Annotated in this window: 47 protein-coding genes, 1 tRNA gene and 1 riboswitch; of the genes, 31 read left to right on the forward strand and 17 right to left on the reverse strand. The window is 60.7% G+C overall.

The window, feature by feature from the left end; all coding sequences use genetic code 11:
• The 3 genes from HMPREF2845_RS01190 to HMPREF2845_RS01200 form a co-directional block, all read right to left on the reverse strand.
• The coding region (locus tag HMPREF2845_RS01190) for an HAD family hydrolase (RefSeq protein ID WP_141752944.1) at positions 1-479 on the reverse strand (479 nt) is incomplete at its 3' end.
• Positions 480-655: 176 nt separating this feature from the next.
• Positions 656-2,074, reverse strand: coding sequence for an FtsX-like permease family protein (locus HMPREF2845_RS01195; protein ID WP_070633679.1), 1,419 nt, complete (start codon positions 2,072-2,074; stop codon positions 656-658).
• Entirely contained in the window at positions 2,074-3,069 is a 996-nt protein-coding gene (locus HMPREF2845_RS01200) for an ABC transporter ATP-binding protein (RefSeq protein ID WP_083308718.1), read from the reverse strand. The genes HMPREF2845_RS01195 and HMPREF2845_RS01200 overlap by 1 nt, the downstream gene beginning before the upstream one ends.
• A gap of 228 nt (positions 3,070-3,297) precedes the next feature.
• Here HMPREF2845_RS01200 and HMPREF2845_RS01205 point away from each other — a divergent pair, with 228 nt between their 5' ends.
• The 8 genes from HMPREF2845_RS01205 (at position 3,298) to HMPREF2845_RS01240 (ending at position 14,246) form a co-directional block, all read left to right on the forward strand.
• Positions 3,298-4,587 carry a histidine phosphatase family protein gene (locus tag HMPREF2845_RS01205; RefSeq protein ID WP_070633680.1) on the forward strand — a complete coding sequence of 430 codons (1,290 nt, stop codon included), beginning with the start codon at positions 3,298-3,300 and terminating at the stop codon, positions 4,585-4,587.
• The gene (locus HMPREF2845_RS01210) at positions 4,577-5,041 is read left to right on the forward strand and encodes a VanZ family protein (RefSeq protein WP_070604178.1); all 465 of its coding nucleotides are present in this window, start codon (positions 4,577-4,579) and stop codon (positions 5,039-5,041) included. The genes HMPREF2845_RS01205 and HMPREF2845_RS01210 overlap by 11 nt, the downstream gene beginning before the upstream one ends.
• A gap of 399 nt (positions 5,042-5,440) precedes the next feature.
• Positions 5,441-6,232: a DeoR/GlpR family DNA-binding transcription regulator gene (locus HMPREF2845_RS01215; RefSeq protein WP_049353963.1), complete on the forward strand. Its 792-nt coding sequence runs from the start codon at positions 5,441-5,443 to the stop codon at positions 6,230-6,232.
• Positions 6,232-7,182, forward strand: a complete 951-nt coding sequence (locus HMPREF2845_RS01220) for a 1-phosphofructokinase family hexose kinase (protein ID WP_005508167.1) — start codon at positions 6,232-6,234, stop codon at positions 7,180-7,182. Before HMPREF2845_RS01215 ends, HMPREF2845_RS01220 begins: the two co-directional genes overlap by 1 nt.
• A 191-nt stretch (positions 7,183-7,373) precedes the next feature.
• Positions 7,374-9,380 carry a PTS fructose transporter subunit IIABC gene (locus HMPREF2845_RS01225; protein WP_070633681.1) on the forward strand — a complete coding sequence of 669 codons (2,007 nt, stop codon included), beginning with the start codon at positions 7,374-7,376 and terminating at the stop codon, positions 9,378-9,380.
• Positions 9,381-9,479: 99 nt separating this feature from the next.
• The gene (gene ptsP, locus HMPREF2845_RS01230) at positions 9,480-11,174 is read left to right on the forward strand and encodes a phosphoenolpyruvate--protein phosphotransferase (protein ID WP_070633682.1); all 1,695 of its coding nucleotides are present in this window, start codon (positions 9,480-9,482) and stop codon (positions 11,172-11,174) included.
• Between the two features lie 233 nt (positions 11,175-11,407).
• Positions 11,408-11,686: an HPr family phosphocarrier protein gene (locus HMPREF2845_RS01235; RefSeq protein ID WP_005504506.1), complete on the forward strand. Its 279-nt coding sequence runs from the start codon at positions 11,408-11,410 to the stop codon at positions 11,684-11,686.
• Between the two features lie 415 nt (positions 11,687-12,101).
• The gene (locus tag HMPREF2845_RS01240) at positions 12,102-14,246 is read left to right on the forward strand and encodes a threonine/serine exporter family protein (RefSeq protein ID WP_070633683.1); all 2,145 of its coding nucleotides are present in this window, start codon (positions 12,102-12,104) and stop codon (positions 14,244-14,246) included.
• A gap of 86 nt (positions 14,247-14,332) precedes the next feature.
• On the opposite strand, the gene HMPREF2845_RS01245 is transcribed toward HMPREF2845_RS01240, so the two are convergent.
• Positions 14,333-15,004 carry a uracil-DNA glycosylase gene (locus tag HMPREF2845_RS01245; RefSeq protein ID WP_070633684.1) on the reverse strand — a complete coding sequence of 224 codons (672 nt, stop codon included), beginning with the start codon at positions 15,002-15,004 and terminating at the stop codon, positions 14,333-14,335.
• Positions 15,005-15,174: 170 nt separating this feature from the next.
• Here HMPREF2845_RS01245 and HMPREF2845_RS01250 point away from each other — a divergent pair, with 170 nt between their 5' ends.
• The 4 genes from HMPREF2845_RS01250 to rlmC all read left to right on the forward strand — a co-directional run bounded on the left by HMPREF2845_RS01250 (position 15,175) and on the right by rlmC (position 19,704).
• Positions 15,175-15,498 (forward strand): DUF3263 domain-containing protein, encoded by a 324-nt coding sequence (locus HMPREF2845_RS01250; protein WP_070633685.1) that lies wholly within the window; start codon positions 15,175-15,177, stop codon positions 15,496-15,498.
• Between the two features lie 261 nt (positions 15,499-15,759).
• Complete coding sequence (locus HMPREF2845_RS01255; protein WP_049353953.1) at positions 15,760-16,332, forward strand: LytR C-terminal domain-containing protein; 573 nt, start codon at positions 15,760-15,762, stop codon at positions 16,330-16,332.
• Between the two features lie 370 nt (positions 16,333-16,702).
• Entirely contained in the window at positions 16,703-18,325 is a 1,623-nt protein-coding gene (groL, locus tag HMPREF2845_RS01260; RefSeq protein ID WP_070633686.1) for a chaperonin GroEL, read from the forward strand.
• A 245-nt stretch (positions 18,326-18,570) separates the two neighbouring features.
• Entirely contained in the window at positions 18,571-19,704 is a 1,134-nt protein-coding gene (rlmC, locus tag HMPREF2845_RS01265) for a 23S rRNA (uracil(747)-C(5))-methyltransferase RlmC (RefSeq protein WP_070633687.1), read from the forward strand.
• A 204-nt stretch (positions 19,705-19,908) separates the two neighbouring features.
• Here the strand turns inward: rlmC and HMPREF2845_RS01270 are convergent, their stop codons facing one another.
• On the reverse strand, positions 19,909-21,270 hold the full coding sequence (locus tag HMPREF2845_RS01270) for an MFS transporter (protein ID WP_246824527.1): 1,362 nt from the start codon (positions 21,268-21,270) through the stop codon (positions 19,909-19,911).
• Between the two features lie 211 nt (positions 21,271-21,481).
• Positions 21,482-22,009, reverse strand: coding sequence for a mycothiol transferase (locus tag HMPREF2845_RS01275; RefSeq protein WP_070633688.1), 528 nt, complete (start codon positions 22,007-22,009; stop codon positions 21,482-21,484).
• 228 nt (positions 22,010-22,237) lie between these two features.
• On the opposite strand from HMPREF2845_RS01275, the gene HMPREF2845_RS01280 reads away from it, so the two are divergent.
• The 7 genes from HMPREF2845_RS01280 (at position 22,238) to HMPREF2845_RS01310 (ending at position 29,181) form a co-directional block, all read left to right on the forward strand.
• On the forward strand, positions 22,238-22,672 hold the full coding sequence (locus HMPREF2845_RS01280) for an Rrf2 family transcriptional regulator (RefSeq protein ID WP_049338383.1): 435 nt from the start codon (positions 22,238-22,240) through the stop codon (positions 22,670-22,672).
• A gap of 69 nt (positions 22,673-22,741) precedes the next feature.
• A complete protein-coding gene (locus HMPREF2845_RS01285) occupies positions 22,742-23,746 on the forward strand; it encodes an NADP-dependent oxidoreductase (RefSeq protein WP_070633689.1) in 1,005 nt (334 codons plus the stop codon).
• 27 nt (positions 23,747-23,773) lie between these two features.
• Positions 23,774-24,610 carry an alpha/beta fold hydrolase gene (locus tag HMPREF2845_RS01290; protein WP_070633690.1) on the forward strand — a complete coding sequence of 279 codons (837 nt, stop codon included), beginning with the start codon at positions 23,774-23,776 and terminating at the stop codon, positions 24,608-24,610.
• A gap of 222 nt (positions 24,611-24,832) precedes the next feature.
• Positions 24,833-26,242 carry an FAD-dependent oxidoreductase gene (locus tag HMPREF2845_RS01295; RefSeq protein WP_070633691.1) on the forward strand — a complete coding sequence of 470 codons (1,410 nt, stop codon included), beginning with the start codon at positions 24,833-24,835 and terminating at the stop codon, positions 26,240-26,242.
• Positions 26,243-26,548: 306 nt separating this feature from the next.
• Positions 26,549-27,250 (forward strand): isochorismatase family protein, encoded by a 702-nt coding sequence (locus HMPREF2845_RS01300; protein WP_005504521.1) that lies wholly within the window; start codon positions 26,549-26,551, stop codon positions 27,248-27,250.
• Positions 27,247-28,014, forward strand: coding sequence for an SDR family oxidoreductase (locus HMPREF2845_RS01305; protein ID WP_049343152.1), 768 nt, complete (start codon positions 27,247-27,249; stop codon positions 28,012-28,014). Before HMPREF2845_RS01300 ends, HMPREF2845_RS01305 begins: the two co-directional genes overlap by 4 nt.
• A 63-nt stretch (positions 28,015-28,077) precedes the next feature.
• Positions 28,078-29,181: an isochorismate synthase gene (locus HMPREF2845_RS01310; RefSeq protein ID WP_070630023.1), complete on the forward strand. Its 1,104-nt coding sequence runs from the start codon at positions 28,078-28,080 to the stop codon at positions 29,179-29,181.
• Between the two features lie 120 nt (positions 29,182-29,301).
• Here HMPREF2845_RS01310 and HMPREF2845_RS01315 read toward each other — a convergent pair whose 3' ends face one another.
• Positions 29,302-30,291, reverse strand: coding sequence for a 4'-phosphopantetheinyl transferase family protein (locus HMPREF2845_RS01315; protein ID WP_070633692.1), 990 nt, complete (start codon positions 30,289-30,291; stop codon positions 29,302-29,304).
• A 159-nt stretch (positions 30,292-30,450) separates the two neighbouring features.
• On the opposite strand from HMPREF2845_RS01315, the gene HMPREF2845_RS01320 reads away from it, so the two are divergent.
• Complete coding sequence (locus HMPREF2845_RS01320) at positions 30,451-31,875, forward strand: RNase H family protein (RefSeq protein WP_070633693.1); 1,425 nt, start codon at positions 30,451-30,453, stop codon at positions 31,873-31,875.
• 231 nt (positions 31,876-32,106) lie between these two features.
• Here the strand turns inward: HMPREF2845_RS01320 and HMPREF2845_RS01325 are convergent, their stop codons facing one another.
• The 4 genes from HMPREF2845_RS01325 to HMPREF2845_RS01340 all read right to left on the reverse strand — a co-directional run bounded on the left by HMPREF2845_RS01325 (position 32,107) and on the right by HMPREF2845_RS01340 (position 35,352).
• Positions 32,107-32,397, reverse strand: a complete 291-nt coding sequence (locus HMPREF2845_RS01325; protein WP_005504526.1) for a WXG100 family type VII secretion target — start codon at positions 32,395-32,397, stop codon at positions 32,107-32,109.
• 400 nt (positions 32,398-32,797) lie between these two features.
• The gene (locus HMPREF2845_RS01330; protein WP_070633694.1) at positions 32,798-34,297 is read right to left on the reverse strand and encodes a sensor histidine kinase; all 1,500 of its coding nucleotides are present in this window, start codon (positions 34,295-34,297) and stop codon (positions 32,798-32,800) included.
• A gap of 1 nt (position 34,298) precedes the next feature.
• A complete protein-coding gene (locus tag HMPREF2845_RS01335; protein ID WP_049326988.1) occupies positions 34,299-35,003 on the reverse strand; it encodes a response regulator transcription factor in 705 nt (234 codons plus the stop codon).
• A 76-nt stretch (positions 35,004-35,079) separates the two neighbouring features.
• Positions 35,080-35,352, reverse strand: a complete 273-nt coding sequence (locus tag HMPREF2845_RS01340) for a hypothetical protein (protein ID WP_070542974.1) — start codon at positions 35,350-35,352, stop codon at positions 35,080-35,082.
• 141 nt (positions 35,353-35,493) lie between these two features.
• Here HMPREF2845_RS01340 and HMPREF2845_RS01345 point away from each other — a divergent pair, with 141 nt between their 5' ends.
• The 3 genes from HMPREF2845_RS01345 (at position 35,494) to HMPREF2845_RS01355 (ending at position 38,743) form a co-directional block, all read left to right on the forward strand.
• The gene (locus HMPREF2845_RS01345; protein WP_070542971.1) at positions 35,494-36,255 is read left to right on the forward strand and encodes a DUF3027 domain-containing protein; all 762 of its coding nucleotides are present in this window, start codon (positions 35,494-35,496) and stop codon (positions 36,253-36,255) included.
• 210 nt (positions 36,256-36,465) lie between these two features.
• The gene (locus HMPREF2845_RS01350) at positions 36,466-37,170 is read left to right on the forward strand and encodes an iron-dependent transcriptional repressor DtxR (protein WP_070542967.1); all 705 of its coding nucleotides are present in this window, start codon (positions 36,466-36,468) and stop codon (positions 37,168-37,170) included.
• Between the two features lie 699 nt (positions 37,171-37,869).
• Positions 37,870-38,029: riboswitch (cyclic di-AMP (ydaO/yuaA leader) on the forward strand.
• A complete protein-coding gene (locus HMPREF2845_RS01355) occupies positions 38,030-38,743 on the forward strand; it encodes a C40 family peptidase (RefSeq protein ID WP_070633695.1) in 714 nt (237 codons plus the stop codon).
• A 182-nt stretch (positions 38,744-38,925) separates the two neighbouring features.
• Here HMPREF2845_RS01355 and HMPREF2845_RS01360 read toward each other — a convergent pair whose 3' ends face one another.
• Positions 38,926-39,921 carry a DUF4031 domain-containing protein gene (locus HMPREF2845_RS01360; protein WP_070633696.1) on the reverse strand — a complete coding sequence of 332 codons (996 nt, stop codon included), beginning with the start codon at positions 39,919-39,921 and terminating at the stop codon, positions 38,926-38,928.
• 119 nt (positions 39,922-40,040) lie between these two features.
• Here HMPREF2845_RS01360 and HMPREF2845_RS01365 point away from each other — a divergent pair.
• Positions 40,041-40,113, forward strand: a tRNA-Arg gene (locus HMPREF2845_RS01365).
• Positions 40,114-40,223: 110 nt separating this feature from the next.
• Here the strand turns inward: HMPREF2845_RS01365 and HMPREF2845_RS01370 are convergent.
• Positions 40,224-41,084, reverse strand: a complete 861-nt coding sequence (locus tag HMPREF2845_RS01370) for a VOC family protein (RefSeq protein WP_070633697.1) — start codon at positions 41,082-41,084, stop codon at positions 40,224-40,226.
• Between the two features lie 144 nt (positions 41,085-41,228).
• Here HMPREF2845_RS01370 and HMPREF2845_RS01375 point away from each other — a divergent pair, with 144 nt between their 5' ends.
• The 4 genes from HMPREF2845_RS01375 (at position 41,229) to HMPREF2845_RS01390 (ending at position 48,053) form a co-directional block, all read left to right on the forward strand.
• A complete protein-coding gene (locus tag HMPREF2845_RS01375; RefSeq protein ID WP_070633698.1) occupies positions 41,229-44,195 on the forward strand; it encodes a UvrD-helicase domain-containing protein in 2,967 nt (988 codons plus the stop codon).
• 457 nt (positions 44,196-44,652) lie between these two features.
• Positions 44,653-45,819, forward strand: coding sequence for an ADP-forming succinate--CoA ligase subunit beta (gene sucC / locus HMPREF2845_RS01380; RefSeq protein ID WP_005504561.1), 1,167 nt, complete (start codon positions 44,653-44,655; stop codon positions 45,817-45,819).
• A 29-nt stretch (positions 45,820-45,848) separates the two neighbouring features.
• Positions 45,849-46,766 (forward strand): succinate--CoA ligase subunit alpha, encoded by a 918-nt coding sequence (gene sucD / locus HMPREF2845_RS01385; protein WP_049340934.1) that lies wholly within the window; start codon positions 45,849-45,851, stop codon positions 46,764-46,766.
• A gap of 360 nt (positions 46,767-47,126) precedes the next feature.
• Entirely contained in the window at positions 47,127-48,053 is a 927-nt protein-coding gene (locus tag HMPREF2845_RS01390; RefSeq protein WP_049340935.1) for a hypothetical protein, read from the forward strand.
• 164 nt (positions 48,054-48,217) lie between these two features.
• Here HMPREF2845_RS01390 and HMPREF2845_RS01395 read toward each other — a convergent pair whose 3' ends face one another.
• From HMPREF2845_RS01395 to HMPREF2845_RS01410, 4 genes are all read right to left on the reverse strand, one after another.
• Positions 48,218-49,432 carry a VIT1/CCC1 transporter family protein gene (locus tag HMPREF2845_RS01395; protein WP_049346090.1) on the reverse strand — a complete coding sequence of 405 codons (1,215 nt, stop codon included), beginning with the start codon at positions 49,430-49,432 and terminating at the stop codon, positions 48,218-48,220.
• 350 nt (positions 49,433-49,782) lie between these two features.
• Positions 49,783-50,280, reverse strand: coding sequence for a Dps family protein (locus HMPREF2845_RS01400; protein WP_049346089.1), 498 nt, complete (start codon positions 50,278-50,280; stop codon positions 49,783-49,785).
• A gap of 335 nt (positions 50,281-50,615) precedes the next feature.
• The gene (locus HMPREF2845_RS01405; protein WP_070633699.1) at positions 50,616-51,272 is read right to left on the reverse strand and encodes an HAD family hydrolase; all 657 of its coding nucleotides are present in this window, start codon (positions 51,270-51,272) and stop codon (positions 50,616-50,618) included.
• 18 nt (positions 51,273-51,290) lie between these two features.
• A complete protein-coding gene (locus tag HMPREF2845_RS01410; protein ID WP_070633700.1) occupies positions 51,291-51,974 on the reverse strand; it encodes an NAD(P)-dependent oxidoreductase in 684 nt (227 codons plus the stop codon).
• Between the two features lie 275 nt (positions 51,975-52,249).
• Between HMPREF2845_RS01410 and clpB the strand changes: the two genes are divergently transcribed.
• The 3 genes from clpB to HMPREF2845_RS01425 all read left to right on the forward strand — a co-directional run bounded on the left by clpB (position 52,250) and on the right by HMPREF2845_RS01425 (position 57,424).
• Positions 52,250-54,859 (forward strand): ATP-dependent chaperone ClpB, encoded by a 2,610-nt coding sequence (gene clpB / locus HMPREF2845_RS01415; protein WP_070633701.1) that lies wholly within the window; start codon positions 52,250-52,252, stop codon positions 54,857-54,859.
• A 177-nt stretch (positions 54,860-55,036) separates the two neighbouring features.
• On the forward strand, positions 55,037-56,005 hold the full coding sequence (locus tag HMPREF2845_RS01420) for a Sir2 family NAD-dependent protein deacetylase (RefSeq protein ID WP_049348925.1): 969 nt from the start codon (positions 55,037-55,039) through the stop codon (positions 56,003-56,005).
• A gap of 201 nt (positions 56,006-56,206) precedes the next feature.
• Positions 56,207-57,424: an excalibur calcium-binding domain-containing protein gene (locus HMPREF2845_RS01425; protein WP_070633702.1), complete on the forward strand. Its 1,218-nt coding sequence runs from the start codon at positions 56,207-56,209 to the stop codon at positions 57,422-57,424.
• Positions 57,425-57,671: the final 247 nt, after the last annotated feature.

The raw sequence follows: 57,671 nt of genomic DNA on the forward strand, positions 1-57,671 counted from the left end.
ACGTCGTTGCTGCTGACCCAGGTGCGCACCAGCGGGGCGTAACCGTAGCTTTCCATTTTCAGGGTCAGAATGTTCGCGGTGGAGTTCGACGCCACCGCAACCGGCATGTGCTCGCTCAGGAAGCCCAGGAACTTCTGCGCACCCTCAATCAGGTCCACGCCGGAGCTGATGACCTCGTGCTCGGTGGTGAGCAGGTCCTTCATCACGCGTTCATGGTGTTCGGCGTACTCTGCGGAGGCGGTGTCCGGCTTCTGGCCGTTCTGCGCCTCGTAGGAGAGCAGTGCAAGCTCCTGCGCGACGTCGGCTGCCGCCAGGCCGGTGAGGCGGTGCTCGACCTCCTCAGTGAAGGGAACAGACCAGCGGGCGAAAAGCTCACGCTGCACATCGTTCCAGACGGTCTCGGAGTCGAGGAGGATGCCGTCGCAGTCGAAGATTGCGCAGCGGGGGAACCAATCGGAGGGTACTGTGTGTTCAAACATAATGTCAGTCTCTCACAGGGCTTTAGGCTATGGAAGCGGTGGCCCGGTGCGTGAGAAAACATGCAGGGTGCAAACCGGGTGAGGGCACAAAAGCACGCAACACAAACGTTGGACATGAAGAAACCCTCCCGCCGCATCCAGAACGGATGCAACGGGAGGGCAGAAGCTAAAACAGCTTAGAGAGCGGACACCGGCTTATGAGTCACCTGACGCATAAACGGAATGGTCGCCAACAGGCCCACATAGACCAGCGCCAAACCCAGCGCAATAGCGCCGAAGGTCATACCGAACATCTTCGTCAGAATCTCACCGGAAAGCCCCTGCGCCGCAATCAACGCCGTCAGCGGCAGACCCAGTAGCGCAGAAACCACGCTAATGAGCACCAGCGGACCGAAAACCACGGTAAGGCGCGAAGCCTGCAACATCCTCGTGGGGGTACCCATCATATTCAGCGAAGAATACAGCGAACCACGCTCGTAAATGGCGGCGCTCTGGTTCAACACTGCGGAGAGGGTGACCAGCAGGTACGAGAAGAACAGCATGAGCAGCATGCCCTGGAACATGTCCGACATGATGGTCATGAAGGGGCCGGCGGCGGGGCCTACCTCCTTCGCCGTTTTGTTCATCTCACCCGCCAGAATCAGGATGGGGCCGAAGAAGGTCACCAAGAAGGTCGACAGTGCCACACCCGAAACCTGACGCCACGCCCCGCGCGGGGACTCTAGCACCGCACGATAACCCAGCAGAACCGACGCCTTCTGGGTCATGCGCACACGAATCTTTGCGTATGCCCACACGAGGAAGGTGCCAAGCAGGTCGATAGCAAACATCATGCCCAGACCCGGCAGAGAAATGTAGACGGCGAGGTTCTTGATCGCGCTATCAGCACCGCCGTCCTGGAAGGGCGAGAACATGCTAAAACCCTTCGAGGTCGATGCCAGAATCATCACGGCAATGACCAGAACAACACCGATACCCAGGGAAATGTAACCGGCGGAACCAGCCTTCGCGCGGGTACGCACACCCAGCGGGCTGATGCTAACCTTCGCCAAACCGAACAGGGAGCTAAGAGCCGCCAGAACCATACAGCCCAGGAAGCAGTAGAAAATCACGCTCACCGGCAGGAGCATATTCTCAGCACCCAGCGGAACGTTCATGAAGTGCAGGGCGCCAAAGGGGAAAATCATCACCAGGTAAAGCAACAGACCAATGATGAAACCCACAAGAGAGTACACCAGCGCGTCCGCAACAGACAGACCCACAATCAGGGTCGTGGAGGCACCAATCAGGCGCAGGGACGCCAGACGCTCATCACGGCGGCGGGCACTCAAACGAGCAGCCGAAGCGCCCAAGGTAAAGAGCGGAACAATCAGCACCAGAGCGGCAACCCACGCCAAACCCATGTAGAGCTTCTGAATGCCCATCAGGTTGATCATTTCGTGGTCAACGTTGGCGTGCTCAAGCCAAGTACTCAGCGCCTGAACACCACCGGCAACCGTCAAAAACAGCGCCGAGGAGGCGGCAAAAGCCAGCACGGGAAGAATCGCCTGCGAACTCCATAGGGTTCGCTTGGCGAGTAGAGCATAGATTTGCATTATGCACCTGCCTGAGACTGAGCGCCGAAGCTCTGAGCGTGGTTCTGGGAAGCGGGAACACCGCCCTGGCTATTGCGCTGGTCGCTCACGATCTGACCGTCCTGCAGGTACACCACGCGGGAGCACGCCGCCGCCACGTTCGGGTCGTGAGTAACCACCAGCAGAGTCTTACCCTGCTGCGGAATCATGGTCAGCAACAGCGCCATCACCTCACGGGCGGTCTTCGAATCCAGTGCGCCGGTCGGCTCATCCGCGAAAGTCACGGGGGCACCGTTCACCTGGGAGCGGGCAATCGCCACACGCTGAGCCTGACCACCGGACATCTCACCCATACGGCGATCCAGCATCTGCCCCAAACCCAGACGGTTCAGCAGATCAGCCGAAATGGAACGCGCCTGCTGGCGGGGAACACCGGCAATCATCGCGGCGAGGGAGACGTTCTCCTCCGCGGTCAGCTCGGGAACCAGCAGACCCTGCTGGAACACGAAACCAAACGAGTTAGCGCGCAGGGAGGTGCGCTCACGCTCGCTGAGGGACTCCACCGCCACCTGACCGGCCGGGCCGTTGAACAGCACAGAACCGGCATCGAGCTTGATAATGCCCGAGAGCGCATGCAACAGGGTGGTCTTACCGGAACCGGAAGGACCCATAATCGCTACAGACTCGCCGGGGTAAATATCGAGGCTCACGTTACGCAGCACCGGGTTATTGCCGTACGACTTGTGCAGGTTACGGGCAGAAATAATCGCGCCGCGCGCGAAGGGCGCCTGCTGCATCTGCTGAGGTGCCTGAGCCGGGTAGCCCTGCGGCTGACTCTGGTAGTAGCCCTGCTGGCCGGGCTGGCCGGGCTGACCCTGCTGGGGATGACCTTGCTGAGCGGAATACTGACCGGCAGGCTGCACCGCCTGCGGAGGGGTCATTGAGTACGGGTTCTGAGCCTGGAACTGCGGGTTCTGGGTTTGAGGATGGTTCTGGGATTGAGGATTCTGCGTCATGACAACCTTCATTGGGTATGAACTAACGGAAGTACACTTCTATCATCTCAGCTTCTTGGCGGCTCATCCCTCCGTCTGGGGGCTGAAAAATATGGGAAAACCCTGAAAAAATTTGCCCGACCGGGCGCTCAACCACCCCGCAGCTCATACCGCGGTATGAGTGCGCTTCATGAGAGAATACGCCTCTTGCCCCCTTGAACTGCGCGGGGGCAATGCCATACTAGAAGGATGACCGACGCACAGAACACCCCCATCATCACTCCGGTACCCGACCCCGAGGCAGGAACCCGCATCATCTTCCTACGCCACGGCCAGACCGACTGGAACATTGACCACCGCTTCCAAGGCGGCACCGACATCCCCCTCAACGACACCGGCAGAGAGCAGGTCCGCACCGCTATCGGTGCCCTGCAGCAGGCAGCAGCTGAGGGCACCGCCGTGGACGCTATCGTCTCCTCGCCCCTTTCCCGTGCCGTAGAAAGCGCCGAAATCGTAGCCGAAGGCCTGGGCGTACCCTACCGCGGTGCCGTTGACGGCTTCCAGGAACGTTCCTTTGGCGACCTGGAGGGCCAGATCGCTACCCCCGAGCTGATTCTCGCCTCCCGCCAGTCCAACAACGCTTTCAACGTGGAACCGAAGAAGGACTTCCTCGCCCGCTCCCTCGCGGCGCTGAACCGCGTCCGCCGCGAATATGAGGGCCAGACCGTTGTGGTCGCCGCGCACGGCATGCTGATTGCCATGGTCGTGACCGCCCTGGTCGCTGAGCGCCACCCCGAACTGCTCAACGAGGACGGTATCTACCCGATCCCGGCCAACGCCTCCCTGACCGAGGTGCCCCTGCAGTACCTGGACGATGCCATCGACCGCCTGGTCGTGCAGCATCTGGAACCCGAGCTGGGCCCCGAGGAAGTACCGGAGGGCGCCGAGAATACGACCCTCACCCTGATTCGTCACGGCCAGACCGACTGGAACAAGGCGAACCTGATGCAGGGCATCACCGACATTCCGCTCAACGACACCGGCCGCGAGCAGGCACGCACCACCGGCAAGAAGCTCGCCGACATGGGCCTGGAATTCACCATGCTAGTGTCCTCGCCGCTCTCCCGCGCCCACGAGACCGCGCAACTGGTCGGTGAGCACTTCGATCTGCAGGTGCACAAGACTTACCCCGAGCTGGTGGAACGCGCCTACGGTGCCGGTGAGGGCCTGGACATTCCCGCCCCCGAACGCCGCGCCCCCGAACGCTACTACCCGAATGTGGAATCCGAACGTGACGTGTACATTCGTGCGGTGCGTACCCTGCGCAATATCGTGCGTGAACTCTCTGAAGCCTCGGGCGACCAGAAGATTATTGCTGTCAGCCACGGCAGCTTTATCCGCCGCGCCCTCTCCGCCGCAGCTGGTGAAGAATGGACCGTGACCGTGCCGAACGCCGAACCGCTCACGATTGACGTACCGGGCCTGTTCGCGTGGGATTCGACCAAGCAGTTCGACGAGGTGGGTCGCCTTGTCTGGTAAAGAATGGTCTGGCGCTCGCGTGTGGCGGCTGATTCTCTGGCCCGTCACGGCGCTGTACTGCGCGGTGGTGGCGAGTATCGTGTTCGCCCCCGTGCACGTGGACGATAACGAGATGGGCGGCCGCCTGGCGCAGCTACTGGATACCGGCCACGCCGAGGGGTGGCTGCCTGCGTTCATCACCTATTCGAGCATTGAGCAGCTTTCGAACGTCATCATGTTCATTCCGGGCGGTTTTCTTTTCGCCCTGCTACTCAAACCGAAGGCTCGCCCGCACGTGCTGTACTCGGGATTTTTGGTCAGCGCCTGCATTGAGACAATCCAGAGTTTCATGCCTGATCGTACCGGCGATCCGGTGGATGTGCTGATGAACGGTTCGGGTGCACTGCTGGGTGCGGCGGGGGCTTTGGGTGTACATCGTTGGCGTCGCGTGCGTCGTGAACGTCAAGGTAAATAAGGTTCTGTGCCCGGTGGAGGCGCTGGTTTCGAGGATTCTCGCTGAGGATTTTCGGAGCTGGCGCCTCCACTTTTTACCCTGTGAGGGCGCCGTGTAGGTGTTGGACACTATGGGGATGGTGGGGAGCGGGAAAACCCAACAGTTCATTAGGTCAAACAGACATAAACAGGCAGTGACCTCCGATATAGTGTGGTTTCTGTAGGGAACATTCGGGTAATATTCCGGTAAATACAGCGTTTTATATTGACTTACCCACAAAAACCCACATAAAATCAAGTATTACCCTCAAGTGTTCTGCTGGCTCACTGAAACCATGTCTCTCACGGTCCTGAAAGCCGAGCAGAACGCAGAAAAGAACGCACAGATTTCCTCCCACTAGCCCAAAGGAACACCAGATTTATGTTCGCAGAAGAACGCCGTGCCGAAATTGCAAAGCTTGTTGCCTCCGCACGTCGTGTCAACGGCGCTGACCTTGCGCGCCGTTACGATGTGACCATGGAGACCGTGCGTCGTGACCTCGCCGCACTGGAAGAGGCAGGTAAGCTCCGCCGTGTCCACGGTGGTGCTGTCACCATTGAGCAGTCCACCTCCCTGGAGTCCTCCATCTCCTCCCGACAGGGCATGAACACCCCCGAAAAGCGCCGCATCGCCACCAAGGCATACCAGATGCTGCGCGACTCCGAGGCGGGCTCCATCGTCCTGGACGCAGGCTCCACCATCGAAATTCTCGCCGACCACATCGGCGCTGAGAACTTCAGCCTCAAGACCGGCAATGACCGCATCGTCATCACCCATGCACTGCACATTGCAGTCAAGCTCGCCGAAGCCGAAGGCGTGACCCTTGAGCTGGTTGGCGGTCAGCTGCGCAAGATGACCTGGGCTGCTGTTGGTGCACGCGCCGCAGAGCACTTCGGCACCATGCGCCCCGATATTGCTTTCATTGGTGCCAACGGTATTGAAGCCCACTTCGGCATCTCCACCCCCGGCATGAACGAAGCCATCGTCAAGACCGCAATCTGCAAATCTGCTCGTCGCGTGGTCTTGCTCTGTGACTCCGCGAAGTTCGGTCAGGAATCTCTGGTCCGCTTCGCTGGATTCGAGGATATTGACACCCTCATTACCGATCGCGAGCCCGAAGGTGCCCTCCGTCAGGCACTTGAGGCCGCAAACGTTGAGATTGTGATTGCCTAATGATTATTACTCTGACTGCAAACCCCAGCCTGGACCGCACCATTGAACTGGGTGCGCCTTTGGCTCACGGTGCCGTGCAGCGTGCTGTCGGTGCCGTACAGGATCCCGGCGGCAAGGGCGTGAATATTTCGCGTGCCCTGCAGGTTTCCGGTGTGCCGACCCTCGCCATTGTGCCCGGTGAAGCAACCGACCCAGTGCTGACTGCTCTGCAGGCTGTGGACGTCGAGTTCGCTAACCTGCCCACCGGTGAGCCGATTCGTTCGAACATCACCGTGGTTGACCCGGACGGCACCACCACTAAGCTGAACGCCCCCGGCACCGTTTTTGATGCCGAACTGCGTCAGAAGCTGGACGAGCTGGTGGTTGAGCGTTCCAAAGGTGCCGACTGGGTGGTTTTGGCTGGTTCGCTGCCTCCGGGTCTGGAACCAACCTACTACTCCGAGCTGGTGGCGGCACTGCGCGCCTCCGGCTACGAGGGCAAGATTGCTATTGATACCTCTGAGGCGCCGCTGATTGCGACCGTCGCCGGTGAGCACAAGCCCACCCTGATTAAGCCCAACTCGGAGGAGCTGGCTCAGCTGACCGGTAGCGATAACTGGGAGGAGCTGGAGGCTAGCCCCGAGCTGACCGCCCGCACCGCCCAGAAGCTGCTCGGCGACGGCATCGAGTACGTGCTTGCCACCCTCGGCGGCGGCGGTGCAGTGCTGGTCACTGAGCAGGGTATTTGGCACGCTGTGCACGAGCCGATTCAGGTTCGTAGCACTGTGGGTGCCGGTGACTCGTCGCTGTCCGGTTTCTTGATTGCTCACACTCGTGGTGAGGATGCCCCCGGTTGCTTGGTTCAGGCGGTAGCTCACGGTTCGGCTGCTGCTGCTCTGCCCGGTACCCGCATGCCTTCGCTGGAGCAGACCACTCCTGAGAAGGTCACTGTTCGTCAGTTGCAGCTCTAATTCGGGCTGTTTTCGCACCTCCAGCTTTTATTCTCAGAAGGGAATATAAGCTGGGGTGCTGTGCACATATGTACACACATATACGCACGCTACACACTCAACGCACACTGCGCACACTTTGAACTCATATAGGGGAGAAGCCCGGCACCGCTGAGCAAATCCCCGCCCCAACACATACCCGAGGAGGGAATATGTCTGATCTGATCACCGCAGATCTCGTCCTGCTGGATGAGAACCTCGGCGAGACCCGATTCGACGTAATTGCCAAGCTCGCCCAGGCAGTCGTAAATGCCGGACGCGCTACTGACTTCGAGCAGCTCTACGCGGCTGCCGAGGCACGCGAATCCAAGACTGACACCGGCATCCCCGGCGGTATTGCGATTCCTCACTGCCGTAGCGCCGCCGTCACCGAGCCGACCCTGGCAATGGCACGCCCCAACCCGGCAGTTTCCTTCGGTGCAAAGGACGGCCCCGCCGACCTGATTTTCTTCATCGCTGCACCCGATGGCGCTGACCAGGCTCACCTGAAGCTGCTCTCCACTCTGGCACGTTCCCTGATGAAGAAGAGCTTCACCGCATCCTTGCGCGAAGCCTCCTCGGCTGAAGAGATTGTTGAACTGGTCAACGGTGCGCTCGGCGTGGGCGAGAAGAAGGCAGAGGCTAAGCCCGCCGAGGCTGCGCCCGCCGCATCTGCCGCCTCCGCTCAGGAAACCCCCGCTGCTTCGGCTCCGGTGAAGAAGATTGTTGCTGTGACCGCATGCCCCACCGGTATCGCTCACACCTACATGGCTGCGGACGCCCTCAAGTACGCTGCTGAAGAGCTCGGCTACGACCTGAAGGTTGAGACCCAGGGCTCCTCGGGTAATGAGAAGCTGACCCAGGCTGATATTGACGCCGCAGACGCCGTGATTTTCGCGGTGTCCGTGAACGTGCGTGAGCGTAACCGCTTCGCGGGTAAGCCCTTTGTTGAGTCTCCCGTCAAGCGCGGTATTGACGAGCCTAAGGAAATGATCGCGGAGGCTCTGGCTGAGGCTGAGAACCCCAACGGTGCACGCGTTGCCGCTGCCGCATCCAGCGGTGAGGATAGCGCAGGCGCTACCGAAGGCGCTTGGGGCTCGCGCATCTACAAGGCTGTGATGACCGGTATCTCCTACATGATTCCGTTCGTTGCTGCCGGCGGTATTCTGGTCGCTCTGGGCTTCGTTTTCGAGGCAATTACGGTGCCGAACCTTGGCGATGTGAACACCAAGGCGATTCTCGACTCGGCAACCCTGTTCAACCTCGGTGATGTGCACTGGACCCTGTACCTGGGTGCTGTTCTGCAGACCATCGGTAGTTTCGGCCTGGGCCTGATGGTCCCGGCTCTTGCCGCGTACATTGCGTACGGTTTGGCTCAGCGTCCCGGTATTGCTCCGGGCTTCATCGCCGGTTCGGTGGCTCTCGCTGTGAACGCGGGCTTCCTTGGCGGTATTGTTGGCGGTATTCTTGCCGGTCTGATTGCGTACGCTCTGGGCACCCTGAAGCTGCCCCGCTGGCTTGGCTCGATGATGCCCGTGGTCATCACTCCGCTGGTGACTTCTCTGGTTGCCGGCCTGGCAATGTACCTGCTGCTCGGTGCGCCCCTGGCTTGGGTTATGACCACCCTGCAGGATTGGCTGACCTCCATGTCTGGTGGTTCCGCTCTGCTGCTGGGTCTGATCCTGGGCGCCATGATGGCTTCTGACCTGGGTGGCCCTATCAACAAGGCTGCTTACCTCTTCGCAACTGCTGGCCTGTCCTCGGGTGCGACCGTGAACCAGGAAATCATGGCTGCCGTCATTATTTCAGGTATGGTTCCGCCGCTGGCTATGGCTCTGGCAACCACCCTGCGTCCCAAGCTGTTCAACGAGAACGAGCGTGAGAACGGTAAGGCTGCGTGGCTGCTGGGTGCTTCCTTCATCTCTGAGGGTGCTATTCCCTTCGCTTCGGCTGACCCGGCTCGCGTGATTCCTTCGACCATTGTTGGTGGCGCTATTGCCGGTGCAATCTCCATGGGTGCGCACGTGGCTTCCCCGGCTCCGCACGGTGGTATTTGGATTATTGGTCTGGCGCAGAACCCGCTGATGTTCCTGGCGGCTGTTGTTGCCGGTACCGTTGTTTCGGCGCTACTGTACGTGGTGCTGAAGTCCCTGGGTGCCCGCTCTAAGGCATCCGCGTAAAGGCCGTATAACCTCACCTTCATTTGATCGTCTGTTTGCAGGCGTGAGCGTGAAAAAACACGTTACACTGTAGACAAACCACAGATAGGACATGAATTTATGACTACCTACAAGGGCGTCGGCGTATACGCCGGCCGCGTTATTGGCCCCGTTCTTCAGATGCCTAAGCCCATCGAGGAACCCAAGGATGGTCTGCGTCTGAGCGGCGAGACCGCTGAGGCTGCAGCGCAGCGCATTAAGGACGCATCGGTCCGCGTCAAGGAAGACCTGCTGGCTCGCGCAGAGAACGCAAGCCGCGACGGTAAGGCTGTTCTGAAGTCCACCTCTCAGATGGCTACCGACCGTGCACTCATCAAGAGTGCTATCAAGCTGGTTGAGAGCCAGGAGATGGCTCCCGAGCGCGCAATTTGGGAGGCTGCAACCTCCTTCGCTGACCAGATGGCTGCCCTGGGTGGCTACATGGCTGAGCGCGTCACCGACATCCACGACGTGCGTGCCCGCATCGTTGCTGAGCTGACCGGCCAGCAGGCTCCCGGCATCCCCGTTTCTGATGAGCCGTTCATCCTGGCTGCTATTGACCTGGCACCGGCTGATACCGCGACTCTGGATCCCGAGAAGGTTATCGCCCTGATCACCTCTGACGGTGGCCCCCAGGCACACACCGCTATTCTGGCTCGCGGCCTGGGCCTGCCCGCTATTGTGGCTGCTAAGGGCGTGACCGACATTGCTGACGGCACCATCGTCTACGTGGACTCCAACGAAGGCATCGTTGACACCGAGCCCACCGACGCTGACCGCGAAGCAGCAATCAAGTACGCAAACCGCAAGCCGGTCGCTGACTTTGACGGTCAGGGTGTGCTGGCTGACGGCACCCGCGTTCCGCTGTACGCAAACGTTGGTGACGGCAAGTCCGCTGAGAAGGCTGCAAGCCTGAAGGCTGAGGGCGTTGGCCTGTTGCGCACCGAGTTCGGCTTCCTGGGCCACGACGCTGAGCCTTCCATCGAGACTCAGGCTAAGACCTACAAGTCCGTGTTTGACGCATTCCCCGGCAAGCACATTGTGGTTCGTACCCTGGACGCTGGCGCTGACAAGCCCCTGCCGTTCCTGAACGTGAACCCCGAGGAGAACCCCGCACTGGGTGTTCGCGGTTTCCGTACCGACTGGACCGTTCCGGGCGTTCTGACCCGCCAGCTGGAGGCTATTAAGGCTGCTTCGGAGAACTCTGACGCTGACATCTGGGTTATGGCTCCGATGATTTCGACCACCTCCGAGGCACGCAACTTCGCGAACATGCTCAAGGAGATCGGCCTGCCCGTTCACGGTGTGATGGTTGAGACCCCCGCAGCTGTGATGAACGCTGAGGCTATCCTGGGCGAGGTCGACTTCGTATCCATTGGTACCAACGACCTGACCCAGTACACCATGGCGGCTGACCGCCTGCTGGGCGACCTGGCGCACCTGAACAACCCCTGGCAGCCTGCAGTGCTGAAGATGATCAAGATGACCGTTGAGGGTGCTCAGCGTGCATCGGTCACCGCGGGTAAGAAGAAGTACGTGAGCGTCTGTGGTGAGGCTGCGGCTGACCCGGCTCTGGCTGTTGTTCTGATTGGTCTGGGTGTTGACACCCTGTCCATGAACGCTGGCGCTATTCCCGCTGTGGCTGCGGTTCTGAAGTCTGTGACCAAGGAGAAGGCACAGCAGATTGCGGCTATCGCTCTGCAGCAGATTTCTTCTGCTGAGGCGAAGGAGAGCGCACGCCAGGCTCTGCCGATTCTGGACGAGCTGGGTCTCTAAGCCTTAAAACGATTTCGGGGCTGCCTGCCGCTCCTTGGTGGGGTGTGCTGGGTGGTGCCTGAGTCCATGAAAATGCCGGGTGTAGAGTTTTATTTCTGCATCCGGCATTTTTGGTACTTGTTAGCGTATGGCTGAACGGTACAATTTATAGAGTAAGGGCGGGTCCTGAAGCGCCCCGTTCATTTAGAATAGGTACTGATATATTTCGGTTCCTTGATCAAAGGAGAAACATAATGGCAGAGCGCGAAGCCACTATTGCAAGCCGTGTTGGCCTGCACGCACGTCCGGCAGCTATCTTCGCTGAGGCAGCTGGCGACCTCCCCGTTGAGGTGACCATCGCTGCTAAGGGTGAGCCCGCAGATGAGGCTATGGACGCTGCATCGATTCTGTCCCTGATGTCCCTGGGTGCAAAGCACGGCGACGTTGTTGTCCTGCGCGCTGAGGGCGAAGGTGCTGAAGAGGCTCTGGACTCGCTGGTTAAGATCCTCGAGACCGACCACGACGCTGAGTAATTGACTTTCGCCTCTGAGGTGACCCCGAGCGGTACGCTTCAGATGCTGTGAAGGCTACAGCCTTAAAGCGTGAATATCCCGTCACTTCGGTGGCGGGATATTTTTTGTTATGAATAATTCATTTCTTATTGAGGTGCGAGTGGGGGTAGGTGGGGGATATTTCTCTGCAAATCTTAATGTATATATAACCTTTATTTTTCCTCGAAAATAGCTCCAGAAATATCTCCCAAAATATCTTCTGTGCAGTAATGACCTGGATTTCTCTTCATATCTATGAACCTTTCTGCCGTAAGTTCCGCAGAGCGCTTTTGCTCACAAAATCACCGGTCAGAAAAGTGATATTTCTGCTCTTCAGTGCTACCGCAGAATCGTGCCCTTGTTAGACTAAAAAGGCACTGTCTATCTGGGAGGGACATTGGCAGAATCGAGGAACACCCCCGCGACCCCCACATCGCGGGAAGCTTCGCATGCAGGCGAAGCAAACACTGCCGCAACGGAAGGAAGCGAGCAGAATACCACCGCGGGCTACATCGCCGGTAAACGCGGTTTTCCCCTGGTTTCACTAGACCAGGTTACCGACGAGAAATTGCGCCGCGTGCTGGCTCAGCATGCCGCCTCCTCGAAGAACCCCGAGGGCACCGTTAAGGCAGAAGCAGTGAGTGAGGTGCTCCAGGAAGCTGCTGCCGACATGGGCATTACCCCGCAGGAGACCGCAGAGCCCGACTGTGACCCGGAACTGTGCCCCCACGAGCACGATCATGGGGCGCGCACCGTCATTGACCCCTCCCTCGTGCCTGATGACGACCTGGATGCGTACCGTGAGGACTCTAACCCCGTCACATCCAGCAACTTGGTAACTGAGGCGGCGCTGACTCGCCCCTCCCAGCCGGTGCCCATGACCGGCATGATTCCGCAGGTGCCCAACTCTCACGCAGCCCGCCGCTTCGGCGCGGATCCTACCGCAATGCCGAAGACCGGGCCTGTCTCGATGCCCACCACCTCCGTACCGCTGGTTGAGGGCGGCTCTCGCGGCCTGTTTGGGCGCGGTAGCGGTGGTCGCTGGGGTTCGCGTCGCTTCCGCTCCTTCGTGCGCACTGAGGAGGCGGCACCCGCCGCCCCGCGCGGTGCCCAGCGCATTGCGCAGCGCCAGTTCGTGCCGACGATTCGCTCTGAGGAGCATGAGCGTCGTGAGGCGTTCCGCCGTGAGAAGGAGTACGCCCGCGATACTCTGAACTTCACCCTGCGCCTGGCGGAGGCGATGTTCCACTACGGTGCGGACGCAATGGACGTGGACTCGGCGATTATTGCGGTCTCTTCGGCGTACGGGCTGGACTCGGTGGAAGTCGATATTACGAACCAGTCGGTGACCATCAACTACACGTCGGACCCCGATATTTACATGGAGTCCCGCATCGCCAAGCGCAATGCGAATGCTGAGGAGCGCTTCACCCATACCCTGGTGCGTGTGGTGCGTTCCTCTACGGAGAACTACGAGGCGCTTTCTGAAGTGTACGGCCTGATCTACAAGATCACTCGCGGCGGTATGACCCTGGAAATGGCTGATTTGAAGCTGAACCAGATTACGCACCGACCCAAGCCGTTCCCGCCTCTGGTTGTGTGGTTGGCGAACCTGGCGTGTGCCGGAACCCTGACGGCGGCGCTGGGTGCGAGCTTTGCGACGGCGTTGAGCGCGGCGATTATCTTTATTCCGGTGTACCTGCTGATTCAGTGGTTGAGTTCGATTGGCATTCCGGCGTTCTTCCGTATGGCTGCTAGTGCGGGTCTGATGACCTTCTTGGCGATTTGGCTGGGTGGTGAGGGATCCATTCTTTCGGTGTTGCAGCGTCAGGGGGAGGCGATTTCGGCGCCTCTGGTGGTGGCTGCGGGCATGATTATGTTCTTGCCAACGCCGCGCCTGGTGGGTGCCGTGCAGGACGCGATTAATGGCTTCCCGGTGACGGCTGCGGGTCGTTTCGTGTCTACGGGCATGAGCTTCTTGGGTCTGGTGGTTGGCATTGCGACCGCGGTGAGTGCGATCAATATTTTCAACGGCCCGACCCTGGATATTGAGCAGCTGCGTTTTGAGCCGACGACCCCGCTGGTGGCGTCGTTCTTCTTCCTGGTGGCGATTGCGACCTTTGCGATTACCTTGCAGACGAAGCTGGTGAAGGTCGGGTGGCTGATGGTCATTACGGGCTGCGGTCTGGCGGCGTATTACAGTTATGAGCTGCTGGCTGGCCCGAGTACTGGTCGCGGTCCGACGGCGTGTGCGGCGGTTGTGATTGGTGCGTTGAGCACGTATTTTGCGTACCGTCTGCATGTGCCTCAGGCGATCTTCTCGATTCCGGCGATTACGTTCTTGCTGCCGGGTCTGTCGTTCTTCCGTGGCATGTATTTGTTGACGGTTGAGACGGACGTGATTCTGGGTATGCAGAATATGATTACGGCGGTTTCGATTGTGGTGGCGATGGCTTCGGGGGTTGCGTTGGGTAATTACACGATGCAGTATGCGCTACAGCGTTTTACGACTCCGAGGAACGTGGAACCGGCGGATTCTTAGCCCTTTTTCAAGGGTATATAGCCAATATTGCATATATTGGTGGCGAAAAAGAGGCGGTAGCTCTCATACTGGCTCATGTGCTGCGCCTAGCGGACCGTCCAATCCACCGGCTCAGCACCCTGCTGCACCAGCAAAGAATTCACCGTCGAAAACGGCCGCGAACCAAAGAAACCACGACGAGCAGATAGCGGCGAAGGATGCGCCGACTCCACGCTCGGGTACGGCTGCAACATGGGTGCGCACTTGCGCGCATCCGCACCCCACAGCAGACCCACCAGCGGCTGGTTACGCGCCACCAGTGCACGGATAGCGCACTCGGTAATCTCTTCCCAACCCTTGCCGCGGTGCGAACCCGCATCAGAGTCGCGCACCGTCAAAACCCTGTTGAGCAGCATGACACCCTCATCAGCCCAACAGGACAGGTCGCCGTGATCAGCCGGGGCGATACCCAGATCGTCTTCAAGTTCCTTGTAAATATTGTTCAGCGAACGAGGCAACGGCATACCGCGGTGCACCGAGAACGACAGACCCATCGCATTGCCCGGAGTAGGGTAGGGGTCCTGGCCAATAATGAGGACCTTCACCCCGCTCATCGGGCGGCGGAACGCATTGAAAATATCGGCGGCAGGCGGGAACGTACGGTACCCCGCCGCGTGCTCCTCACGCAGGAAAGCGCCCATGGCGTGAATCTGCTCTTCGACGGGGGCGAGTGCTGCCGCCCAATCCTCGCTCATAATGCTGCTGAGGGGCTGGTTCATGAATCTCCTTGGGGAATCTCCTGGTGCTGACGCGACCCGGACGGTGACGGGGCCGGGTGCGGGATGAATGTTTCTCTTCTAGACTGAGTTTCTCTTCTAGACTAGGGGATGACGGATACACGCGCTAGGAGACGCCAGCCGCGGCAGGCGAGCTGCAGACAGGAGGGAACGTGTCAGAACGGGAACGAGCTGAAACCGCGCAGACCCAGCCGGAACAGCAGACCCAGCCGGAAGCACAGAACCAGCCGGAAGCACAGAACCAGCCGGAAGTAGGGAGCCAACCCGGTGGCCTGACCCCGGTGGAGCGCCGCATCCTTGAGGTGGAGCGCCGCCGCTTCAAGCACCAGGGCTCCAAAGAGAAGGCGATTATCGCCGCCGGATTCACGCCCATTGCCTACTACCAGCGCCTGAACGTGATGCTGGACGATGAGCGGGTACGCGCCGCAGCGCCGCAGATAATCGACGTTCTGCGCGCCCGCCGAGACACTGACTAGGGGCTCAAACTGGGAGAGCCGTGCGAGCTTTCCAACTCCTGCTTTTAGCCCTGCGCACCTCAAGTTCAACCAGAGATTGAACACTGTGCGGTGTCCGTCTCTTTCACAGCCGGTTGCGGGGCGTTCACGTTGGTTCTCGCTAGTTGAGACGGTACTCTAGGTACTAGAACACCAAGACCGCACCTTCCGCAGCCGCGCCCGCGCGCCCGGTAGGGCGGTACGGTACCAGCCGGTAAACAGAGACCCGTGAAATGAGGATAAATGAGCTACCCCCGCGACGAATTTGACGAGGTAGACGAAAACACCGCCCGCCGCGGAACCTACCGCGCGGTCAACGCTGACCCGGCAAAGAGCCCCAAGGGCGCTATCCCCCTGGTAGCTGCAGGCGTAGTTGGTCTGCTCATCGGCGGCGCAATGTACGTGTACGCGCCGCGCACCGCCTCCCCGCAGTATTCGGCGTCCACCGCGAAGAGTAGCTCCGCCCCCGCAAGCGCCTCTGCGTCCTCTGCGCCGGCTAAGGCTTCCGCCTCGGCAAGTGCTACGAAGACCGGTCTGGCTGAGTCCATCTCTGTGGCGGTCTACAATGCGGCGGCTCCGGCGGGTAGTGCATCTCGTGCGGCGGCTCTGCTGACCGGCTACACCATCAACGAGACGGCAAACTACACGGGTGCGGCACCGGCAACCAGCGTGGTCTACTACGCTGAGGGCTACCAGTCGCAGGCGCAGAGCATCGCCTCGAAGCTGGACATTTCGCAGGTGCGTCAGGCAACTTCCGATGTGCAGATGGGCAACCACGAGGTGATTGTGGTGCTGGCTTCCGATTACACCGGCTAGGCCCCGGCATCCGCCGCTTTGTAATTACAAACTTTCATCAACCCCACCCGTGCGATCCCACCGATGCACAGGGCGGGGTTGATGCTTTTAACACCCCTCCCGCACTCCCGGCGGGCACACCGGTAACGCCCCTTTTGACGGGGTTGATGAGCGCAGATTAAGCACTGGGCGATTAACCCTTCAACCTTGGGCTTAAACGTTTGCTCCATGCCGGTGCGGGTGCCACAATTGATGTAGCGTTCGGGTACTTTATGCCCTGCTCTGCCCGCGCCTCCGTAACGGGGGTGTTGTGGAGGGGCAGCCACCCGATTTTAGATGTACCGCACCCGCAAGGGTGAAGGAAAAAATCCGATCGTCCAGGAGGACACTTATGGCAAAGCTCATTGCTTTTGACGAAGAGGCACGCCGCGGCCTTGAGCGCGGTTTGAACACCCTCGCCGATGCAGTGAAGGTGACCCTCGGCCCCCGCGGCCGCAACGTTGTGCTGGAGAAGGCGTGGGGCGCCCCCACCATCACCAACGACGGTGTCTCGATCGCGAAGGAAATCGAGCTGGAGGATCCGTACGAGAAGATTGGTGCGGAGCTCGTCAAGGAAGTTGCTAAGAAGACTGACGACATCGCAGGTGACGGTACCACCACCGCTACCGTTCTGGCTCAGGCGCTGGTCCGCGAGGGCCTGCGCAACGTGGCTGCTGGCGCTGACCCGCTGAGCCTCAAGCGCGGCATTGAGAAGGCTGTTGAGGCTGTGACCGAGGCTCTGCTCTCCTCCGCGAAGGAAGTTGAGACCGAGGAAGAGATCGCTGCAACCGCGTCTATTTCCGCTGGCGACGCTGAGATCGGCAAGCTCATTGCTGAGGCAATGGAGAAGGTCGGCAAGGAAGGCGTCATCACCGTTGAGGACTCCAACACTTTCGGTCTGCACCTCGAACTGACTGAGGGTATGCGCTTCGACAAGGGCTTCCTGTCCGGTTACTTTGTGACCGACCCGGAGCGTCAGGAAGCAGTCCTGGAGGACCCCTACATCCTGGTTGTGAACCAGAAGATTTCGAACGTTAAGGACCTCGTCCCCGTCCTGGAGAAGGTCATGCAGTCCGGCAAGCCGCTGCTGATCGTTGCTGAGGACGTTGAGGGTGAGGCTCTGGCTCTGCTGGTGCTGAACAAGATGCGCGGTTCCATCAAGTCTGTGGCTGTGAAGGCTCCGGGCTTCGGTGACCGCCGTAAGGCTCAGATGGCTGATATCGCTATCCTGACCGGTGGCCAGGTCATTACCGAAGAGGTTGGCCTGTCCCTGGACGCAGCAACCCTGGACATGCTCGGTTCCGCTCGCAAGGTCGTTGTGACCAAGGACGAGACCACCATCATCGAGGGTGCAGGCGACGCAGCAGCTATCGAGGGTCGCGTGGCTCAGATTCGCGCAGAGATCGCTAACTCTGACTCTGACTACGACCGTGAGAAGCTGCAGGAGCGCCTGGCTAAGCTCGCCGGTGGTGTGGCTGTGCTGAAGGCTGGTGCGGCAACTGAGGTTGAGCTGAAGGAACGCAAGCACCGCATTGAGGATGCTGTGCGTAACGCTAAGGCTGCTGTTGAGGAGGGTATCGTCCCCGGTGGTGGCGTTGCTCTGATTCAGGCTGGCGTGAAGGTCTTCGACAAGCTGGAGCTGACCGGTGACGAGGCTACCGGTGCGAACATTGTGCGCGTGGCTATTGACGCACCGCTGAAGCAGATTGCTTCTAACGCTGGCCTGGAGCCGGGCGTTGTGGTTGACCGCGTTCGCTCCCTGCCTGCTGGTACCGGCCTGAACGCTGCGACCGGCGAGTACGAGGACCTGATGGCTGCTGGTATTGCTGACCCGGTGAAGGTGACCCGTTCGGCTCTGCAGAACGCTGCGTCGATTGCTGGTCTGTTCCTGACCACTGAGGCTGTTGTTGCGAACAAGCCGGAGCCCGCTGGTGCGGCTGCTCCCGGTGCGGACGCAATGGGCGGAATGATGTAATAACTTTTTGTCCCTGATGGGGCAAAAAGTTATGGAATCCGTGGCGCGCGAAGCGTGACACGGTGGTGACCTGGCGCTGGTACTCAAACCGGCGCAGGTCCACGCATCCGTATGAGGCGGGGGCGGCTACCCACGATGGGTGGCCGCCCCCGCTTTTTGTGTGCTTGTTTCTGATGCCCGCGCATCCTGCGTCTTTGACGGGCCGGCGGCGTGCCGGCTCGTGGAGGCGGTAAAATGGTGCCCCTATGGAATGTGCCTATTTTCGTGATGACCTCTGCTCCTCCTGCCCCAGCATTGAGACCGCCTACACCGCGCAGGTGCAGGCGAAGCAGGAGCATGCCCGCGCCCTGCTTGCCGCGTACCCGCAGCTGCAGTGGCTGGATCCGGTGACCAGTGCGGAGGCGGGCTTCCGCAACAAGGCGAAGCTTGTGGTGGGCGGTTCGGCGAAGAACCCGACCCTCGGCATTGTGGATTACCGTACGGGCGCATCCACTGATCTTGGCGAATGCCCGCTCTATATGGAGCCGATTCAGGCGGCTATTCCGGTGCTGCACGAGCTGATTCAGCGCGCAGATTTGACGCCCTATGACATTCCGAACCGTCGCGGTGAGCTGAAGAATATTCTGGTGACGGCTTCGGCGGCGGGCGAGCTGATGGTGCGTTTCGTGCTGCGTTCGAAGAAGCTTCTGGTGCCGATTCGCCGCCAAATGGACTGGCTGAATGAGCGGCTGCCGAACCTGGCGGTGCTGTCGGTGAACCTGCTGCGTGAGCCGGTAGCACGTGTTGAGGGTGACGAGGAGATTATTCTCTCGGAGCGTCAGACCCTGCCGATGCAGGTGAATGACCTGACCCTGCATTTGCGTCCGCAGAGCTTCTTCCAGACGAACACGAAGGTCGCTGAGGCGATGTACGCGCAGGGTCGTGAGTGGGTGCGTGAGGTGGCTCCGCGCTCACTGTGGGACTTGTACTGCGGCGTGGGCGGTTTTGCCCTGCATGCCGCTTCGGTGATGGACGGCGGTTCGGTGACGGGTATTGAGATTAGTGCGGAGGCGGTCGCTTCGGCGCAGCGCACGGTGGCTGAGTATGGGCTGGAGGGCGTGGACTTTTCGGCTCAGGATGCGCCGGAGTTCGCGGTGTCTTCGGGCGCGGTGCCGCAGATGCTGGTGGTGAATCCGCCGCGCCGCGGTATTGGTGAGAGCTTGTGTGCGTGGATTGAGGGTTCGGGTATTGACCGTGTGGTGTATTCGAGCTGTAACGCGGTGACTTTGGCGAAGGATCTGGAGCGTATGCCCTCGTATGCGCCGGTGCAGGGCCGTGTGCTGGACATGTTCCCGCATACGGACCACTATGAGGTTATGACGTTGCTGAAGCGCGGGTAGGTTTCTCGGGTCAAGCGCTCATTCCTATCCCAAGTCCGCGAGCAGATACATAACACTAGGGCGCGAGCAGGTGATTTTTGGCCGAGCAGGTAGTATTTTTCCTGCATGCTCGGCCAAAAATCACCTGCTCGCGGTGTTATCAGGGTTGCCCGCAACGTGGCGGAGGTGAGGCGATGATGCCCCGAGGCGATATACAGAGCACAGTCATGCACCCGCACGGCTCTTTGCCTCATTCCGCGATTCCTGCGCCCGTATCGCTCGCGCAGTCGGGCCGAGAATGAACGTGAATACGGTGGCGATGATGAAGAGTGCCCCTCCGGTAACAATGGTGTTGATCGCGCCGAACGCTGGTACCGCCCATCCGGTGATGAGGTACCCGACCATACCCGCTAGGGAGAAAACCACACCCATGAAGCTGTAGACGCGCCCGCGCATGTGTTCGTCGATAGCGTCTGCGAAGAGGACTTGCCCGAGCACTTCTTCGGGTCCGTAGAACATGCCCCAGATGAACCAGAGCACGAGTACCGCCCACAGCGCCGGGTGTAGTCCCATACTCAGACAAACGGCGCCGTAGCCGAGTCCGGAGATGCACATCCACCCGCGTTTGGTCATACGCACCCGCCCGGCGCCTGTACCGACGCCGAGTTTGGCTGAAAGCCAGGAGCTGATCACGCATCCGGCGGCGTAGACGGAAGTTGCGATTCCGAAGGCGGTGTAGTCGTGCCCGAGGCCGCGGGTGAGGTATTCGAGCATGGGCAGGGTGGTGATGGGTACGGCGGCGATGGAGAGGAACCAGAAGGTGAGCATACCGCGCACGATGGGGTTGTGTGCGGTGTAGGCGGCGCCTTCGCGCAGGAGTCTGCCGGTGTGGTGTTCCTGCACGGTGGCGGTGCGTTCGGCGTGGGTGAGGTCGTAGTTGCGTATGGTGGCGACGGTGAGGGCAGCGAGCAGGTTGAGGGTGCCTGCGAATCCGACGGCGAGGGCTGGGGTGGTGAAGGATGCGACGGCGGCTGCGATGGTGGGGCCGAGGGTTTGGGCGAGGAAGATGAGGCTGCCGCGGCGTGCCATGTATTTTTGGTAGTCGTCGCCGAGCAGGGAGGGCATGGCGGCGGAGGCTGCGGGGGATGAGAAGGTGCCGAAGGTTGAGACGAGGAATGCGATGGTGAGGAAGGCGGGTAGTCCTGCGGCGGCGTAGAGGGCTGGGGATGCGATGAGTAGGGCGGCGCTGGCGAGCCTGAAGCTGACGGTGAGGGTTTTGCGGTTGAATTTGTCGGCGATAGCGCCTGCGAATGGTGCGAAGAGGATGACGGGGACTGCCTCGACGACCATGACGATAGCGGAGTGGGCGAGGTCGCCGGTGGCGCCGTAGGTCAGCAGGGGCATGGCGATAGCTTGGATACTGGACGCAAGAGCATCAGAAACCTGCGCGGTCAGGAGCGTGAGCTGCCCGCGTGCGTTCAGCGGCGTTGCTGATGTGGGTTTTGCGGTCGCGTCTGGTGTGTTTGTTGGAATGCGCGACGCAGGTGATTCAGGGTGCTCAGGCGAAGGGTCTGTGGTGCGTCTCATAATACTGTGGATTCTATCACGGGTAAGAACGCTGTAACCGAGGCGAAACAAGACACAAGATGCGCGAGCAGATAACAGTCCGTTATCTTCTCGCCGAAATATTATCTGCTCGCGGTGTTATCGGGGTTGCCCGCAACCGGGCGGTGGCGTCTCGGACGGTTGTGTCCGAGGCGCCACCGCTTTTTCGTTCCCCTCTAGTGGGCGTGAAATTCTAACCCTGCGCTGTGAAATTCTGTGCGGCGAGAATACCCGCCACGTACGCCACCTGACCCACGTGCTGTGCCGCGTCGTCAATCAGACTGACTAGGCGCACCCCGCGAGTCACCGGCGGAGTCCACGAACGGTCAATAATCTCACTCAAATCAGCCTCGCTCAGCGTCTGCGCGTAGTCGGCGAGCGCCTCGCCGGTCGCCACAAGGTACTCCACCAACAGGGCAGAATCTTCAACCACGATGGAGCGTGCCTGCTCGGCGGTGTGGCCGTAACCCATGGTGTCGCCCAGCTCGCCCAGGTTGAAACGCTCCCTGAAGCCCTGAGCCTCCCAGACCTGCGGCTGACCATTCAGGGCGGAGAGCTGCATGTCCATTTGTCGTCCGGCGTGCCAAAGGAGCCAGGCGATAGAGTTCGGGTGCCCGCCCGGGTGGGCGTTGAGCGCCTCGGGGGATAGCCCCTTGACGGCTACGGCGGCTTCGGTGCCGGGGCGGCTGGCGGCGTCACGCAGAATATCGTGGGTTTTCATGGAATCCTCCTGACTGTGCTGGCTTCTCGTAGGCTGGCTTCTCGTAGGGAGCCGGTAGTTTTAGTCTACGCCCGCGCGGGCTGAGGGGTGGCTGTAGAGGGGGGGCTTCGTGTTTGTGGCGCGCATCATAGATATAAAACTTGACGGTGTAAGTTTCTACTGTCATAGTTGTACTTGTATCCGATACGGATACAACTAAAGTATGCGGCACACAACCCAGGAGGGGACATGGACACCAAATTCTCGGTAGCACTACACGTCCTAACGATGATCAGCGAAAGCGAAAAAACGCTCAGCTCCGAAGATCTCGCGCGTAGCGTCGGCACCAACGCCAGCTACATCCGCAAAATCATCACCCTTCTCAAAAAGGCAGACATCCTCAGCTCCCAGCGCGGCAAACCCGGCTACCAGCTCACCCGCCCGGCAGAGAACATTAGCCTCCTCGACATCTACCTCGCCGTCCAGGAAAGCCGCAGCATCAACCTCTTCCACACGCACCACAACGCGAACGAAGAATGCCCGGTCGGCGCCCATATCCTCCAGGCGGTCAACCCCATCTTCGAAGAAACCCAGCGGCACCTGGCTCAAGACCTCGCACAGCAAAGTCTGCGCAACGTCATCACAAACCTCTACACCGCGGCAGGAAAAACCCCACCCGCATAACCAGCTCAAACACGGCTAAACCCGGCACCAGAACTTACCGAATAACACCACACCCGAAAGGACACCCCCATGAAGGCAGCACAGATCGTTTCTTACAACAAGAACAACATCGCCCTCACCGTCACCGACGTACCCGCACCCCGCCCCGGCGCACAGCAGGTACTCGTCAAGGTCAGCACCGCAGGCGTCAACCCCCTCGACAACATGATTTCCCGCGGTGAAGTCAAGCTCATCACCCCCTACGCACTGCCCCAAATCGCAGGCAACGAAATCGTCGGCCGCGTAGAAGCCCTCGGCGAAGGCGTCACCTCCTTCAAGGTCGGCGAACGCATCTTCGCCCGCCTGCCGCTGAACAGCATCGGCGCTTTCGCGGAATACGTAGCCGTGGATGCGGCCGCCCTGGCTCGCGTACCCGAATACCTCAGCGACGAAGAAGCGGCGGGCGTTCCCCTGACCGCCCTGACCGTCATACAGGCATTCGACCTGATGGGCGCTCAGCCCGGCAAGACCATCTTCATCTCCGGCGGTACCGGTGGTGTGGGTGCCATGGCAATTCCCCTGGCAAAGGCTAAGGGCCTGACCGTCATCACTAACGGTAGCGCCTCCGGTAAGGAACGCGTGCTGGGTCTTGGCGCTGACCGCTTCATCGACTACAAGACCGAAAACTACGCTGAAACCCTCAGCGGTATTGACTACGTGCTCGACACCCTCGGTGGCGACGAGACTGAAAAGCAGATGAGCATCATGGCGCCCGGCGGCCAGCTCGTCTCCCTGCGCGGCATGCCCAACAAGGCATTCGCACAGCGCATGGGTATGCCCTTCTGGAAGCAGCTGCTCTTCGGCGTGGCAGGTCGCACCATGGACCGCAAGGCACAGAAGTACGGCGTGACCTACCACTTCATCTTCGTCGAATCTAACGGCGCGCAGCTGCAGCAGGTTGCTGACATCTTCGCTGAGCGTCAGATTAAGCCCTCCATCGACACTGTCTTCCCCTTCGAAGACGTCAACGCCGCCCTGGACAAGGTCGCTAACGGCCGCTCCAACGGCAAGACCGTCATCTCCTTCACCGCATAAGCGCCTCACTCAACGAAAAGAAGAATCGTGTCTTACCTCGAAACCCCCACCCGCCACATCTCCGTCAACAACCAGAAGATTGCCTACCGAGAACTCGGCGAAGGCAACTCGGACATTCCGCTGGTCATGCTTGTGCACCTCGCCGCCACCATGGACGACTGGGACCCCAAACTGCTTGACCTGCTCGCTGAGCGCCAGCACCTAATCGTGATGGACCTGCCCGGCGTGGGTTCCAGCGAAGGCTCTGTTGCGACCACCATCCCCGGTATGGCTCACCAGGCAGCAGAAATTATTCAGGCCCTCGGCTACCAGAAGGTCAACCTGCTGGGCCTGTCCATGGGCGGCATGATCGCTCAGGAAGTTGTACGCGCCTACCCCGCCCTCATCAACCGCCTGGTGCTGGTCGGTACCGGCCCGCGCGGCGGCGCAGGAATCGACGCCGTCACCGGAACCACCTTCGGCTACATGGCGCGTGCAGCCCGCGAGAAGATCAGCCCCAAGCGCTACATCTTCTACACCCACGACGCGCAGGGCGGTATTGAGGCGCAACGTGTACTGGACCGTATGGATGCCCGCACCGAGGCGCACCGCGGTGCCCCGATGAAGGTTGTCGGCTTCCTGCGTCAGCTGGTGGCTATTCGCCGCTGGGGCAAGCAGCCGCAGGACGATATGGCATACATTGCCCAGCCCACCCTCATCGTCAACGGTGAAACTGACATGATGGTGCCCAGCGTCAACTCCTACGATATGCACCGCAAGGTTGCCCAGAGCGAGCTGAAGATGTACCGCCGTTCCGGTCACGGTGCTCTCTTCCAGTGCGCAGATGAGTTCGCTGAGGACCTGCTGAAGTTCCTGGAAAGCTAGAGTCCCATACGAAGCCCCTACCATCCTGTGTAGTGCCTCCTGCGCAGCACCTCCTGTGCAGTGTGTCCAGCGCAGTGCGGTAGGGGCTTTGCTCATGTCCTAGCGGTGGGTGGGGGCGTGAATTGGGGTGGCAAGAAAAAATGTGGCGCACGGGAATAATACTCATTTCTTTCCGTTGAACTCTGTGAAAACATCATCATCTAAATTTCACAGGAGAATATTATGACCACCCCCGCTCAGTTGCACTTTGACATGGTCGTCATCGGCTTCGGCAAGGGCGGCAAGACCCTCGCTGGCGCATACGCCAAGACCGGTAAGAACGTTGCCCTCATCGAACAGTCCACCGGCATGTACGGCGGCACCTGCATCAACATTGGTTGTGTACCCACCAAGGCGCTCGTGCACCGCGCCGACGAGTTCCGCGCCAGCGGCGAGCGCACCCTTGAAGAGGCAAACGCCGCCTACGAATCCGCCGTGGTTTTCCGTGACAAGCTGACTGGCATGATGCGCGCCAAGAACCGCGAGATCCTGCTGTCCAACGAGACCGCTAAGCTCATTGACGGTCACGCACGTTTCATCTCCGACACCGAGGTTGAGGTCACCGCGGGTGAGGACACCCTGCGCGTTACCGCCGACTACTTCATCGTCAACACCGGTGCCGTGTCGGTTATCCCGCCGATTGAGGGTATCCGCGAATCTGAGCGTGTGCTCACCTCCACCGAGCTGCAGAAGCTCACCCCGCGCCCCAAGCGCCTGGGCATTATCGGTGGCGGCCCCATCGGTGTTGAGTTTGCCGGTATTTTCTCCTCCTACGGTACCGAGGTGACCATTTTGGATGGCGCACCCGCCCTCTTCGGCCGCTACGACGAGGATGTTGCCCAGGTTGCCCGCGAGATTATCGCAGACCAGGACATTACCGCTCACACCGGCGTGCGTGTGCAGTCCTTCAAGGACGGCGCTGACTCGGTGACCGTGACCTACCTCGACTCCGAGGGCGCTACCCGGGAGCTGGAGGTGGACTACGTGATGGTTGCGACCGGCCGCAAGCCCGCCACCGAGGGTCTGGGTCTGGAGAACACCAGCATCGAAACCAATGACCGCGGCGCAATTGTCGTGGATGAGCACCTGCGCAGCACCGTGCCGAACATTTTTGCGCTCGGTGACGTGAACGGCGGCCCGCAGTTCACCTACATCTCCATGGATGACTACCGCGTGGTACTCTCCCAGCTGGTCGGTGACGGTTCCCGCTCCACTAAGGACCGCAAGGCAGTGGCTTCGACCATTTACATGAACCCGCCGCTGTCTTCCGTGGGTCTGACCGAGCGTGAGGCAATCGAGGCTGGCCACAAGGTGAAGGTCGCTTCGAAGCCGGTTGCCGCGGTTGCCGCGATGCCGCGCGCGAAGACCCAGGAGAACCCGCGCGGCATCATGAAGTTCGTGATTGACGCGCAGACCGACCAGGTTCTGGGTGCCCAGCTGCTGGTAATCGAGTCCATGGAGGTTATTAACCTGGTGGCTCTGGCGATGCGCCACGGCATTACTGCTTCGCAGCTGCGCGATGAGATTTACACTCACCCCTCGATTACTGAGGGCCTGAATGAGGTTCTTGCCGTCGCGGCGCCCGTAAATTAGTTGAACTAGAATCGCGTCTGGATTCGCGGTTCGTATAGCGTTTCTGCTTGTCTGAGTGCTTCCCTGCCCGTCCCACCCGTTGTGCTGTCAACGGAGGTGCGGGTGGGGAAGCATTTTTGTTAAGGCTCATATATACCTAGTAGCTAAGCATGCCCTAAGATGGTTATGAGATAAGCGCAAGCTCACCGATTGGGTGGTCAGCGCGAGAGGGCTCGGAAGAGACACCCACTCGCGGCTACAGCCACCACACCACACCGCCTGCGCCGCGCATACAACCGAAAACCAAAGGCACGAACCGGGAGAATCATGGCACTGCCCAAAATCAAGCCCTACACCTACGTCGACCGTGAACACAGCAACCGAGTGAGCTGGCCCGTGGACCCCTCCCGCGCTGTACTGCTCGTACACGACATGCAGGTACACTTCGTCCAGGCTTTCGAAGGCGCCAACCTGGGTGAGGGCAACGACAACCCGGACGCCCAGATCAACATCGCCATTCGGAACCTGCGCCGCCTCATTGACGCCGCCCACGCCGCCGGAATCCCGGTCTACTACACCGCGCAGCCGCCGCGCCAGAACCCCGAAGACCGCCGCCTGCTCATCGATTTCTGGGGCGACGGCCTGCAGAACGACGAGTCCGCCCGCGTGCTTGACGAACTGGCACCCACCGACCGCGACACCGTGCTGACCAAGTGGCGCTACTCCGCGTTCGTGCGCAGCCCCTTCGAGGACCTGCTCAAGGAGTCCGGTCGCGACCAGCTCATTATCGGCGGCGTGTACGCGCACATTGGCTGCCTGACCACCGCCCTGGAGGCGTTCATGCGTGACATTCAGCCGTTTATGGTTGCGGACGCGCTCGCCGACTTCTCGGAGGAGGAGCACCGCATAGCGTGCGAGTACGCTTCGGGTCGTTGCGCCCGCGTGCTGAACACCGCCGATGTACTCGCCGACCTGCATGCTGCAGAAGGTGCTGAGAAGGCTGAGACTGCTGAGGAGGCGCGCGCATGAGCTGGGTCATTGTGACCGGCGCGAACGGCGGTATTGGTGAGGCAACCGTCCACCAGCTCATCAAGAACGGTTATTCGGTGTTTGCGGCTGACCTTGCGGAGCAGCCCATTGCTTCCTTCGGTACCTACGGGGACGCGATCTTCCGCTACCGCGCCGTAGACGTTACGAGCGAAGAGTCCGTCACCGCCCTCGCCAACGCTGTAGCGGCACTCGACGAACCCATCACCGGCGCAGTGCTCGCCGCGGGCATCGCCCACAGCCAGCCGCTGCTGGAAACCAGTTTCGCGACCTGGAAGCGCCTGCACGCGGTCAACTCCGACGGCGTGTTCCTGTGCCTGCGCGAATTCGCGCGCATCATGATTGACCAGCAGGAGACCGACCCGGCGAACAGCCGCTCCCTGGTGACGGTCGCCTCCAACGCGGCACGTGTGCCCCGCGCGGAGTTTGGTGCCTACGGTGCATCGAAGGCCTCGGCGGCGCGCGTGAGTTCCAGCTTCGGTCTGCAACTTGCCGCGCACGGTATTCGCGTGAACTCGGTCTGCCCCGGCACCACCCGAACCCCCATGGTGACTGACGCCTGGGAGGGTGAGGACCGCTCCGCCCTGCCGGTTGCCGGTAACCCGGAAACGTTCCGCCTGGGCATTCCGCTGCGTCGTATTGCCGACCCGGCAGATATTGCAGCGGTCAACGCTTTCCTCATTTCGGAGGCAGCACGCCACATCACCATGCAGGAGATTGTCGCTGACGGCGGCGCGACCCTCTAACGGCACCCCGCGTCCGGCGTTTAGATGCCCGGCGCGAACCCACACACCACTGATAGAAATACGATGACGAACCTTCCCGACTTTATCTTTGCCACCGGCACCCGCGTCCTGCGCGCATCCGGTGCGATGACCCCTGTAACCTTCGATAATGCCCTGGACGAGGCGAAACGTGCCGGTAGCGCCGTCGTGGGTCTGATTCCTTTTGACCCTGATATGCCCGCCTACCTCTTCGTGCCTGAACGCATGGAGGAGCAGCAGGTGCCGGTCCCCGAGCAGACCGTGGCGCTTGCCGAACCGGTATCGGTCACCGGCCGCCAGAACGACCGGTTCCGTGCCGCCGTGGCGACCGCCGTGGAGCGCATGAAGGCGGGTGAGCTGAGCAAAATCGTGCTTTCGCGTGTGCTCACCGCCCGCTACGCACCCGGCGCTCTCAACCTGGAAGCGCTGTACAACAACCTGCGCGCCCAGCAGCGTTCCGCATTCAACTTTGCGGTGCGCCTGCCCGAGGGCGAGCGCGGCATGAGCGGAAGCTACCTGATGGGTGCCTCCCCGGAGCTGGTGTTCCGCACCGAGGGCCGCGCCTTCAAGACCCACCCGCTTGCCGGTAGCGCCCCGCGCATTGCCGAGCCCGGTAGCGCCGAGGACGAAGCGATTCGTGACCGTCTGTTCGCCTCGCCGAAGGACCGCCACGAGCACGCCTACGTCATCAACGATATTGCCGAGCGCCTGGCACCCATCGCCGAGGAGCTGAACGTGCCGCAGGTGCCCTCGCTGCTGCAGACCCCGCAGCTGTGGCACCTGGCGACCCCCATCGACGGCGTGTTGAAGGAGGGGCTGACTTGCCTGGACGGTGCCCGCGCGATCCACCCGACTCCCGCGATTTGCGGTGCCCCCACTGAGAAGGCGCTGGAGCTGATTCGCCAGCTGGAGTCTTTCGAGCGCCGCTACTTTGGCGGTCTGGTCGGCTACATGGACGCCGAGGGTAACGGCGAGTGGGCGTTGGTGCTGCGCTGCGCCCAGGTCAGCCCGGATGAGGCGGTGCTGTACGCGGGTGCGGGTATTGTGGCTGAGTCCGACCCGGAGCTGGAGCACACGGAGACCGGTACGAAGCTCGGTAGCTTTGGCCGCGCCCTGGGCGTGGATACCCTGGGTGAGGATACCCCTTAGGCTCTGTCTTGAACGCCTTGACGAGGCAGAATACAACGACTGAATAAAACGACGGAACGCGCTCGCTGGCATGGCGGGCGCGTTCCGTCGTTGTATCAGGTGTTAGGGGATTGAGCGCGACTAATCGGTGAGCAGGCGCTTGAGCTCCAGGGGAGTAGCCACCGGCAGAAGCTGAGCCTCAATCTGCGCGGGCTCACCCTCGGTCGGGTTCTCCACTGCCAGGGCGATGAGCATCTTCTGCGCATGCTCGGGGTTCTCCGCGTCGGGCAGTGCCACGGGTACCCACTGCAGGCTAAAGCTTCGCTCGATAGCCTCGCCGCCGCCCTGAGGTGTGGGTGCGCTAAAGGTAGCACGCGCGGTCAAGCTGTCCTGAGTCAGTACACGTAGGGCGGTCGGCTCGGGAGTGCCGCTGCCCAGAAGGTCCCCCGGGACCTCCTCGTTCATGGCAAGTTCGAGCGCATCCAGCAGTGCATCGGTGAGCTGCACCCGAACCAAGGACGGCACCACGCTCAGACCGTGGCCGGTCGCCTTGAGCACCGCCTCCTTAGCGGTCCACAGTGCCACCGAGAGCAGGTGCAGTACGGGCGCGGGGCGTTCCTGCGCCGCCCGCTCATAGAACGAGCGTTCTTCATTGGAGAGCGCTAGGCGCGCAAAACCAGAGAACAGGCGCGCATCCAGGGTCTCAACATCCACGCCGAGCACCGCCGAAGAATTACGACTAAACGCACCCACCACCAGCGGGTTTACCTGCGACATATTGAAATTCACGCCCGCAATACGCGGCTTACCGTGCTTCTTGCCGCTGGTGCACAGGGTGCAGGAACGATCCACCTCAATCTCAGAAGCGGCACTGGACGGCACATCCAGACGAGCCGCCGCCATGGCGCGCATGAGCGCCTGAGTGCTCAGGTAGCTGACCGCCGCCGTGGAGGTCGGCAACTGCGCCGCATGCTGCTGCTCGGCAAGACCCAGGTAGCTCAACCAGCTAAAACGCAGGGAACCGTACATGGTGCGGGTGGGAAGAGCGAAAATCTGCACGCGCTCGCTCGGACGGGCGGTAGGGTGCTCCGGGTGCTGTGCGCTGGGTGTTTCGGTGGCAGAATAGCTCATAGGTTTAGTGTACCCGCCCGGCTATGGTGGGCTCCTATAGGTTGTCCACAGCCGTGACCGCGCGCTACGCACCCTTGCCGCCGGTGCGGTAAAGTCATCACAGACATCATTACGGACAGCCGCCCGCACGATAGAGCGGCGGCGCAGAAAGAAGGTACCGTGAACAGCACGCAAGAGATCATTGCCGCCGCAGACGGCTCGGCGCTGGGCAACCCCGGACCGGCGGGCTGGGCATGGTATATCGACGACGACCACTGGGCGAGCGGAGGCTGGGCGCACGGCACCAACAATATGGGTGAGCTCAAAGCTGTCCTGGACCTGTTCGAGGCGACCGCATCCCGCCCGGAGGCGAAGCTGCGCGTGTACTGCGATAGCCAGTACGTCATTAACTCGCTGACCAAGTGGATGCCCGGCTGGAAGAAGAAGGGCTGGAAGAAATCCGACGGCAAGCCCGTGCTCAACCGCGATCTTCTGGAGGCGCTGGATCAGGCGCTGACCGGCCGCGACTACGAGTTTATTTGGGTCAAGGGCCACGCGGGTCACGAGCTCAACGAGAAGGCGGACTCCCTGGCGAATGGTGCTGCGCGTGCCTATCAGGAGGGACGCGAACCCGCGCACGGCCCCGGCTTCGGCGCGTCTGCTGAACCCGCTACTGCGGCTGTGGAGCCTGTGGAGGCTCCGGCTGTTGAAGCGCCGATTGTGAACGCTCCGGCTGCAGAACCTGCCCTCTCTGAGGTTGCGCTCTCTGGGGCAGCGCCCTCCGAGTCTTCCGCGGACGCCCACCTGCCCGTGCAGGAATTCACCGCAGCCGAGATTGAGAACGCCCAGCGCGGCGTGGAGAGCCTGCGCCTGTCCGGTCTGCTGCGCCCCGCCTCCGCGGTGAACGCCCCCGACCCGGAGGCGGTCCGCACCCGCAAGGAACAGCTGGCGCTCGCGGCAGAGCGTGCCGCTGAGCGTGACGCAAAGGCACTGGCACGCCAGCAGGAGGAGACCGCTCAGCAGGCATCGAGTGCCGCGCAGGCGGAAGAAGAGGATGACCTGACCGGTCTGGAAGAGTTCGCAGGTCTGGACCCGAACGATGTTGACCCGGCGGAACTGCTGGGCGAGACGGAAGCGCACGCAGAAGAGCAGGCGGTAGAGCCCGCCGCGGCGCCCGCACAGACCGTAGAGCCCGCTCAGGTTGAGGCACCCGTGAAGGACGCACCCGCTTCTGCCCCTGCGGCACCCGCGGCACCCGCTCTGAACCCTGAGGAAGCCTCCGCCGCAGAACAGCTGCTCGAAAGCCGCGGCTCCGCCATGGAAGCAGCGCAGCTGGAGTCCATGCTGCACGAGCGTCTGGTGTGGGTGACCGCCACCGGTAAGTCGGTGTCCCGCTCCTCGGTGTTGCAGTACCGCGAACGCGCCTTCACTCAGCAGGGTGCCCCGCTCAAGCAGGGCGTGCAGGTGCTGGATTCTTCTAGCGTGCTGGTCATGGCGGCGGTTGCGACCGCGCGTGGTCGCGTGAGCCGTTCGAGCATTTGGCATTACGATGCTGAGCGCGGCCTGTGGCGTTTGCGTTTCCGCCAGGAGACCCCTGCTTCCTAAAGCTCAGCTCCTAACGCTCAGCTCCTAAGGATTGGGCTCTTGGGCGCAAAGATTTCCGTGCAATAAAACCCCGCCGCATCCTCAATTGCGAGGATGCGGCGGGGTTTTCTCAATAGATGTTCGCCGCCTTCTGGCGAATCTGGCGGGCGGTGTGCCGTGCGGCCGGACCTTTTAGCCGCCCGGTCTACCGCCTGCCTGCGGGTGGGCTTCTGGGCTTATTGCCCTGCCCCCTTAGCCGACGAACATGGAGGCGTTAGCCTGCTCGGTGTCTGCGTAGTTCACACCTGCGCGGGTGAGTGCCTCGTTGATCTGGGTGATGGATGCTTCGACCTGGCGCTGGGTTGCGTGCCACTGGTCCAGTACGCCCTGGAAGTTAGCGGATGCGGAGCCGGTCCAGGAGCTCTGCAGATCGTGCAGGGATGCGGTCATACCGTTGACGTCTGCGGTGATGGATGCGACGTAGGATCGTGCCTGTGCACTCTTGGCTGCGATGACTTCGGAATCGACATTGAACTGTGCCATGGTTTTCTCCTTTGAGATATGTGAGATGGGTGGGGCGGTTGCCCCGTGGTGGTGCTTGGGGTTTGGATCTCTGGAAGGGTTGAGTTCCTGACCGGAAGCTTGTTATCACTATATCTTTCAAAATGCATCAAATAAGCTAAAAAATGATGTTTCGATAAATCTGTGGATAAACCCGCCAGATTCACTCCAGCACCTCGAAAAAATCGAAAACCCGCCCGAAAATGACGCCGCCATGACGCGCGCTAGGTTGCTCCCGCTATTCTTAAACCGCACAGCTTCTCCTTACTCGCACTCTCCTCACTTGCACCGCCGCGAGTTGTCATCCCGCCTCCCGGGCACGGCAAAACCCCCGAACCGTAGAACACTCAAGTTCCACAATCCGGGGGCTTATGCATCAGTGCTACTTCATCAGCTGATCGTCCGAGACGGGCGGCGGGTAGAACGGCAAAGAAATCACGAAGGTAGCACCGCCACCATCGGTCTCTTCAATATGAATCCTGCCCTCATGCTGCTCGATAATCGCAGCCACAATGGACAGACCCAGACCCGTACCGCCGGTCTCACGCGAACGTGAAGCATCGGTGCGGTAGAAACGCTCGAAGACGCGCTCGCGGTCTTCGCCGTGAATACCGGGGCCGTGGTCGCGCACCTCCAGCACGGACAGCGGGAAGCCGGGAACCTCTTCGCGCACGCCCACCGCAATCTCCAGGGGAGAGCCGTCGGGGGTGTAGCGCATGGCGTTGGTCAGCAGGTTCGCCACGACCTGACGCAGGCGTGATTCGTCGCCGAGCACGGTTGCGGAGGTCGGTGCCACCTCTTCGTTCAGACCCACCAGGGACACTGCACGGTCGGGTGCCGTAGCGTAGGCGTCGTTACTAGCGTCCACTGCCAGGTTGAACAGGTCGAAGGGCGCCAGCTTGGATTCGCGGCGCTCATCAATACGCGCCAGGGTCAGCAGGTCTTCCACGAGCTGACCCATACGCTTGGACTCCGATTCGATGCGGCTCATCGCGGTAGCGACAGCCTCGTCGGTCGGTAGCGCTCCCTGACGGTACAGCTCCGAGTAGCCTCGAATACTGACCAGAGGGGTGCGCAGCTCATGCGAAGCGTCACCCACGAAGCGGCGCATTTTCGCCTCGCTCTTCTCGCGGGCTTTGAAGAGCATTTCAATCTGGGTGAGCATCGTGTTCAGCGAAACCGCGAGGTTACCGATCTCGTTGCTGGGGTTGTAGTCCTCAATACGCTGAGAGAGGTCACCGGCAGCGATCTTGGCGGCGGTCTGCTCCACGCGAGCCAGCGGCTCGAAGGTGCGGGTCACAATCACCCAGGTCATCGCAATCGCGGAGGCGAGAGTCGCCAAACCAAACGCGAAGGTCAGCACACCCACGAGGGCGACCACCTGGTTCGTTTGTTTCAGCGGCATGGCAATAACCAGGGATGCCGCCTCCGTCAGCCCAGAAGAATCTTTTGATTCAATGGGTACGGCGAGCACACGCCAATCGGAGGAGCTGCCCACCGAATTGACGGTGACCGCCTCTTCGTTTTGCTTGCGAACCTTCTCTTCGGTCCAGCCTTGCAGTGCCGGCTCGCTGAACTGTTCGCTGTCCTCGGACTTGAGCGAGTACAGTACGTTGCCGTCCTTGTCGAGCAGGTACAGGCGGTAGGTGCTCAGGGATTGTTCCTGATTGCCGGAGGGGCGCACGGTCGCCAGCTGCACGAGTGAGGGGGCGCTGTTCTTCATCTCTTCGTCCAGCTGGTGCACCATCTGGGCGCGCAGAGCGGAAATCGCCACCAGGCTCGTCACCGCAATGGAGAGGGCGATGAGCATGGAGGTGATGAGCACCAGCTGGGTGCGAAGGGAAAGAGACTGGGGGATCCGGTCGAGGGGTTTGAGCGCCACGTTAGCCTCGAGAACCGCGAATCATGTAGCCCACACCGCGCTTGGTGTGGATGAGCGGCTCGTGGTTTTCACGGTTGTTGTCGATCTTGCGGCGCAGGTACGAAATGTAGGACTCAACGATGGAGGAGTCGCCGTTGAAGTCGTACTCCCACACGTGGTCGAGAATCTGCGCCTTGGACAGCACGCGGTTGGCGTTGAGCATCAGGTAGTGCAGCAGGTTGAACTCGGTGGGGGAGAGGTCAATCTCTTCGTCACCGAGGAACACTTCGTGGGTGTCCACGTTCAGGGTGAGTGCGTCAACGCGCAGTACGGCGTCGTCCTCTTCCTGGATGCTGCGGCTACGGCGCAGAATAGCGCGGATGCGGGCGATTACCTCGTCGAGGGAGAAGGGCTTGGTGACGTAGTCGTCGCCGCCAGCACCCAGACCGGTGACTTTGTCTTCGGTGGCGTCCTTCGCGGTCAGGAAGAGCACGGGGGTGGTGGTGCCGTTTTCGCGCAGGCGGCGGGTCACCTCGAAGCCGTCCATGCCGGGCATCATGACGTCCAGGACGATGAGGTCGGGGTTTTCGGCGTGTGCCTTTTCGAGGGCTTCGCGGCCGTTGCCGGCGGTGACTACTTCAAAACCGGCGAAACGCAGGGAGGTGGCGAGCAGTTCAAGAATGTTGAACTCGTCATCGACGACTAGGAGTTTTGCTTCAGCAGACATACTCTATCTTTCTCTCTGAATGGCAGGCTGTACTTGATAAGTGAATGATGTGTGTGTGAGCTTGCGGCTCAAATCTTTATGCCTTGTTGCGGCGCATGACCGACAGAATGAGTGCGGCCATGAGGGCGATAAAGGCGACGGGTAGGAGGACCAGCGGAATCTGGCTCATGAGGGCGGGCGGCGTTGCCCCAACCCACTTCATCACGAGCATGGCAACTCCGGTGAGCAGACAAAGCAGGGCGAGAATCGCGCCGCCTGCACCGAGCCAGCGGATGGCTCCGGCGTAGGGAAGGGGCGCGGGCGCCTGGTCTGCGGTACTGCGCGTGTCCTGTACGGGTTCATTACTCATAAATTTAACCGTATCAGCTCACACACAGCTGTTAATGGGTGAAGCCCCAGATTTAGCGGTTTGAGACTCAAATTCACAGCGTATGCGAAGCTTGGAGCGGGCGCCGCACTGTTTGCGCACGCGAGATGCTTTAATAGGGGTATGTCTGAACAGGTTATTGAACTGCTCCCCGAAACTACGCCCGCTACTGACGCGCCTGCAGAGTCCGTTGTGCCTTCTGCCGCGCCTGAGAGCGCTGACGAGGGTAGCGCTGTACCTGCTGAGACTCAGCCCTCCGTGAACGCTGAGGAGCCTGAGGTGGCTGAGACGCCTGCTGAAGAATCTGCTTCCGAGGAATCCGCTACCGAAGAAACTGAACAGAACGAAGACTCCACCCCCGACCCCTTCACCCCGCTGGATGAAGAGGTAGGTGTCCCCTCCCTGGGTGTTCCGCACAAGCTGCGCCGCACCTCCAAGGTGGATGAGATTCTTGCCGCCGCTAAGGACGTAGCGCTGCAGGGTGTGCGAGAGATCGCCCCGGCACACGCTATCGGTCTGGTTCACCACGTGCGCGCCGAGGAAGAGCGCCTGAGCACTCACCTGTTTGAGTGCACCCTGCCCGGTTACCGTGGCTGGTTCTGGTTCGCGACCCTCTCGCGTGCGCCTCGCTCCCGCGTGGCAACGATCTGCGAGGTTGGTCTGCTGCCCGGTGATGATGCGCTCATCGCTCCGGATTGGGTTCCGTGGGCTGACCGTGTTCGCCCGGAAGACCTGGAGGAGAACGCCGCGCAGGAGAACGCAGAGTCTGATGCTGAGAAATCTGCTGAGTCCGGTGAGCCCGTAGAGAACAACTCGGCGGAGAGTGAAACCGCGCAGAACGCTTCTGCTGCAGAGGAAACTGCCGAGGCTGAGTCCGCAGAATAGAGCCTACTATCCACTCCTCTTACTAAGGGGCGGGCTAACAAAATGTATATATAAGGTGTTGTATTGAGTCGTCCAACGGTTATTGTTGGGCGACTCAATGACTTAAGCCGTGGCAAAAGCCGCTGAAAAAGTACATAATAGATTATTGAATAAGTAACGACTTAGGCAGTGCTATCTAAGCACTGTTGCGGTGATAGCTGGGAGAGATATATGACAGACCTTATCGATACCACAGAGATGTATTTGCGCACCATCCTCGAACTGGAGGAAGAGGGCATTGTCCCCATGCGTGCGCGCATTGCTGAACGACTGGAGCACTCCGGCCCGACCGTTTCCCAGACTGTGGCACGTATGGAGAAGCACGGCCTGCTCACCGTTGAGCCGGATCGCCACCTCGAACTGACTGAGGAAGGCCGCCACAAGGCGGTTGAGGTGATGCGTAAGCACCGCCTGGCTGAGCGCCTGCTCTCCGACATTATTGGTCTGGAACTTGAGTACGTGCACGAAGAGGCATGCCGCTGGGAGCACGTCATGAGTGACAAGGTGGAGAAGCGCATCCTGGGGATGCTCAAGGATCCCAAGTTCTCCCCGTACGGTAACGCTATCCCCGGCCTGGAGGACCTGGGCCACACTAGCGAGAAGAATGATGAGCGCACCGTGCCCATGTCCCTGGCTGCACGCGACTCCGGTCCCGAGGATCGTTTCACCATTTCTCGCTTCCCCGAGTCCATTCAGACTGATGTTGAGCTGCTGAAGCTACTGGCTGACGCAGGTATTGTCTACGGCGCTTCGGTGTCCGTGGTTGCTGGCCAGAACGATGACGTGATTGTTCACGCCGATGGTGAAGAGGACACCCTCTCCCTGGATATGGACGTGGCAAACGCAATTGTGGTCAAGCGCGGTGGCAGCCTCTAAGCTCCAGCTTTGAGAGTCTACTATCCCGCTTCACGCTTTAAATGGTGGTACCGCCTTCTTACTTGAGGAGGCGGTACCACCGTTTTTTGTGCCGTTGACTCCCCGGGATCCGGCACTGTCTTAGATAGTGGATGATTTAGCTCAAGAATCGGCGCAAAATGCCGTATATAAGGGAAGAAACGGACAAAAGCGGAGGAATGCGGCGTATTCGGGCTACAAAAGGTGGGCTAAGCGACGTATATCAGTAGTTCAGACTACCCTCACGTGAGCGAGCATATACTCCTCTCTTAACTTTTTGGCAACTGCGCTTGAGTGCATTTTTCGCGTTTTTCGCTTAAATCTGAGGTTAAAACTGAGAGACACGCCGGTTTCTGAGCGGGTAATGGGCGCAAAATCTTAAGAGACGAGGCTCATTTTTAAGAGTTTTGAACCATGCCCTTAAGGGGTGGTGGTGCATTAAAAGCGAATGTGCATCCTTGTGAAATGCCTAGTCAAACGCCTTAAGTTGCTTAAGCATCCGCAGATAAACGAGGTTCTGGTCGTTCAAGCTCGCTCCGTTCCTCCGGGGGTGAAAGCTCAAAATTTAAGTTCGATTGAGGTGACAACTGGGAGTTTTCTGTGTATTCTCTTTTCTGTGCCCAAATCCTAATCGTAAGAGGGCACCGTCGAAGCGGTTCCGCTGAGTTCTGCCAACGCTTCGATGAACGTCTACCCAATATGGCAGAAGCGGGGGACCCAATCCCCAAGCTGGGATACGGCTTCTCAATCGAGAGGCCTCGGGGCTAAGTCACTTCGGTGGCCGAGCGAATCCATGCTCGAGTCCGACAGCTCACCTCGTCAGGCAATGGAGGAATTACCAATGGCTAACAAGATCGTACGTACCGCAGGCGCAACCCTCGCAGCAGGCGCAATCCTGCTCGGCTCGACCGTTCCCGCGAACGCATTCGCACAGATCCCCGCTGCAGCTGACCTGTCCTACGACTACACCAACTACGAGTTCGACTACACCAGCTACAACACCCCCGCAACCACCTACGTTGCACCCCAGGTTCAGGCACAGCAGACCTACGTTGCACCCGCTGCAGCTCCGGCACCCGCAGTTGAGACCTCCTATGTAGCACCCCAGGCTGAGGCACAGCAGGCTTACGTCGCTCCTCAGGCTGAGGCACAGCAGGCTTACGTTGCACCCGCTGCAGCTCCGGCACCCGCAGCTTCCTCCGCTTCCACCGGTAACGCATCCCGCGACGCAATCGTTGCAACCGCAATGAGCGGTCTGGGCGGCTCCTACGTTTGGGGCGGCAAGACCTTCGGTGCATGGGACTGCTCCGGCTTCACCTCCTGGGTTTTCGCTCAGCACGGCATCAAGCTGACCGCTTTCACCTACGCAATGAAGAACGAGCTGCGCCCGACCGCTAACCCCCAGCCCGGCGACATCGTCTTCCAGAACGGCTACAGCCACGTTGGTATCTACCTGGGCGACGGCAAGATGATTTCCGCTCTGAACCCCAGCTACGGTACCCTGGTGCACCCCACCTCCTGGATGTCCGTTGACGGCTACTACACCGCTCTCTAAGCCTTAGTGCATAAGAGCTGGGTCTAGCCCAACATACTTCTCAAAAGGCGCCTACCCCGCACGGGGTGGGCGCCTTTTGCGTACCCGAGATTTGCGTACCCGAGAGATTCCATGAAAATACCGCCGAGAGCGCACCTTAGTATGGGCGCATTCTCGGCGGTATGTGTTTTAGATGTATGCGGCTAGGACGCGAGAACCTGCAGAAGCCCCTGCGGGTCCTGCGCCCACTCGCTGAGCTCAGCACGCAGATTAGCCCGCGCGGGCTCCTCCCAGAGCTGCAGACCCTCCTCGGAGAGGAAGATGCGCTTACGACCCAGGATCGAACGCAGGAAGGTCATGCGACCGGCACGGAACGCCTCATCGTCAAAATGGGAGTACTCGCTACGCACCCCGCGCAGGTAGCGGCGGTAGCGTGCCGAATCAGCCGCCAGGATAGCCATATCGGCATCGAGGAAAAACTGAATATCCGCTGGCTCATAGCCCGCCGGTAGATCGGCAGACTCGGGCAGCTTGTGGGTTGCCGTGGCACGCACCAGAAGGCTCACCATCTGCAGCTCGTCACCACTGAGCAGGCCCGCGGTAACCAGCGGCTCCAGGGAGATGTTCGCCAGCTGCTCGCTACGGCGCTCATCCTCACCCGGCGCGCCCTCGTACACCGCGTCGTGGAACCACGCCGCCAGAACCAACGCCAGGGGAGTAGAACCCTGCGTGCGGTATGCGTAGAGGCGGTCCAGATCAGTGAGCATCTGCGAAAGGTGCCCGCTGTGGTGGTAGGCGCGGTGCGGCTGCTCCCACGCCTGCAACAGGCTCTCACCCAGCTCCGCGACCTGTTGCTGGAATGTAGCGGGAGCCTTCTCGAGGCGGGGTGCAAACGCCGCCTCCCAGGCGCGAAGCAGGCGCGGGCGAATCTTCTCGGGGCGTTCCTTTAGGGGAATCCGCAGACCGCTGGCAATGAGCGTGCGAGTCAGCTGCGCGCCGCTGAGCTCCTTCGCGCCCGCCCGTACTAGATCCTCGTAGAGGTGCGCCGGAACGTCGTAGTGGTCGCGGTCGAAGGCGCGTTCACTGATGCCCGCTGCTGCGGCGAACTCGTGCAGTTCCGCCAGGGATGCATCGGAGATGAGGTGCGAGAAGACGGTGCCGTGCGCGGGCCAGGTGGGCGGGTCAATGTAGATGCTCATTCGTACATTGTAGGAGCGGTTCTGCCGCCGGGTGCGGGTGTCCTCAAGCGGTGAACACAGGGCGGTGAACACGGGCTGTGCGGACCCTTGGTGCGGGGTGCTTTATACTGGATAGGTACGCCCTCGTAGCTCAGGGGATAGAGCACTTCTCTCCTAAAGAAGGTGTCGGACGTTCGAATCGTCTCGGGGGCACACAGAACCGGTATTCACGCCGGTACGAGAAAACCGCCCGTCGCTTGCATTAGCAGGCGCGGGCGGTTTCTCTGTTTCTGCACGTAACGAGCACTCAAGAAAACACGTTGTTATAGCTGAGACAGGTCAATCTTGCCCATCAGCAGGATTTTCTCGCGAGCGGCCTTATCCGCCATCAGCTCAGCAATATTGTGCGGGACAACCTGCCAAGAAATACCCCAGCGATCTACACACCAGCCGCAACGCTCCGCCTCAGGTATAGCCGAGAGCTGCTCCCAATAGTAATCAATCTCCTCCTGAGTACGGCACGAAAGAACTACCGAAACCCCCGGCGTGAATGTGAAATCGTGGAAAGTGCCGGAATCAGCAGCCGCCATCCAGGTGCCGTGCAGGTTGAAGTCGGTAAACATGACCGCATCTGCCTCAAAGGGGCTACCTTCCGGATAGTGGTACAGGGTACCGCGGCGGGCATCATCAAACATGGAAATCCAGCCGTTGGTGGCTTCCTCTGCATTGCCGTGATTCGTGCCGCCAAACATGAATGAGGGAATGACGAAGGGTCGAGGGTCACCCTCGGGGTTGGTGAGCATCAGCTGCCAGGTCATACCGAAACGATCGCGAACCCAGGCGTAGCGAGGAGAGAACGGGTACTCGCCTAACTCCATGAGTACACCGCCGCCGCTTAGCTTTTCGTAGAGCTCATCAAGGTAGGCGCGCGCCTGATCCTCACCGCCGAACAGGAGTGGGTCAAAGTTTAGGATGCAACTGATGTACTGGTTCGGGACGTACCGGTCATCACCATTAATGAGTGAGAGCTGGAAGCCATGGATGCTTAGAGCCGTCGTAAGTCCGGGCACCTGTTCAACGATAGAAGCATCGCGAAAAACCCTGGTATAGAACTGTGCGGCTTCATCGGCTGAGCCATTGCACCATAGGGCTATTGAGAGGCTCGGAGATAAGGTCTGGGTCATGCGGTCATCCTAGCATGACTATTCTGTGCCACCGGTGTGCCGTTGCCGATTTAGGTTGTGAGGCTGATTGACCGAACGGGTGGGAGCCGCGGAGTAAATGCGGTAGCATGGAATATCGAACGTGTATTCTAGGCAGCGAGGTAGATGATGAGCGACAAGCCCGAACAGCAGAAGCAGCCCTTCACCGAACAGGACGGCCTGTTCGCCGCCGAACTCGTCACCCCCGCAGCACCGGTAGCGGATGATGAGCCGCCCTTCGACCCCTACTACGACGTACCCCCTGCCGAGGACGACTACTACGCCCCTGCCATGGACGCCGCAGTGATGGATGCCCCGGTGATGGAAGCGCCCGCACAGGACGTACCCGCCGCCCTGCCCACCGGCATGCCCGCCTACGGTACCCCTGCTACCAGCGCGCCCGTTCCTGAACCCGGCGCACCCGCAGCCTTCACCGCCGCAGACCCGCTCGGCGACTTCATGCCACCCGCCTACCGCGTCGGCGGCTACGGTGAGGACTTCGACCCCGCTGACCCCTACGGCGAACGCACCCACAGCCTCAACGCCGTGGACCCCGCCTCCCTCACCGCCGGGCTCAATGAACGCCAGGAAGAGGCCGTGCTGCACTCCGGCTCGCCCCTGCTCATCGTCGCGGGTGCCGGCTCCGGCAAGACTCGCGTGCTTACCCACCGCATCGCGTACCTGCTCGCAACCCACCGCGCGACCCCCGGCCAGATTCTCGCCATCACCTTCACCAACAAGGCCGCCGCCGAAATGCGTGAACGTATCGAGGCGCTGGTTGGCCCGCGCGCCAAGCACATGTGGATCTCGACCTTCCACAGCTTCTGCGTGCGCGTGCTGCGCCGTGAGGCCGCCGCCCTCGGGTTGAAGTCCACCTTCACCATCTACGATTCGACCGACTCGCAGCGCCTACTGAGCCTCATCATCAAAGAGCTCAACCTGGACACCAAGAAGTTCACCGCCAAGGCAGTGGGCAACCGCATCTCCGCGCTGAAGAACGAGCTGGTCAGTGCCGAAGCTTATGCATCCCGCGTGGCAAGCGATAACCCGTACGAGAAGACCGTCTCGCAGATTTACACCGTCTACACGCAGCGTCTGCGCGCCGCCAACTCCCTCGACTTTGACGACCTGATCGGCCGCACCGTCTTCCTTCTGAAGAAGTTCCCCGAAATCGCGAACTACTACCGCCGCAAGTTCCGCCACATCCTCGTGGACGAGTACCAGGACACCAACCACGCCCAGTACCAGCTGGTGCGTGAACTGGTCGGCGCCCACACGAAGGCGCCTGCTGACCGCGGCCCCTACCCGGATGCGGTGCCCCCTGCCGAGCTGACCGTGGTGGGTGACTCCGACCAGTCCATTTACGCCTTCCGCGGTGCGGATATCCGCAATATTACGGACTTCGAGAAGGACTACCCGAACGCCCACACCATTCTGCTCGAGCAGAACTACCGCTCCACGCAGAACATCCTCTCGGCGGCGAACGCGGTCATTGAACGCAATCCCGACCGCCGCCCCAAGAAGCTGTGGACCGCCTCCGGCGCGGGTGCGAAGATTATCGGTTACGTCGCCGAATCCGAGCACGCCGAGGCACGCTTCATCACCCGTGAAATTGACCGCCTTGCCGATGAGCACGGCGTGCAGCCCGGTGACGTCGCAATCTTCTACCGCACCAACGCGCAGTCCCGAACCCTCGAGGACATGCTCATGCGTGCCGGCCTGCCCTACCGCGTGGTCGGCGGTACCCGCTTCTACGAGCGTAAGGAAATCAAGGACGCGCTCGCCTACCTGCGCGCCCTGAGCAACCCCGATGACGACGTGAACGTGCGCCGCATCCTGAATGAGCCCAAGCGCGGTATCGGTGCCAAGTCTGAGTCCGTGGTGGCGGAGTACGCGAGTGCGAACCGCATCTCCTTCTACGCCGCCGCACGCCAGGCAGCCGATATTCCCGGCCTGGGTGCCGCCGCGGTGAAGAAGTACGCCGAGTTCGTTCGCCTCATGGACGACCTGGCGCAGATTGCCCGCACCGAACCCGCCGCAACCTGCCTGGAAGCGGTCCTGGAGCAGACCGGGTACCTGGCGGCTCTGCGCGCCTCTAAGGACATTCAGGACGAATCGCGCGTGGAGAACCTCTCCGAGCTACTTGACGCCATGGTCGAGTTCGAGACCGAGAACCCCGGCGCCGACCTGGAGCAGTTCCTCGAACACGTGGCTCTGGTCGCCGACGCCGACTCAATCCCGAACCGCCCCGCCAGCGCGGAGGGTGAGAACGCCTCTGCCGCACAGATTGCGGCCGAAGCCGCTGAGGCGAAGGCGCAGGGCATGGTCACCCTCATGACCCTGCACACCGCCAAGGGCCTGGAGTTCCCCGTGGTGTTCCTGACCGGCATGGAGCACGGCCTGTTCCCGCATCAGCGTGCCCTGACCGATGAGAAGGAAATGAGCGAGGAACGCCGCCTGGCGTACGTGGGTCTGACCCGCGCCATGGAGCGCCTGTACCTGACCCGCTCGGAAACCCGCACCATGTGGGGTAAGAGCCAGTTCAACCCGCCCTCGCCCTTCCTGGAGGAAATCCCGGAGGAGCTGATTGACTGGAAGCGTACCGCCGGTTTTTCGGGCTTTGGCGCCTCCGGTATGGGTGCGTACGGCGCTCGCGGCGGCGGTTCCTATGGCGGCAGCTCCTACGGCAACTCGTACGGTGGCGGCTATTCGGGTGGTTCCCGTTCCGGCTACGGTGGCTATTCGGGCGGCTATGGCTCGGGTGGTTACAGCGTCGGTAGCTCGCGCGGCTCTTACGACCCCTACGAGTCTCGCCCCGTACGCCGTTCCGAGCCGTCCACCGCGGATATTAATGGCTCGGCAAGCTACGGGCTGGCGGCGGCCACCTCGAAGGTGACGAACCGTTCCCGCGTGCACCAGAGCAAGGAAATCCCGACTCTGACGGTCGGCGATACCGTGCGCCACACCAAGTTTGGTGAGGGTCGCGTGCTCGCCGTTGAGGGTAGCGGCGATAAGACCGTGGCGAAGGTCCGCTTCGGTTCGGAAGAGAAGCGCCTGCTGCTGCGTTACGCGCCGCTAGAGAAGGTGAGCTAACGCGTCAGGCGTGCGAACCTGACAACGCCGATGGAGGGGCGGGTACCTGAGGTTCCCGCCCCTCTTTTGTGCGCCGTACCGGGCGTGTTGTCCGCCTGCTGAGAAGGGGACTGGGGCTTTGCAGAGCACGGCGGTAAACGCCGCATTTTCGCCGGTATTTCGCGGCGGATGGGGGAGCGCGAGTTTGGGTTAGTTACCCGGTGCACAGCCTTTGGGTAGAATGTACCCAAAATATTTGTGAGCTGAGTCGCTAAAATCTCAGATTTAGGGTTCCGTGAGTGCGAGCTCACGCCGAATCCGATAGAGTAGAGACGAGAGAAATTCCCCGCGTCAATGATGCGTGTGCGCCGGGTGCGAGAGACACCTATCGCACGTACCGGACACACAGGGGAACCTCCTCTAATGACCAAGCCGAGTGCACCAGTACTCGGCACCACTTCGAAGAAGAAGGACACCTGTGGACCTTTTCGAATACCAGGCGCGCGAGCTCTTCGCAAAGCACGGTGTACCCGTGCTCAAGGGCATTGTTGCGACCACCCCTGAAGAAGCAAAGGCAGCAGCTGAGGAAATTGGCGGCCTGACCGTCATTAAGGCTCAGGTTAAGACCGGCGGCCGCGGTAAGGCTGGCGGCGTTAAGCTCGCAAAGTCCCCCGAAGAAGCTTACGAGCACGCTAAGGCAATTCTCGGCATGGACATCAAGGGCCACACCGTTCACCGCGTGCTGGTCGCTGACGGCGCAGACATCGCCGAAGAATACTACTTCTCCCTCCTGCTGGACCGCGCAAACCGCTCCTACCTGGCAATGTGCTCGGTAGAAGGCGGTATGGAAATTGAGCAGCTCGCTGCTGAGCGCCCCGAGGCACTGGCAAAGATCGAGGTTGACCCGCTGGTTGGCCTGGACCAGGCTAAGGCTGAGGAAATTGCTAAGGCAGCAGGTTTCTCCGCAGAACTGCAGGAGAAGGTTGTTCCCGTTCTCGTCAAGCTGGGCGAAGTCTACACCAAGGAAGACGCAACCCTGGTTGAGGTTAACCCCCTCGTTCTGACCCCCGAGGGCACCATCCTCGCCCTGGACGGCAAGGTCTCCCTGGACGACAACGCAGAATTCCGCCAGCCCGAGCACGAGGCTCTCGTGGACAAGTCCGCTGAGAACCCGCTGGAAGCTAAGGCAAAGCAGTTCGACCTGAACTACGTGAAGCTGGACGGCGAGGTCGGCATCGTTGGTAACGGTGCAGGTCTGGTTATGTCCACCCTGGACGTCGTTGCATACGCTGGTGAGAACCACGGCAACGTCAAGCCCGCAAACTTCCTTGATATTGGTGGCGGCGCGTCCGCTGAGGTTATGGCTGCTGGTCTGGAAATCATTCTGGGCGACGAGCAGGTCAAGAGCGTTTTCGTGAACGTCTTCGGCGGCATCACCGCATGTGACGCAGTGGCAGACGGCATTGTGAAGGCTCTGGAGATTCTGGGCGACGCAGCAACCAAGCCCCTGGTTGTGCGCCTGGACGGCAACAACGTTGCTGAGGGTCGCCGCATCCTCTCCGAGGCGAACCACCCGCTGGTTGTTCTGGCTGAGACCATGGACTCCGGCGCCGACAAGGCAGCAGAGCTCGCTCACAAGGCGTAATCGCCAGCAAAGGATTTCAAGGAAGTAATATGTCTATCTTTGTGAACAAGGACTCCAAGGTCATCGTTCAGGGCATCACCGGTGGCGAGGGTACCAAGCACACCGCACGCATGCTCGCAGCAGGCACCAACATTGTGGGCGGCGTGAACGCTCGCAAGGCTGGTACCACCGTCACCCACAAGGCGAAGGACGGCTCCGACATCGAGCTGGACGTCTTCGGTTCCGTAGCTGAGGCTATGGAGAAGACCGGCGCGAACGTCTCCATCGTCTTCGTTCCCCCGGCCTTCACCAAGGCAGCAGTTCTCGAGGCTATCGAGGCTAAGATCGGCCTCGTCGTCGTCATCACCGAGGGCGTTCCGGTTCAGGACTCCGCAGAGTTCTGGGCAGCTGCTAAGGCATCCGTGGACGAGAACGGCAAGCAGATCACCCGTATCATTGGCCCCAACTGCCCCGGCATCATCTCCCCCGAGGAGTGCCTGGTTGGTATTATCCCGGCGAACATCACCGGCAAGGGCAAGATTGGTCTGGTTTCCAAGTCCGGTACCCTGACCTACCAGCTGATGTACGAACTGTCCGACATTGGTTTCACCACCGCTATCGGTATTGGTGGCGACCCCATCATCGGCACCACCCACATCGACGCTCTGGAAGCTTTCGAAGCTGACCCCGAGACCGAAGCAATCGTCATGATTGGTGAGATCGGTGGTGACGCTGAGGAGCGTGCTGCAGAGTACATCAAGGCAAACGTGACCAAGCCCGTCGTTGGTTACATTGCAGGCTTCACCGCTCCTGAGGGTAAGACCATGGGCCACGCAGGCGCTATTGTCTCCGGTTCCTCCGGTACCGCTCAGGCGAAGAAGGAAGCTCTGGAAGCAGCAGGCGTGAAGGTCGGTAAGACCCCCTCCGAGGCTGCAAACCTGATGCGCGAAATCTTCGCAGCGAAGTAAACAGCATAGTATTGCGGCAGATGCCGGTAGTCCATGAGGCTACCGGCATCTGTGCTTTAACCGGGAACTCAACAGAGACAGTGCCGAAGAACGCCCAGAGGTGCTGGAGGGGAATGCACCGGGGAAAAGAGGAAGGTTGAGCCGCTCCAGCTGCCGAATAGTGCTGGGATTTGAGGATGCTTTTGAGATGTTTGAAACCGGGCGGTAGAACTTACGGAGGAAAGTAAGATTGTGCACATCCGCCCTCATAAGGTGCAGATATAACCTCAACCTTTGTATACTGGAGTGCATTGAGCCTAGTCAGAACCATTCTGAGCGGCTCTAAGAAACACCAAACACTCACAGGAGATCACTACACTCATGACTCAGCCCATCTCTCGCCGCACCATCGCAAAGGCAGGCGTCTGGTCCGCACCCGTCGTCGCAGCCTCCGCAGCAGTACCTGCCTACGCCGCATCCAAGGAAACCCCCGGCGTGCAGTACGGCGTGTACGTCAGCGTGCAGAACAACGGCGGCTACGTCGGCTACGCATCCTCCAACAACACCGGCACCATCAACCCGGCAAGCCCCGAGGCACACTTCACTGCCTCCGGCACCCCCGACTCCGACATCAACTGGGACGACGCAACCTCCAAGCCCAAGAGCGCAACCTACGTCAACGGCGAAGGTAAGTTCACCCCCGTCACCAACTCCCAGACCGGCGCAAACGGCGCATACATGTCCTCCAGCGGCTTCTGGTGGTCCGTACCGACCAAGGACACCGCAACCGGCACCGGCTACATCCCCGGCAGCAGCGTCACCCTCGCAGCTGGCGCAACCTTCGTAACCGAGGTTGAGTACACCGTCGCCGCCAGCGCACAGTCGCTCCTTAAGCTCGGTAAGATCAACGGTCAGGCATGGGCCCCCTCCGGTCGCAAGCTGACCGGTAAGACCACCGAACTGGTAGCCTCCGCAGGCCAGGCAAAGTACCTGTCCGTCGCGCAGACCGCCGGCACCTGGACCGCAGAAGTACCGACCGTCACCAAAAACTCTGACGGCACCTACACCTTCAAGGGTCGTATCGTCTACACCACCAGCAAGGCGTACACCATGAAGCAGTCCGGCACCAAGTACTACAGCCAGACCAACTTCATGCCGGCGCAGCTGCGCTTCCCGGCAAACGACGGCTGGGTTTCGTACAAGCAGACCTCCAGCGTGCAGGTCGCAAACCTGACCTACTCCGGCAACGGCGCGAGCGGTTCGGAGAGCGTTTCCGGTCAGGCCACCACCGCGGAGATTCACCCGTAATAGATCAACCCCTCATGCAGGGTAAGAACATATAGAAAACCCCCGGCGGATACACTGAATGTATCCACCGGGGGATTTCTGCATCCGAATAGTTCTCAAACGCTTGAAAACAAATTCCAGAGCGGCTATATACACTTGTCGAGAGCTTATTGGGGGTGTTGTAACTAGCCGACCGTCGTGCCGAACGCCAGACCCAGCAGGTAGGTCACGAATGCAGCGCCAAAGCCAATTAGAATCTGACGAACACCGCGCTTGAGCGGGGAAGCACCCGAAAGCAGGCCCACCACGCCGCCGGTGAAGCCCAGCGCCGCACCCACAAACAGCAGGGACAACACCATCGCGAACACACCCGACAAGCCAAAGATATACGGCAGAATCGGAACCAACGCACCCGAAGCGAAGAACGCGAACGACGCTGCGGCGGCACCAATATCGGTACCCAAAGCCACATTCTCCTCACGATCCTCTTCCTCGCGGTGAGACAGCGACGGATCGCAGTCACAATCCAGGTAGCCGAAACGCTCCATCGCACGGTGATGCGCCGCGTCCGGCTCCATGCCGCGGGCACGGTAAATGAGCTCCAGCTCGTTCGAATCCAAATCCAAATCGTGCGCAACACGCAGGGTCACCTGGGTCGGCTGGGAGGCATCCAGCAGCTCACGCTGAGAACGCACCGACACGAACTCACCCGCCGCCATCGACAGCGCACCCGCCAGCAGACCCGCAATACCCGACAGCAGAACCATCGAACTGGACGCGCCCGACGCGGTAATACCCATAGTCAGCGCCAGATTCGACACCAAACCGTCGTTAGCGCCAAAGACCGCCGCACGGAAATTACCCGAAAGCTTCTCGCGACCGTTAGTCGCCAGGGCGCGAATAATCTCCTCGTGAATCGCCTCGTCAGCCGCCATTTCCTCGGTGGCGTCCGGGTCCTCAGCGTAGGGGGAGCGGGACTCGGCGCGCTGAGCCATCGCAAGAATAAACACCGAACCGAAGTTCTTCGCCAAGAACTGCAACACCAGAGACTGCATGGACGGGCGCACGTGAACATCCGCGTGTTCGCCGAGCATGTCACGCCAATGCTGCTGGTGACGCTTCTCCGCCTCGGCAACCTGCAGAAGGATCTCGCGGTCGGTACCCTCGGCGCGGCGAGCCAGGTAGCGGTAGATGCGCGCCTCCGACTCTTCATCAGCCAGGTAGCGGCGCCAACGCTTAATCTGCGCGGGGGAGGGGGAAGTAACTGCACTGTGGCGGGTCAGTTCGTGCTCGGTCGCCTCAGCTACGGTCCCTTCAGCCTCGGCCGCGTTAGCCTGAAGCTTCTCGGTCTGCTCGCCGTGCTTGTCTTCGCCGTGCTCGTTTGGGGCGTGCGTGCTCATATCTCTCTTTCCGCCGGGTACGGGCCGCGCCGAGTATCTTTCGGGCGCTCAATCATGTGTTCGATCTGTGTGCTCTGTGTTGATCAGTGAACCACTGTAGAGCACTCCGAACAGAAAATCTAGGACGGCCTAACCCGGTGTTATTGTTCGCCTCAACGTACTTTGTGATACCGCACGGGCGAGGAACGATAGGTGAACTCGACGTCTATCTCGTGCAAAAAACCGGGCGGGTGCACCCTCCGTCAAGGAGAGCGCACCCGCCCGGTTTGTGGCTCTAAAAGATAGCGTCTACATGGCTTGCCGCCATAAGTAGGCTGCAGTTTAGAGGCTACAACTTAGATGGTTGCGGCTTAGATGTTGCCTTCGCCGTTCTCCAGGAATGCGCGGATGAACCACTGGAACTTCTCCAGCTCGGCGGTCTGACCAATCAGCAGGTCCTCGGTGACGGGGTCGGACTCGCCAGCGAATTCAATCGCCTTGCGGTGAGCCTCAATCACGCGGGTGTAGACGTCGTTCAGGGCGCGCAGGTGAGCGGCGACGGGTGCGCGGCCAACTGCGTAGTCCTCGACGGTGCGCTGTGCGACCAGTGCGCCAGCCAGACCGTTGGGGGTTGCGCCCAGGGTTGCCATGCGCTCTGCGATGGCGTCAACGAACTCGCGGACGGTGTCGACCTGGGGGTCAATCATCTCGTGAACGGCGATGAAGCCGGGGCCAGTCACGTTCCAGTGAGCGTGCTTCAGCAGCAGGTGCAGGTCGTTCAGGTCGTGCAGACGTGCCTGGAGAACCTCGGAAATGCCCTTGCCTTCTTCGAGGGTCAGGCCGGGTGCGGTGTAGTTTGCGAATGCCATGATGGTCTCCTTCATGATGCTGTGATGCTTGTGGTTCGGTGGGATCTGTTGCCCCGCCGAATCGTTATTATGAGTAAATCATTTTAAGAAACCGCTGTCAAGGTTATTTTGAGTAATTCGTAATAAATTGTCATCTATGTGTCACACTGCACTTAAAAGCTCCTGCCCAAGCTTGCCTGCCCCAAATGCCTGCGTGGCTCACCGCTCAGGCGCGCACAAAGGGTGGGACGCGCGGTATCTCATATCGCGCATCCCACCCTTTATGGTGAAGCGTATTCAGTTTTCTGCAGGGCTTCCAGCCTTTCTGCAGAGCTTCCCGCGTGTGAATCGGGTGGCTACGCCAGCGCGCGAACCGCCTCCAAGGTCAGCTCCTCATGCTTGAGGCGCACGGTGCCCAGCTCCGCCGGAACCTCCAGCTCGCCCGGCACAACAATGACACGCATACCCGCCGCGGTCGCACTGCGCACGCCCGACGGGGAGTCCTCAAGAGCCACGCACTGAGTCGGATCAACACCCAGACGCTCCGCCGCCAAAAGATAGGGCTGCGGGTTCGGCTTGGGGTGGGTGGTCTCATCATTGCCAATAACCACCGAGAACGTGCCCTCGGGTGCCGCATCCGCGGTGCGGCGAGCCACGGAAGTGGTCGCATTCGTGACGACTGCCGCCGGAATCTGCGCGTCGCGAACCTCCGAGAGGAAGCGCTCAATGCCGGGCAGGAATTCGACCGGCTGCTGCGCCAGGGTTTCGTGCACCTTCGCCACCAGTCGATCGTTAATCTCCTCGTCTGGCAGGTTTACGCCGCGCTCGCGCAGGCGATCCAGGGTGAACTGCATGGATAGGCCCAGGCAGTCGAGGGTGTCCTGCTCGGTCCAGGTGCCGCCAAATTCTGCGGTGAGAGCAACCTTTGCGGCAGCCCATACGGGTTCGGTATCGACGAGGGTTCCGTCGTGGTCGAAGAGAATGGCGGCGGGGAAGGTGTTCGTAGTCGTCATGTCATTAAGCCTACCGGTTTATTTCTGGGGCGAGCGTAGCACGGCGTCCCCAATCGTCACCAAAAAATCCGTACCCGCGTTCTGGGGGTTCTTGGCGATAGTGAGCAGCGCATCGGCAACGTCTTCACGGGCAATCGTCGGAATGCCCGGAGTTCGCTCGACGCTCGCCATATCAAACACCTTCACCCCGCCCTTACCGGGCTTGTCGGTCAGCCTGCCCGGATGAGCACGCGAAATATACGGCTGATATTCGACAACCAGGGCGTCCGCCTTAACCTTGTCGGTAAAAATGCCGCGCATGATGACCTTGCACACCAGGCGCATGGGGAGGGATGCGGTCCGTACCGTATCGCCCACACCGTAGGCGCTCATCAGAACGCAGTGCTTCACGCCTGCGCCCGTGACCGCCTCCATGATGAGAGGCAGGCGCTCCTGCATGAACGTGGAGGAGAGAAATTCTCGCACCGTGGCTTTCTGCCCCAGGATGCTCACCATGACGTCCTGTCCGGAGGATACTGCGGCGAGTCGCTCGGCATCATCTAGAATGCCGGGGGTAATCGTGAGGTTCGGGTGGGTTCCCAGTAGTGTTCGCGCCTTATGGGGGTTGCGCACATAGGCGGTGACGGTGTGCCCCTGTTCTAGTACTTTGCGGGTGAAGAGGTAGCCGGTGCGGCCGGTTGCACCTAGAACCAGTATTTTCATGTGGGTCCCCATTCGTGACTGTGATTGTTGTGGGAGCCCGCAAGCACCCAGCCTCGCAAGTACCCAGTCCGGTCAGTATAACAATGCGGTTTTGACTGGGGCTTTTGTCCGGGGCTTTTGTTTGGGGGTCAGGGGTGTGAGGTGGGGTGAGGTGGGGTGAAAAATATGAAAATTTTTTTGCAGGAGGCTTGCGAAACATAATTGAGTGGAGTAGACTCAAGTTATGTAATGCAGGGGCGCATAGGATAAGCCCCTCGAAATGCGAAAGGAACATCATGGACAACAAGTTCACCACCAAGAGTCAAGAAGTCATCTCGGCGGCAAATACTAATGCTCAAACCGCCGGCAACCCCACTATTGAAACCGCACACATCCTCAAGGCCCTCATGGACCAGCGCGAAGGCGTCGCCGTAGCAGTCCTCAAGGCTGCAGGCCTGGATGTGGACGCTATCTCCGAGGCGGCATCCGCTGAAATCAAGAAGCTGCCGAAGGCATCCGGTGCCTCCGTGCAGAACGCCTCCCTCAGCCGTGCCGCGCTCTCCGCTCTGCAGGCGGCACAGACCCGCGCCCAGGGATTCGGAGATACCTACGTTTCTACCGAAATGATTCTGCTGGGCATTGCCAGCGGAACCGATAGCACCGCTGAAGCAATGCACAAGCTCGGCGCTACCGCAGAGCTCATCGCACAGACCATCCCCAACGTCCGAGGAGACCGCACCGTGGACACCCCCGACCCCGAGGGCACCTTCCAGGCTCTCGAAAAGTACGGCACCGACCTGACCGCCATTGCCCGCGCAGGCAAGCTTGACCCGGTCATCGGCCGCGACTCTGAGATTCGCCGCGTCGTGCAGGTGCTCTCCCGCCGAACCAAGAACAACCCCGTTCTGATTGGTGAGCCCGGCGTCGGTAAGACCGCCGTCGTGGAAGGCCTGGCACAGCGCATGGTTTCCGGCGACGTGCCCGAATCCCTGCGCGGCAAGACCCTCATCAGCCTGGACCTGGGCTCCATGGTTGCAGGCGCAAAGTACCGCGGTGAATTCGAGGAGCGCCTGAAGGCAGTCCTCGAAGAAATCAAGAAGTCCGAGGGCCAGATTGTGACCTTCATCGACGAGATTCACACCGTTGTCGGTGCTGGCGCATCCGAAGGCTCCATGGACGCAGGCAACATGCTCAAGCCCATGCTCGCCCGAGGCGAGTTGCGCCTGATCGGTGCCACCACCCTCGACGAGTACCGCGAGAACATCGAGAAGGACCCCGCCCTGGAGCGCCGCTTCCAGCAGGTGTACGTGGGCGAGCCCAGCGTAGATGACACCATCGGTATTCTGCGCGGTCTGAAGGAACGCTACGAGGCACACCACAAGGTGCAGATTGCTGACTCCGCGCTGGTTGCCGCAGCAACCCTGTCTAACCGCTACATTCCCTCCCGTCAGCTGCCGGACAAGGCAATTGACCTGATTGATGAGGCAGCATCCCGCCTGCGCATGGAAATTGACTCCGCACCGGAGGAAATCGACCAGCTGCGCCGCGCCGTGGACCGCCTCACCATGGAGGAACTGGCACTTGCCGGCGAAACCGACCCCGCATCCGTGGAGCGTCTGGAAGCGTTGCGCAAGGACATGGCTGACAAGAAGGAACAGCTCGACTCCCTCAACGCCCGTTGGGAAGCCGAGAAGGCGAACCTGAACCGCGTGGGTGACCTCAAGACTGAGATTGACGAGCTGCGCTCCCGCGCAGAGGTTGCACAGCGCGAGGGTAACCTCGCCGAGGCATCTCGCCTGCTCTACGGTGAAATTCCCGCGAAGCAGGCTGAGCTGGAAGAAGCACAGCGCGCCGAGGACACCGCCAAGAGCGAGTCCATGGTCTCCGAAGAGGTTACCGCGGACGATATTGCCGAGGTGATCTCCTCCTGGACCGGCATTCCCGCAGGTCGCATGATGCAGGGCGAGTCCGAGAAGCTGCTCGAAATGGAGAAGCGCATCGGTGCCCGCCTTATCGGCCAGGAAGCCGCAGTGGTCGCTGTCTCTGACGCTGTGCGCCGCGCCCGCGCCGGTATTTCCGACCCGAACCGCCCGATTGGTTCCTTCCTGTTCCTGGGCCCGACCGGTGTTGGTAAGACCGAGCTGGCTAAGGCACTGGCTGAGTTCCAGTTCGATGACGAGCGTGCCCTGGTGCGTATCGACATGAGCGAGTACTCCGAGAAGCACACCGTGTCCCGCCTGGTCGGTGCCCCTCCCGGATACGTCGGCCACGAAGAGGGCGGTCAGCTGACCGAGGCTGTACGCCGTCGCCCCTACTCGGTGGTCCTGCTCGACGAGGTCGAGAAGGCACACCCCGAGGTCTTCGACATCCTGCTGCAGGTACTCGATGACGGCCGCCTGACCGACGGCCAGGGCCGCACCGTGGACTTCCGCAACGTCATCCTGATCCTGACCTCGAACCTCGGTTCGCAGTACCTGGTCAACCAGGACCTGCCCTTCGACGAGCGCTCCGAGAAGGCGCTGGAGGTTGTGCACCAGGCATTCCGCCCCGAGTTCCTCAACCGACTGGACGACATCATCATGTTCCAGCCCCTGTCGGCTGAGAACCTGGGCCAGATTGTGGGCCTGCAGATCAAGAGCATGGCTAAGCGTCTGGAGGACCGCCGCCTCACCCTGAACGTCACCCCCGCCGCTCTGGAGTGGCTGGGTAAGACCGGCTACGACCCGGCATTCGGTGCCCGCCCGCTGCGCCGCCTGGTACAGCGCGAGATTGGCGACCGCCTGGCTCGAGGCATCCTCTCCGGTGCAATCCACGACGGCGACACCGTGACCGTGGACGTGAACCCGGACGTTGCCAGCGACGGCCTGTCGGTGACCTCCGAGCGTGAGCAGAAGGCTGAGGACTAAAACTCAACCGGCTGGCTGGACGGAGCCGATTGGCTCGGCGGGCTTAGCCTGTGGCTGAGTTTGCCAGTTCGAAACCATAAGAAATAGGCTGTGGGGTACCCTCGAAATGGAGGGTGCCCCACAGCCGTTTAACGTATTGAGCACATTAAAGTATTGAGCACAGAGCATAGGAGAAGAATGGACCGCTGGACTGACCAACAGAACTTCGCCGCAGCCGGTGAACAGCGCGAAGAAATCGCCTCCGTGCACCGTGCCGCGATCCGCTCCATTCAGCGAGTTGTCTCCGAGAACGCCACCCCGCACGATGAGGAGTACGCTGCCGAAGGTATCGCGCGCCTGCTCAAGGCGGGTAAGGTTCTCGTGCTCACCGGTGCCGGCGTGAGCACCGAATCCGGCATCCCCGACTATCGTGGCCCCGGCGGATCCCTGCACGATCACCGACCCATGACATACCAGGAATTCCGCTACGATGACGCCGCCCGCCAACGCTACTGGGCGCGCTCCTACGTAGGTTGGCGCCGCATGCGCCGCGCCGAACCGAACCGCGCCCACTATGCGCTCGCTGAGCTGGAGCAGTTGGGTGCTATCAGTGGCGTCATCACGCAGAACGTGGACGGCCTGCACGCCCGCGCCGGGAGTTCTAATCTGCTGGCCCTGCATGGCGACCTATCGCGCATCGTCTGCCTGGACTGCGGGCGAGATGAGGGCCGCGAGAGCTTGGATGCGCGCCTGGATGCCGCGAACCCCGGCTACCTGGACCGCTTGGAAGGCCGTGACCTGCGCGTGAACCCCGACGGTGACGTGGAACTGGACGACCGCTACATCCGCGACTTTCAGATGGTGCCCTGCTTGAATTGCGGTTCGACCCGCCTCAAGCCGGACGTGGTGTACTTTGGCGAATCCGTGCCCGCCGAGCGTAAGGCGCGCAAGGACGCCATGCTCGCCGAGTGCTCGGCGCTGCTGGTGGTCGGCTCTTCGGTGGCGGTTATGAGCAGCTACAAGATTGTGCTGGAGGCTCTGCGCGCCGGCAAGCCGGTCGCCGTCATCAATGGCGGTCCGGGTCGTGCGGATGCGAAAGCAACCTACCTGTGGCGCAGCGGCGTGGGTGAGGCACTGGAACTCATGCTCGACGCCGTTGACGTTTAAGGTTGCAGGGAGCGTTGCCGGGAATGTTGCAGAGGTCTAGACGGCGCTGTTTCTGCAGTGAATGCTGTTTCTCTGGCGAATTTTGCCGCGCGTGCACTGACCCAAAGTTAAGTGCACGAAAGTGCTATTTTGTGTTGCAAGTCATTGCAAATAGCCCCTGGACAGGCGGATACACCCATCGTGCGGGGATAAAATGATGGGATGGACATTCGACACACTATCACTCGCTTCGGTGCCACCGCCCTGATCGGCTGCGGTCTGGCGGTCACCGCAATCCCCGCAACGTTCGCTCAGAACGGTGAAGAGTCCGTCACCCACGTCTACTCCGACAAGGCGACTTCCCACATCTCTGAGGTCTGGTACAAGGGCGAAACCCTGAAGATTACCGGCGAAGGCTTCCTGACTCAGGACGGCACCTCCGGCTCCGTCATCGCTATCAAGCTGAACAAGGGCTCCGTCAAGATTGACGGCAAGGACTACCTGGAAGTTCAGGCTGACGAGAAGGGCAACTTCTCCGTTTCCATTCCCTGGCAGAACGACCTGGATGAGCGTATCTCCGTGGACGTCTACCTGCTCTCCGGCTCCCTGAAGGACAACGACACCGCTCGCGGCGGCAAGGCTGCGACCGTGAAGATTGAGGCTCGTTCCGTTCAGGAAGCAACCCCCTCCGCTACCGCTTCGGTGAGCCCTTCGGCAACCGCTTCTGCTTCGGCTTCCGTGGTGGCTACCCCCTCCGCTTCTGTTGCGCCCTCCGCATCTGCGACTCCTTCGGCTTCGGCTACCGCCGCTGATGAGGTTGTTGCCTCCGTGGATGCAAAGATCAAGGACCGCGCCGATGAGAAGGCGTCCGCTACCGCTTCGGTGAGCCCCTCGGCTACCGCGTCGGCTTCCGCTTCTGTGGTTGCAACCCCCTCTGCTTCGGCTTCTGCTTCCGCATCGGCTTCCGCTTCGGCCACTACTGAGCAGAACGCACCTGTAGCGAACGAAGCGAAGGATCAGCTGGGTGATTCCACCTCCGCTACCGAGCAGGTGACCGCTTCGGCTGAGAGCACCCGCTTCGCGAACTGCGCAGAGGTTGCGGCTGCTGGCCTGGCGCCCATTCACGAAAGCCACCCGGACTTCCGTAAGAAGTTCGATAATGACAAGAATGATTGGGGCTGCGAGGTCATTAACAGCGAGGTGACCGACGGTTCCTCCTCCAACAGCTCCTCGGGTTCTTCTTCCCGTAACTCGGGCGGCCTGGACAACCTGGGCGGCGACTCCTCCTCTTCGAGCAGCTACACTTCGAGCCGTGCTCAGCGCTCTTCCCTGGCTAACACCGGTGCTTCTAACGCCTTCACCATTGCCGGTATGGGTCTGGTAGCTCTGGGTCTGGGCGTTGCTGGCGTGACCGCTGTGCGTAACCGCAAGAACTCCTAAAACTATCGTCACCGCCCGGTGCGGTGCGTGAGAGTCCCCTCTCCTGAACGCTTTTGAATGTTCGGCGGAGGGGATTCTTGCGTTTAACGGGGTGGTTTTTGTTGGCGTGTTGTGTCGGTGGGATGGCGCATGTACTTGCTGGTTTCTTCAAGTCTCAATTGAGACTTTAGGGGTGCACGGCGGTGCAAAAGGTCTCTATGGTTCAACCATGCCTTCAATAAACCTTCAAGAAAACCCCGGTTTGTGA

Origin of the sequence: Rothia sp. HMSC065B04, from assembly GCF_001812285.1 — a bacterium.
GTDB classification, from domain to species: Bacteria; Actinomycetota; Actinomycetes; order Actinomycetales; family Micrococcaceae; genus Rothia; species Rothia mucilaginosa.

Coding starts and splice junctions, on each gene's coding strand:
- rlmC (WP_070633687.1), top strand. CDS start 18,571: ATGGAATGTGCCTATTTTCGTGATGACCTCTGCTCCTCCTGCCCCAGC.
- HMPREF2845_RS01325 (WP_005504526.1), bottom strand. CDS start 32,397: ATGGCACAGTTCAATGTCGATTCCGAAGTCATCGCAGCCAAGAGTGCA.
- HMPREF2845_RS01245 (WP_070633684.1), bottom strand. CDS start 15,004: ATGAACCAGCCCCTCAGCAGCATTATGAGCGAGGATTGGGCGGCAGCA.
- HMPREF2845_RS01205 (WP_070633680.1), top strand. CDS start 3,298: ATGACCGACGCACAGAACACCCCCATCATCACTCCGGTACCCGACCCC.
- clpB (WP_070633701.1), top strand. CDS start 52,250: ATGGACAACAAGTTCACCACCAAGAGTCAAGAAGTCATCTCGGCGGCA.
- HMPREF2845_RS01335 (WP_049326988.1), bottom strand. CDS start 35,003: ATGTCTGCTGAAGCAAAACTCCTAGTCGTCGATGACGAGTTCAACATT.
- HMPREF2845_RS01295 (WP_070633691.1), top strand. CDS start 24,833: ATGACCACCCCCGCTCAGTTGCACTTTGACATGGTCGTCATCGGCTTC.
- groL (WP_070633686.1), top strand. CDS start 16,703: ATGGCAAAGCTCATTGCTTTTGACGAAGAGGCACGCCGCGGCCTTGAG.
- HMPREF2845_RS01360 (WP_070633696.1), bottom strand. CDS start 39,921: ATGAGCATCTACATTGACCCGCCCACCTGGCCCGCGCACGGCACCGTC.
- HMPREF2845_RS01300 (WP_005504521.1), top strand. CDS start 26,549: ATGGCACTGCCCAAAATCAAGCCCTACACCTACGTCGACCGTGAACAC.
- HMPREF2845_RS01315 (WP_070633692.1), bottom strand. CDS start 30,291: ATGAGCTATTCTGCCACCGAAACACCCAGCGCACAGCACCCGGAGCAC.
- HMPREF2845_RS01395 (WP_049346090.1), bottom strand. CDS start 49,432: ATGAGCACGCACGCCCCAAACGAGCACGGCGAAGACAAGCACGGCGAG.
- HMPREF2845_RS01345 (WP_070542971.1), top strand. CDS start 35,494: ATGTCTGAACAGGTTATTGAACTGCTCCCCGAAACTACGCCCGCTACT.
- HMPREF2845_RS01350 (WP_070542967.1), top strand. CDS start 36,466: ATGACAGACCTTATCGATACCACAGAGATGTATTTGCGCACCATCCTC.
- HMPREF2845_RS01405 (WP_070633699.1), bottom strand. CDS start 51,272: ATGACGACTACGAACACCTTCCCCGCCGCCATTCTCTTCGACCACGAC.
- sucD (WP_049340934.1), top strand. CDS start 45,849: ATGTCTATCTTTGTGAACAAGGACTCCAAGGTCATCGTTCAGGGCATC.
- HMPREF2845_RS01340 (WP_070542974.1), bottom strand. CDS start 35,352: ATGAGTAATGAACCCGTACAGGACACGCGCAGTACCGCAGACCAGGCG.
- HMPREF2845_RS01400 (WP_049346089.1), bottom strand. CDS start 50,280: ATGGCATTCGCAAACTACACCGCACCCGGCCTGACCCTCGAAGAAGGC.
- HMPREF2845_RS01420 (WP_049348925.1), top strand. CDS start 55,037: ATGGACCGCTGGACTGACCAACAGAACTTCGCCGCAGCCGGTGAACAG.
- HMPREF2845_RS01255 (WP_049353953.1), top strand. CDS start 15,760: ATGAGCTACCCCCGCGACGAATTTGACGAGGTAGACGAAAACACCGCC.
- HMPREF2845_RS01410 (WP_070633700.1), bottom strand. CDS start 51,974: ATGAAAATACTGGTTCTAGGTGCAACCGGCCGCACCGGCTACCTCTTC.
- HMPREF2845_RS01220 (WP_005508167.1), top strand. CDS start 6,232: ATGATTATTACTCTGACTGCAAACCCCAGCCTGGACCGCACCATTGAA.
- HMPREF2845_RS01355 (WP_070633695.1), top strand. CDS start 38,030: ATGGCTAACAAGATCGTACGTACCGCAGGCGCAACCCTCGCAGCAGGC.
- HMPREF2845_RS01225 (WP_070633681.1), top strand. CDS start 7,374: ATGTCTGATCTGATCACCGCAGATCTCGTCCTGCTGGATGAGAACCTC.
- HMPREF2845_RS01280 (WP_049338383.1), top strand. CDS start 22,238: ATGGACACCAAATTCTCGGTAGCACTACACGTCCTAACGATGATCAGC.
- HMPREF2845_RS01425 (WP_070633702.1), top strand. CDS start 56,207: ATGGACATTCGACACACTATCACTCGCTTCGGTGCCACCGCCCTGATC.
- HMPREF2845_RS01235 (WP_005504506.1), top strand. CDS start 11,408: ATGGCAGAGCGCGAAGCCACTATTGCAAGCCGTGTTGGCCTGCACGCA.
- HMPREF2845_RS01375 (WP_070633698.1), top strand. CDS start 41,229: ATGATGAGCGACAAGCCCGAACAGCAGAAGCAGCCCTTCACCGAACAG.
- HMPREF2845_RS01275 (WP_070633688.1), bottom strand. CDS start 22,009: ATGAAAACCCACGATATTCTGCGTGACGCCGCCAGCCGCCCCGGCACC.
- HMPREF2845_RS01270 (WP_246824527.1), bottom strand. CDS start 21,270: ATGAGACGCACCACAGACCCTTCGCCTGAGCACCCTGAATCACCTGCG.
- HMPREF2845_RS01195 (WP_070633679.1), bottom strand. CDS start 2,074: ATGCAAATCTATGCTCTACTCGCCAAGCGAACCCTATGGAGTTCGCAG.
- HMPREF2845_RS01305 (WP_049343152.1), top strand. CDS start 27,247: ATGAGCTGGGTCATTGTGACCGGCGCGAACGGCGGTATTGGTGAGGCA.
- ptsP (WP_070633682.1), top strand. CDS start 9,480: ATGACTACCTACAAGGGCGTCGGCGTATACGCCGGCCGCGTTATTGGC.
- HMPREF2845_RS01200 (WP_083308718.1), bottom strand. CDS start 3,069: ATGACGCAGAATCCTCAATCCCAGAACCATCCTCAAACCCAGAACCCG.
- HMPREF2845_RS01310 (WP_070630023.1), top strand. CDS start 28,078: ATGACGAACCTTCCCGACTTTATCTTTGCCACCGGCACCCGCGTCCTG.
- HMPREF2845_RS01390 (WP_049340935.1), top strand. CDS start 47,127: ATGACTCAGCCCATCTCTCGCCGCACCATCGCAAAGGCAGGCGTCTGG.
- HMPREF2845_RS01285 (WP_070633689.1), top strand. CDS start 22,742: ATGAAGGCAGCACAGATCGTTTCTTACAACAAGAACAACATCGCCCTC.
- HMPREF2845_RS01215 (WP_049353963.1), top strand. CDS start 5,441: ATGTTCGCAGAAGAACGCCGTGCCGAAATTGCAAAGCTTGTTGCCTCC.
- HMPREF2845_RS01370 (WP_070633697.1), bottom strand. CDS start 41,084: ATGACCCAGACCTTATCTCCGAGCCTCTCAATAGCCCTATGGTGCAAT.